Raw genomic sequence first — 56,201 nt, 5'->3', positions numbered from 1 at the left:
CGAGCCTCATGGGCACGACCGGCGCGGCCATGCTCCTGATCCGGCCGCTTCTGCGCGCCAACGACAACCGCAAGCACGTCGTGCATGTGGTCGTGTTCTTCATCTTTCTGGTCGCGAATGCGGGCGGCTCGCTCACGCCGCTGGGCGATCCGCCGCTGTTCCTGGGCTTCCTCAACGGTGTCGGCTTCTTCTGGACCACGCTGCATCTCGCGCTGCCCATGCTGGTTCTCTGCGCCGCGTTGCTCGCGCTGTTTTATCTGCTCGACAGCCACTACTGGCGCAAGCACGATGCCGGACGGCCGGCACTCGATCCGACGCCCGACACACCGTCGCTCGGCGTGGACGGCAAGATCAACTTCGCGTTGCTCGCAGCCATCGTCGCGCTGGTGCTGATGAGCGGCGTGTGGAAGCCCGGCATCACGTTCGATGTGTTTGGCACGCAGGTGCAGTTGCAGAACCTGGTGCGCGACGTGCTGCTCGCCTGCGTGCTGCTGGCGTCGCTCGCCTTCACGCCGAAGCGCGCGCGCGAAGGCAATGCGTTCGACTGGGCGCCCATCGCCGAAGTGGCCAAACTGTTCGCCGCGATCTTCGTCACCATCGCGCCGGTCATCACCATCTTGCGCGCGGGCGCGGACGGCGCATTCGCTGGCATCGTTCACGTGGTGTCGGATGCGAACGGCAAGCCGGTGGATTTGGCGTACTTCTGGGCCACAGGCCTGCTGTCGTCGTTTCTCGACAACGCGCCCACCTATCTCGTCTTCTTCAATCTCGCGGGCGGCGACGCCCGCACGCTCATGACCACCGACGCCACCACGCTCGCCGCCATTTCCGCGGGCGCGGTCTTCATGGGCGCGAACACATATATCGGCAATGCGCCGAATTTCATGGTCAAGGCGATCGCCGAGTCGCGCGGTGTGCGCATGCCGGGTTTCTTCGGCTATATGGCGTGGTCGGGCGTCGTCTTGCTGCCGCTTTTCGCCATGTTGGGCTGGCTATTTTTCCGGGAGTAGGCAATGAAGAAGAAAGTGCTTGTCGCGCGATCCACGTTCCCTGATGTCATCGAGCGGCTGAAACAGCATTTCGAGGTGGACGCCAATCTGGGCGATGTCCTGCCGCAAGACGAATTTGTCCGGCGTCTCGCCGATTGCGACGGCGCGTTCACGGCCGGCGAGCGCGTCGGCGACGCCGAACTCGCGGCCGCGCCGAAGCTGAAGGTCGTCGCGAACATGGCGGTGGGCTACAACAACTTCGACATGCAGGCCTTCGACGCGCACGGTGTGCTCGGCACCAATACACCGGACGTGCTGAACGAAAGCACCGCAGACTTCGGCTGGGCGCTGATGATGGCGGCCGCGCGCCGCGTGACCGAGTCGGAGCATTTCCTGCGCGCGGGCAAGTGGCAAAAATGGTCGTTTGATTCCTTCCTCGGCGCGGACGTGTATGGCTCGACGCTCGGCGTGATCGGCATGGGACGTATCGGACAGGCGCTCGCGCGGCGGGCGAGCGGCTTCAACATGCGCGTGATGTATCACAACCGCTCGCGCGTGGCGCCCGAGATCGAGGCCGCGCTGAATGCGGAGTACGCGTCGAAGGAAGACTTGCTGAAGCGCGCGGACCATGTAGTGCTTGTCGTGCCGTATTCGAAGGAGAGCCATCACACCATCGGCGCCGCCGAACTCGCGCTGATGAAGCCGACCGCGACGCTCACGAACATCGCGCGCGGCGGTATCGTCGACGATGCCGCGCTGATCGCCGCGTTGCGTGACAAGCGCATCGCCGCAGCGGGGCTCGATGTCTTCGAAGGCGAGCCGAACTTCAATCCTGATTTCCTCGTGCTCGACAACGTCGTGCTGACGCCGCACATCGCCAGCGCGACCGAAGCCACGCGTCGCGCCATGGCGAATCTTGCCGCCGACAATCTGATCGCCGGGCTCGGCGAAGGTCTGCGCGCTGGCAATCCGCCGAATCCGATCAACCCGGGCGTACTGAAGAAATGATGGAACTGCTGGGAGGCGCGGTCGCCGTGCTGGCGCTTGCGCTGGTCATCGCGCTCATTGCGCTGGTCGTGATGCTGCGGCGCGCGTCGCGGGGCGGCATGCACGACGAGTTCGAGGCGCTCACCGATCGCGTCAACGACATGGGCGAAGCGCACGCGCGCGCGCAGGAACGGCTCGAACGCGGCCTGCGCGGCGATATCGCCGAAAGCGCGCGGGTGTCGCGCATGGAAGCGCAGAGCGGCTTCGCGCAGTTCCATCAGACGCTGTCGACGCAACTGGCGAGTACCTCGAGCGTGCAGAACGCCCAGTTTGACGCGCTCGCGCAACAACTGGCGCAGCAGAGCCAACAGGCGCGCGAGGACCAGGGCAATGCGCTGAAGCGCTTTGGCGATTCGATCTCGCTACATCTCGCGCAGCTGTCGGAGGCGAACGAGCGGCGGCTCGGCGAGGTGCGCGCGACGCTCGAGGCGCGTCTCAAGGACATCGAGGCGAACAACGCAACGAAGCTCGACGAAATGCGCCGCACCGTCGACGAAAAGCTGCACGCCACGCTGGAGCAGCGGCTCGGCGAGTCGTTCAAGCTGGTGTCGGACAGGCTGGAGCAGGTGCATCGCGGGCTGGGCGAAATGCAGACGCTCGCGGCGGGCGTCGGCGATCTGAAGAAGGTGCTGACCAACGTGAAGACGCGCGGCACCTGGGGCGAAGTGCAACTCGAAGCGCTGCTGGAGCAACTGCTCACGCCGGAGCAGTACGCCAAGAACGTCGCGACGGTGCCGAACAGCAACGAACGCGTCGAATTCGCAATCAAGCTGCCGGGCCGTCATGACGCGCCGGGAGCTTCCGCAACGTCAGATGAAGCCGCCACGCCCGTGTGGCTGCCCATCGACGCAAAGTTTCCGCGCGAGGACTACGAGCGTTTGATCGATGCGCAGGAACGTGCCGATCCGGCCGCGGTGGAAGAAGCTGCGCGCGCGCTCGAAGGCCGGCTGCGCGCCGAAGCGAAGGCGATCGCGCAGAAATACGTCGCGCCGCCCTATACCACCGACTTCGCGCTGCTGTTCCTGCCGACCGAGGGTCTGTACGCCGAAGCGCTGCGCCGCCCCGGTCTGAGCGATGCGCTACAGCGCGACTATCGCGTGAGCATAGCGGGGCCGACCACGCTGACCGCGCTGCTCAACAGTTTGCAGATGGGCTTTCGCACGCTGGCCATCGAGAAGCGTTCCAGCGAGGTCTGGCAGGTGCTGGGCGCGGTGAAGACCGAGTTCGGCAAATTCGGCGACGTGCTGGCGCGCACCAAATCGCAGCTCGAAACGGTCACGCGTTCGATCGAGGCGGCGCAGACGCGCACGCGGCAGATGAACAAGCGTCTGCGCGACGTGGAAGCGTTGCCGGGAGAGCGGGCGGCGGGACTGTTGGGCGAGGCGTCTGGCGAACTTTCCTCGCCCGAGGGCGATGACGAGGGTTGACTTACGAAGACACGGCCAGCCGTTCGAGCGGCTCGCCCGTGACGCGCACGATGCGCCAGTCGGGCAGCACGGTCGCGCCCATCTTTTCGTAGAAGTCGATTGCGTTCTGATTCCAGTCGAGCACCGACCATTCGAAGCGGCCGCATTGACGCGCCACCGCGAGCGCGGCCAGCTTCTTCAGCATCTGCGTGCCGAGGCCGCTGCCGCGCATCGAGGGGCGCACGTAGAGGTCTTCGAGGTACAGGCCGCGCTTGCCCAGGAAGGTCGAGAAGTTCTGGAAGAACAACGCGTAAGAGACGATCTCGCCGTCCTGCTCGGCAACCAGCGCTTCGGCGGCCGGACGCGTGCCGAACAACGCATCGTGCACATCCTGCTCGGTGGCGATGAACAGATGCGTCAGCTTCTCGAATTCGGCCAGCTCGAGCATCAGCGCGAACACGGCGCCGACATCGGCGGGCGTCGCCGCACGGATGAGGGCGGCGCTCATGCTTCCTCCGGCGCGTCGGACAGCGTGATCTCGATGCCGCCGAAACGCGACGCCACCCAGTTGTACGCATGACAGGCAATCCACAACAGGATGAAGCCGAGGATCGCGTTGAGCAGCAGGGCGCTCGTGACCGTGCTCACTTCCACCGAGCCATAGCGCACGAACGCGACCACGACGCCCAGCAGCACGATCGGCACGCTGAAGGTCAGATAAACGAGGATCAGCGCCTTGGCGGTCTGTCCCGGTGCGATGAACGAAATCTGTTTTTTCATGGAAGGGTGCCCCGTCTGTCGATATAGGAATGAGGGTTCCGGCGATGCCCGCGCGCGGCGCAGTCGTCAGATCAGGCCGTCGAACGGCACGATCTCGACATCGTCGCCGGCGTCTATGTCACCGCGGGCATGCTCGAGCACGATGAAGCAGTTCGCTTCGCTCATCGAGCTGAGCACGCCCGAGCCTTGCGGACCGGTCGTGACGACGCGCCAGCCGCCGTCGGCCTCGCGTGTCGCCATGCCGCGCTGGAATTCGGTGCGGCCCGCGCGTTTCTTCATCGGCTCGGCGGCGCGGGCGCGAAGGGCTGTGAGCGTGTGCCGCTGCGCGCCCGACATGGCGAGCAAGGCCTCGCGCACGATGAAGTAGAAGGTCGCCATCACGGCGACCGGATTGCCCGGCAAGCCGAAGAACAGCGCCGAGCGGCCCGCGCCGGCGCGTTCGCCCGACCACAGGCGGCCGAAGGCCAACGGCCGGCCGGGGCGCATCGCGATTTTCCAGAAGGCCACTTCACCGAGCGAATTCAGCAGGTCGCGCGTGAAGTCCGCATCGCCCACCGAGACGCCGCCCGAACTGATGACGACGTCCGCGCTGTGGGTGGCGTGACGCAACGCGGTTTCGAGCGAGGCGCGGTCGTCGCGCACGATGCCGAGATCGAGCGTCTCGACGCCCAGACGCCGGAGCATCGCGAACAGCGTATAGCGATTGCTGTCGTAGACGCTGCCTTCGCTCAGCGTTTCGCCAATGGAGCGCAGTTCGTCGCCGGTCGAGAAGAAGGCCACGACGAGCCGCTTGCGCACCGCCACGTCGCCGATCCCGAGCGATGCGAGCAGCCCGAGGTCCGACGCCCGCACGACGCGCCCGGCCGCCAGCGCGGGCTTGCCGCGAGCGAGATCCTCGCCCGCCAGCCGGCGATTCTGTCCCGCGCGGATGCCTGTGGTGGCGAAGCGAATGGTGTCGCCTTCGCGCGTGACCTGCTCCTGGGGCACCACCGTGTCGCAGCCCGGCGGCATCGGTGCGCCGGTCATGATGCGCACGCATTCGCGCACGCCGGACGTGGCCACGAAAGGACGGCCGGCGAACGCCGTGCCCGCCACCGGAAGTTCGACCGTTGCGCCGCCGCTCGTCACCGCCGTGGCCGCAAAGGCGTAGCCGTCCATCGCGGAATTGTCGAAGGCGGGGACGTCGATGGGCGAAATCACGTCCTCCGCCAGCACGCGGCCGAGCGCGTCGTGCAGGCTCACGCGTTCCGCAGGCGCATCGGCGCCGCGCGGCATCGCCCATTGACGCACGATCTCCTGCGCGGCCGCGACGGGCAGCGCATTCGGATCGTACTGAGCAACGGAGGCGAAGAATTCCTTGGGCGTGGTCATGAATCGGAGTGGATCGCGGCCTGCGTCGGGCGGTGAGGCCATGCCACGGCGGCGGAGGGAACGAGCAGCCCGGAAGGATCAGGCCGCATGGGCGGACGCGAGCGAACAGCGGGTTGAGGAGTCAGTTGCGTTCCAGCTCGGCCAGCTGCTGCAAATCGTTGACATTGTAAAACGCACGTACATCGTGAAATTGGACTTCGGCCGCCGTGTGGCGCGCGTACCACGCGCGCACCTTGCGCTCGCCGGCGTCCAGCCAGACGTCGAGATCGTCGGCGAGCGAGGTGCGCAGCAGCGCGAACACCGGATGCGCCTGCACGTCGCCGGATGCCTCGACCGTCGCCGCATACGCGATGTCGACACCCTTCGTTTCGAGCGCCTGCATCAGCGCGACGCACAGGTGTTCGTCGACGAACGGCGCGTCGCAGGGCGCGGTCAGCACGAAGCCGGTGCGCGCCTCGCGCAGCGCGGCCGCGATGCCGGCAAGCGGTCCGGGGTAAGCCGCGCGTGTATCGGCGATGACGCGCGCGGCGAAGGGCGCGCCGAGACGCGCGTAGTCGTCGAGCGAGCGGTTGGCGCTGATCAGCATCGCGCCGGCCTGCGGGGCGAGACGCCGCATCACGTGCAGCGCGAGCGGTTCGCCGCGAAACGGCTGCATGCCCTTGTCGATGCCGCCCATGCGCGAGCCGCGTCCGCCCGCCAGCACGAGCGCCGTGACGTCGGGGAAAGCATGAGGTTGGGGCGTGGCCTGCACGGTCGATTCGCCTGCGTCAGCCACCGATGTACGACATTTCGACCCGCGGTCCGTCGCTCCGCGCCGGGGCCGACGCGCTGCCGCGCAATTGCGAATAGCGGTCGCCGCGCGCTTCCCAGATGCGCGCGATGGAGGTGGCGACTTCCTCGTCGCTGGCGCCGCCGCGAATCAGGCCGCGCAGATCGTGTCCGGCCACGGCGAAAAGACAGAGGTACAGCTTGCCTTCCGTCGAAAGGCGTGCGCGCGTACAGGTTCCGCAGAACGCGCGCGTGACGCTGGAGATCACGCCGATTTCGCCGCTGCCGTCGCGATAGCCCCAGCGTTGCGCGGTTTCGGCGTCGGTATGAGCTTCGAGCGGCGCGAGCGGGAAGTGCGCGTCGATGCGCTCCACCACCTGCGCCGACGGCAGCACTTCGCTCATGTTCCAGCCATTCGACGCGCCCACGTCCATGTATTCGATGAACCGCAGGATGGCGCCGCTGCCCTTGAAGTGACGCGCCATCGGCACGATTTCCTGGTCGTTGGTGCCGCGCTTGACGACCATATTCACCTTGAGCGGCGCGAGCCCGATTGCCTGCGCCGTGGCGATGCCTTCGAGCACGTCGCTCACCGCGAAGTCGGCGTCGTTCATGCGGCGAAACAGCGCGTCGTCGAGGGCGTCGAGGCTGACCGTGACGCGCGACAGCCCCGCGTCTTTCAGCGAGCGGGCCTTGCGGGCGAGCAGCGAGCCGTTGGTGGTCAGGGTGAGGTCGAGCGGACGGCCTTCGGGCGTACGCAGCAGCGCCAGCCGCTCGATCAGATATTCGATGTTCTTGCGCAAGAGCGGCTCGCCGCCCGTCAGGCGAATCTTCTCGACGCCGTGCGCGACGAACACGCGCGCCAGCCGCTCGATTTCCTCGAAGGAGAGCAGGGCGGCGTGCGGCAGAAATGGATAGTCCTTGTCGAACACCTCGCGCGGCATGCAGTACACGCAGCGGAAGTTGCAACGGTCGGTCACCGAGATGCGCAGGTCGCGCAGCGGGCGCGCGAGCGTGTCCGTAAGCAGCCCCGATGGCGCGGCAGCGACGCCGGCGAAGGCCGGGATCGCGCTGATGTCGGTCACGGGGATGATGCGTCGGGACATGATGAATGGGGTTCGGCTCGACCGTGGCGGTCTTGTCTTGAGGTTGCGAATCGTTTTATGACAGTCCCATTTTAACGGAAGGTGCTCATCGGAGTCGCAAGGGGGATACCCGCGCGGAGTCTGGTTTTCCCGCTTTTCTGGCAGCGCTGCGCGGCGGCGGCGCGAAAAAAAACGCCATCGATGTGGATCGATGGCGTTTCATCCGTTCAGCCCCGCCCGGCACGAAGCCGTGCCGGGCGTCAGAGCGCTCTTTTAATGAGCGCCCTTGCCGGTTTCCACCTGCTGCATCGGCGTGGTGTCGGCCGGCGGCAGCGCCTTGCGCTCGCGCGGCACGCGCACCGGCGCGGGCAACTGGGCAGCGACGGCATCGGCTTCACGCAGCTTGGTCGCGTCGGTGTTGACCCACACGAGGCCGGCGCGCTCGAGGATCGGCTGGAGCGCTTCCGCGGCGATCGGCGTAGCAGCTTTAGCGGTAGCGGGTGCGGCCGGCGCGGCTGCCTCCACCGGTTCCGCTGCGACCGGCGCCTGCGCTTCGGCGTGTTCGATCGGCGGCACGGGTTCGACGGCCGTTGCCTCAGGCGTCGGCGCGACCGCGGCGACCTTCACCGGCTCAGCCACTTCGGCTTCGACGGAGACAGGCGCCGGAACCGCTTCAGGCGCGGCTTCGGCAGCGGCTGGAGCCGGCGTTTCCACGTGAGCCGGCGGTTCGACCGGAGCGGGCGCAGCTTCGACCGGTCTGGCTTCGTCGGCCACGGGTGCGAACGGATCGACAGACTTCGTTTCGGCAGCCTTCGGCGTCGGACCGAACGGGTTGTCGACCGACGACGCCGGAGCCGGCTTGGCGAACACGTCGAAGTCGGCTGCTGCGGGCGTCGATGCCTTCGTTTCCACCGGCTCGGCGTCCTGAGCCTTGGCCACCGGCGCTGTTTCAGCGACGACAGGCGCGGGCGCTTGCGGCTTCAATTCGACCGGCGCTTGAACCGGCGCTTCCACCGGCTGTGCGGCCACGGCTTCGACCGGTGCCGGTGCCGCTGCTTCTGCCGCTTCCACCGCCGGACGCGCTTCGCGACGCGCGGATACTTCCTGCGCGGCTTCGGCGTCGAACACGCCGGCTTGCGCCGAGGTGCTGTCGGCGGCGCCTTCGGCTTCCGCGACGTCAGCCGCGTGATTCACGGTGATGCCGTCTTCCTCGCGTTCGCGACGGCCGCCACGACGGCCACGACGACGGCGGCGACGCTCCTCGCCGTCACGCGCACTGTTGGCCTGATCGGCGAATTCCGCGTCGAATTCTGCGGTGTCCACATCGACCTGCGCCGACTCGACGATTTCCGACACCACCGTTTCGCCTTGCGTCAGTGCTTCGACGGCGGCTTCCGGCTGCGGCTTGCGGCGTTCGCCACGGTCCGGCCGTTCCCCGCGTTCCGCACGTTCGGGACGATCAGCGTGTTCAGAACGATCGGCGCGCTCGGCACCGCGTTCACCACGATCCGGACGTTCGCGACGTTCCTGGCGTTCGCCGGCTTCCGGACGCGCGGCGCGCTCGGCATTGCGCTCACGGCCTTCACGCGGCTCACGGGCCTCGCGCGGCTCGCGAGCTTCGCGCGGTTCGCGTGCTTCGCGGGGTTCACGCGGCTCGCGCACTTCACGCAGTTCGCGTCCCTCACGACCGCCACGGGCCTCGCGATCCTCACGGCGGGCGCCTTGCCGGCCCGCGCCGTTGCCGCTCGTGCTGCCATTAGTGCTGCTCGCGCTGCCTGCTTGCGCGCCGTCGCGGCCCGCGCCGGCGCCGCTGCGCCGGTTGCGGTTGCGATCGCCGCTGCCCGAGCGTTCGCTGCGCTCACGTTGCGGACGCGCGGCGGGTTGTGCTTCGACCGGAGCCGGGGCCGGCTTGACCTCCGTCTGGATGCCGAACAGGTTCTTGATCCACGCGATGAATCCGCCGCTCGCCGGCACCGGCGCCGCAACGGGCGCGGCCTCGACCGGAGCAGCCTTGACCGGCGCGCTCGGCGCGGGCTTCTCGGGCGTGATGCCCTTGACCGCGGCTTCCTGCTTCGGCTTCACGTCTTCGGCGCGCTTGCTGTAGCCGGTCTCGGACTCGAGTTCCGTCGCGGCTTCCACGGCCATCTTCCACGATGCGCGCGGCTCGTCGAGGCGCGCGTCGTCGTGACGCAGACGCTCCAGCTTGTAGTGCGGCGTTTCCAGATGCTTGTTCGGAATCAGGACGACGTTGACCTTGAAGCGCGATTCGATCTTGTTGATTTCCGAGCGCTTTTCATTCAACAGGAAGGCGGTCACCTCGACCGGCACCTGGCAATGAATTGCCGCGGTGTGCTCCTTCATTGCTTCTTCCTGAATGATCCGCAGCACTTGCAGCGCGGACGATTCGGTGTCGCGGATATGGCCCGTGCCGTTGCAGCGCGGGCAGGTCACATGGCTGCCTTCCGACAGCGCCGGACGCAGCCGCTGACGCGACAGTTCCATCAGGCCGAAGCGCGAAATCTTGCCCATTTGTACGCGGGCACGGTCGTGCTTGAGCGCGTCCTTCAGACGCTGCTCGACTTCGCGCTGGCTCTTGGCCGATTCCATGTCGATGAAATCGATCACGATCAGGCCGCCCAGGTCGCGCAGACGAAGCTGGCGCGCGACTTCGTCGGCGGCTTCGAGATTGGTGCGTGTCGCGGTTTCCTCGATGTCGGCGCCCTTGGTCGCGCGCGCCGAGTTCACGTCGATGGCGACGAGCGCCTCGGTGTGATCGATCACGATCGCGCCGCCCGAGGGCAGCGGCACCGTGCGCGAGTACGCGGTCTCGATCTGATGCTCGATCTGGAAGCGCGAGAACAGCGGCACGTCGTCGTGATAGCGCTTCACCTTCGAGACGTTGTCGGGCATCACGATATCCATGAAGGCACGCGCCTGATCATGGATTTCGGTCGTGTCGATGAGGATTTCGCCGATGTCCGGCTGGAAATAATCGCGGATCGCGCGGATGACGAGGCTGGATTCGAGATAAATCAGCATCGGCTGGCCGCCGACGCCGCTCTGCGACGCGGCTTCGATCGCGCGCCACAACTGCATCAGGTAGTTCAGGTCCCACTGCAGCTCTTCAGCCGAACGGCCGATGCCCGCCGTGCGCGCGATGATGCTCATGCCTTCCGGCAGTTCGAGCTGCGCCATGGTTTCGCGCAGTTCCTGACGCTCGTCGCCCTCGATGCGGCGCGACACGCCGCCGCCGCGCGGGTTGTTCGGCATCAGGACGAGGTAGCGGCCGGCCAGCGAGATGAACGTGGTCAGCGCCGCGCCCTTGTTGCCGCGCTCTTCCTTCTCGACCTGGACGATGAGTTCCTGGCCTTCGCGCAGTGCGTCCTGGATGCGCGCGGAGCGCATGTCGACGCCGTCGCGGAAATACTGGCGGGCGACTTCCTTGAACGGCAGGAAGCCGTGGCGGTCTTCGCCGTAGTTGACGAAGCAGGCTTCGAGCGACGGCTCGATGCGGGTGACGACTCCCTTGTAGATGTTGCCTTTGCGCTGTTCGCGCCCGGCGGTTTCGATGTCGATGTCGATGAGTTTCTGCCCATCGACGATGGCGACGCGCAATTCTTCTTGCTGCGTCGCGTTAAACAGCATGCGTTTCATGGAACGGCTCCAGAGCGGCTTTCGTCCTCCCTCGTCAGGCGAATCGGCGTCAGTGACGGATGAAGGTCACGCGCGCGAGGCGGGAAGGCGGGCGAGCCGCGCTTTTTGTGTGTTGTCACAAAGCACGCTGGAGCGGGATTCCTGGCGGGAGAATTGCCGAAAGCAGGCGACAGCCGCCAGCGCGGCGGCCGTGCCCTAGGGCACATGCGAAACAACGGCGAGGCGAAGTCGAGCCGCGCGGCGCGTGGCGAGGATGGACGGCGGCGTGGCGGACGGACGTCCGGGACGATCGAAACGCCCCGACGCACTGCCCGCCCAACGCGCTTTGCAGCGCCTGAATCCTCCCAACGGAGGCCGCGGAAGAGCGGTCTCGCGCACACCGGCGCGATGCTGCATGACCGTCCCTTCCTGCGGCCAGGCCGCGCCGGCGCCGCCGCGGGCCTTGTATCGCGCCCGTCGGCCGGTTGCCGTGTGTCTCGCCTCATGGCGGCGTGATCGCGCTTCGCAGATTACAGCGCAGCAGCAATTCCGCCGGCAGTTGTTCGCAACACCGGCGAGCGTCGATTGCCTGTTTCTCCTGCTCATGCGCAATTTCGCGCAGGACCGATTCAGGCGGCGACCGGTTGTTGCACCGGGCGCCTTCGCTTCTCGCCGATAAAATTCTTTTTGACCAGAAATCCGTTACCGACCGGCGATCGACTCGACCGAACGCGCCTGTGGGCTTCGTCCCTGCCGGTGATATCGCCGTGCGTGCAACTCGCTGCTCTCTGTCTTCAGGGTGAGCAACCGACCTTGGGCGCAAGTAAAATGATGGTTTATCGCTTGCACCTGTACAGTCTGTTCAATCGCGGTTCCTGCTTGATCTAAAGCATCAACCTTTTCAGACTGCTCGCAAATTATATTCAGAATGAATGAGTTAGGCAAAACTTCCCATAAACAGGTCGCAAGCGAACAGGTGTCGATGATCGAAGTCGACGAGACTGCCGCCGGTCAGCGGATCGACAACTTCCTGCTGCGCGTCTGTAAAGGCGTGCCAAAGAGCCATATTTACCGGATTCTCCGCAGCGGCGAAGTGCGCGTGAACAAGGGCCGCATCGACGCCGCATACCGTCTCGAAATGGGCGATCTCGTGCGTGTGCCGCCTATCCGTACGGCTCAGCCGGACGAAACGCCGGTGTCATCGAACGCGCCGGCCGCCGAATTCCCCATTCTTTTCGAAGATGACCATCTGATCGTCATCGATAAACCCTCGGGCGTCGCCGTGCACGGCGGCAGCGGCGTGGCGTTCGGCGTGATCGAGCAGTTGCGCAACGCCCGGCCGCACGCCAAATTCCTCGAACTGGTGCATCGGCTGGACCGGGAAACCTCCGGCGTGCTGATGCTCGCGAAGAAACGCGCCGCGCTGGTCAATCTGCACGAGCAGATTCGGGAAAATCGCCTCGACAAGCGCTATTACGCGGTCGGCCACGGCGACTGGCCCGCCGACTGGGGCCGCCGGCGCGTCGTGAAGGCGCCGCTGCACAAATATGTCGCTGCCGACGGCGAGCGCCGCGTGCGCATCCAGGAAAACGGACTGCCGTCGCACACGGTGTTCAATCTGATCGAACGCTGGGACGGCTACGCGTGGGTCGAGGCGGAACTGAAGACCGGGCGCACGCATCAGATCCGCGTGCACATGGCGAGCATCGGCCTGCCGATCGCCGGCGACGCCAAGTACGGCGACTTCGCGCTGAACAAGGATTTGGCGCGTCCGAGCGCGAAGGCGTCGCTGAAACGCATGTTTCTGCACGCTTACCGGCTGAAGATCACTCATCCGGCGAGCGGCGAACCCATCCAGTTCGAAGCGCCGTTGCCCGCCGAGTGCCGGCGCTTCATCGAACAACTCAAAAATCGTGAGACACCGTAAATGCCGCGGAAGCAATTCGATCTGATCGTTTTCGACTGGGACGGCACGCTGATGGATTCGACCGTCCACATCACGCGCAGCATCCAGTCCGCCTGCCGCGACCTCGGCCTGCCGGTTCCCGCCGACGAATCCGCCAGTTATGTGATCGGCCTCGGACTCAAGGATGCGCTGCAAATCTGCGCGCCGACGCTCGATCCCGCCGACTATCCGCGCCTGGCCGAGCGTTATCGTTTCCATTTCCTGACGAAAGGGCAGGAAACCGAGCTGTTCGCCGGCGTGCGCGACATGTTGCAGGCGCTGCGCGACGAAGGCTATTTTCTCGCGGTCGCGACGGGCAAGAGCCGCGTCGGGCTGAATCGCGCGCTGGATCAGTCGCGCCTGACGAGCGCCTTCGACGGCACGCGCTGCGCCGACGAAACCTTCTCCAAGCCGCATCCCGCCATGCTGCACGAACTCACGCGCGAACTCGGCCAGGATCTCGCCCGCACCGTGATGATCGGCGACACGACGCACGACCTGCAAATGGCCATCAACGCAGGCGCGGCGGGCGTCGGCGTGGGTTACGGCGCGCACCCGGCGGATTCGCTCGCGGTGCTCAAGCCGCATTTCTGCGCGGACAGCGTCGCGTCGCTGGCCGGCTGGCTCCGGGAGCACGCATGAGCGAAGCGGCGCGGGACGCGGTGCGCGTGTGCGCGGCGGACGCACTCGTCGACGGCGGCGCGGGCGTCCGCGTGCCGGCGACGGACGCCGCCGGCGAGGCGGTCGTCTTCTTCGTGCGCTACGACGGCAAGCCATACGGCTATCTGAACCGCTGCGCACACGTGCCGATGGAGCTCGACTGGAACGAGGGTCAGTTCTTCGAGAGCTCGGGCCTATACTTGATGTGCGCGACCCACGGGGCGATCTACCAGCCCGACACCGGCAAATGCGTCGGCGGTCCGTGCCGCGGCGCACGCCTGCGCGCCGTGACGGTCGAAGAGCGCGACACGCCTGAGGGCCGCGCGGTCTTCTGGCTTCCCGACGCGTCTTTGCAGCCCGCCTGAATCACCCCAATCCATTCACTTGTCCAGATCACGCATGTCCGACAACCTTCCTCGCGGCAACGACAACTGGGAGCGCGAAGCGCTCGAGCGCATCGCCCTGGCCGCGATTCGCGAGCAGCGCGCCGCCCGGCGCTGGCGCATCTTCTTCCGCTTTCTGTTTCTGATCGTCATCGGGCTGGTTGCCTGGGGCGTGTTCGATTTCACCGGCGACCGGGTCGCGAAGGCAGGCAAGCACACGGCGCTGATTGACCTGCAGGGCGAGATTTCCGCCACCGGCGACGCCAGCGCCGACAACATCGACGGCGCGCTGCAAAGCGCCTTTGAGGACGAGAACACGGCCGGCGTGATTCTGCGCATCAACAGCCCGGGCGGCAGTCCGGTGCAGGCGGGCATCATGTACGGCGAGATCAAGCGACTGCGCGCGAAATATCCGAAAACGCCGCTGTACGTGGTCGTCGACGACATCTGCGCGTCGGGCGGCTATTACGTCGCCGCCGCGGCCGACAAGATCTATGTGAACAAGGCGAGCGTCGTCGGCTCGATCGGCGTGCTGATGGACGGCTTCGGCTTCACCGGCCTGATGGACAAGCTCGGCGTCCAGCGGCGCCTGCACACGGCGGGCGCCAACAAGGGCGAGTTCGATCCGTTCTCGCCCGAAACGCCCGCGATGAATGCCCACGCGCAGGACATGCTCGACCAGATCCACACGCAGTTCATCGACGCGGTGAAGCAGGGCCGCGGCAAGCGTCTGAAAGACGATCCGGAGATGTTCTCGGGCCTGATCTGGACCGGCGAGAAGAGCGTCGCGCTCGGGCTCGCGGACGATTTCGGCGACGCCGGCTATGTCGCGCGTGAAGTCATCAAGCAGCCGGACATCGTCGACTACACCCAAAAGGAAAGCATCAGCGAGCGCGTGGTGCGGCGCTTCGGCGCCTCGGCGGGCGATGCAGCCGTGCGCGCGCTGACGCTCGGCGGCCGGTTTCAGTTGCGCTGAGCGTCAGGCCGCGAGCAGCAGGAAGATTGCCGGACGCTTTTGCAGGTCCGGCGCGGCCTTCTTCTTCCAGTCGGCCGCCGTGCGCGTGATGATGGTTTCGCCGGGCAAGGTGAGATCCACGGCGACGCAGATCAGCGTCGAGGGCGCGCAGGTGGCGATCAGCGTGTCGAGCATTGCGCGATTGCGATAGGGCGTTTCGATGAAAATCTGCGTCTGACTGGCCTTGCGCGACAGTTGCTCGAGTTCGCGCAGGCGCTTGCCGCGCTCGGCGGCATCGACGGGCAGATAACCGTTGAACGCAAAACTCTGGCCGTTCATGCCGGAGGCCATCAGCGCCAGCAGGATCGAGCTCGGTCCGACGAGCGGCACCACCTTCACGCCGCGATCGTGCGCACGCCGCACCAGCAGCGCGCCCGGGTCGGCGACCGCCGGGCAGCCCGCCTCGGAGACCAGTCCGGCATCGGCGCCCGCAAGGATCGGCGCGAGCAGTCTGTCGATCTCGCCGGGCGGCGTTTTGACGTTCAGCTCGCGCACATCAATCTCCTGGATCGGCCGTTCGGTGCCGACTTTCTTCAGGAATGCGCGCGTTGTCTTGGCGTTCTCGCCGATGTAGTACCCCAGCGCGGCCGCCTGGGCGCGCACCGGATCGGGCAGCACCTGCGCGAGCGCGGCGGCGTCGCCTTCGCCAAGGGTGTTCGGAATCAGGTAGAGAACGCCGCTCATCGCGCCCCCAGTACCGGCAAGCCGGCGTGGGCCAGCATGCCCGTCAGCGCGATCAGCGGCAGGCCGATCAGCGCGGTGGGATCATCCGACTCGATCGCGTCCAGCAACGCAATCCCCAGGCCCTCGGATTTCGCACTGCCGGCGCAATCGTAGGGCGTTTCGGCGCGCAGATAGGTTTCGATCTGCGCATCCGAATAGTTGCGAAAGCGCACCCGCGTGACGATATCGGCGGACTGGGTGTCGTTCGTGCGGCTGTCGAAGACGCACAGCGCGCTGTGAAACTCGACGCTCCGGCCGCGCATCGCACGCAGTTGCTCGACGGCTTTGTCGTGGGTGCCGGGCTTGCCGATCTGCTGGCCGTCGAAGGTCGCGACCTGATCCGAGCCGATCACAAGCAGCCCGTCAGGCTCCGCGACACGCGCCGCCGCCGCCCGCGCCTTGGCGGCGGAGAGGCGCAGCGCCGTCGCCTGCGGTGTTTCGTGTTCGAGCGGCGTTTCGTCGATCGCCGGCACGACGACCTCGAAGGGCACCCGCAGGCGCTCCAGCAACGTGCGCCGGTACGGTGAGCTCGACGCCAGAATCAGGCGCGGAAGGGAAGTTGAAGCGTCGGACATGAAGGGAAATCAGTAAAAAAGAAGGAAAAAACGATGGTGCGCGGCTTGATGCTTAAGTGTTTGACTCGAAAGAATAAAGCCGATATGATTTTGGGCTTTTCATCGGTCGGTGCGCAAGCGGCTTTCCCGCTCGACGCCGATGAGTCCGATGGGCCGCTTTCCGGGTAAGGCTCCGGCAGGTACAGAAGCAGGCAGCAGCAGGCAGCAGCAGGCACAAGCAGGCACAAGCGGCGGAAGCATGAAAGCCAGCCTGATGCAAATTCGGGCAAGCCACGCCTGACCGGATGCGGCGTCGCGGTGCATACTGGACGCTCATCGGAAGCTTCCGCGGAAGCGCCCGCCAAACAAGGCACAAGCAAGACACCAGCAGGAGCGCACATGACCCGGAATCCTGGCAAACCTGCGAGCCCCGCCGATCTGCGCGCGCTCGACGTTTTTGAATTCGCCACCAGCGGCACGCAGGCAGCCGGCGCACTGCGCATATCGCAGATGCCGCGCATGTTAGCCGAAGTGCCGGCCGATGTGTCGGATGCGTCGGGCGGTCTGGCAGCGGGAGAAGAAGATACCGTCTTCACCTGGCAGGCCGAGGGCTCGACTCAGCCGGAATTGCAGGACGATGGCGTGGAAGCGCCGCAGCCGTATCTGCGCCTCGCGGTACATGGTTCGGTATGGCTCAGGTGTCAACGCTGTCTTTCTCCGTATTCGCAGCATCTCGATGTCGATGCCACTTATCGGATCGTCGCGACGGAGGAAGAAGCGGATGAATTTCCGCTCGACGACGATGAAGTCGAAGTGATCGTGGGCTCGCGCCAGTTCGATCTCGTCGACTTGATCGAAGAGGAGTTGTTGTTGTCCTTGCCGCTCGTGCCCAAGCACACCGTGTGTCCCGAGGTGCACGAAAGCCTGCTCTCAGGCAGTGCTGAAGGCAGCGCCGACGACGAGTCGGAAGAAAGCAGTGCAGCGGAAGCAGCAGACAAGCCGAATCCGTTTGCGGTGCTGGAAAAGCTCAAGCCGGGCGGTTCCAGCGGCGGCAAGCAGTAACGCACTGAACCGGTTTTGTAGCAGCAACAAACAGGTAGCGCGATGTGCGCACCCGATGGCCGTACGGCCGAGGGCTGTCGGCGGATCGGGCTGTGTTAGAATTCGCAAAATTTTTCTGGAGTAATCATGGCAGTTCAGCAAAACAAGAAGTCGCCGTCGAAGCGCGGCATGCACCGTTCCCACGACTTCCTCACGACGGCTCCGCTGGCTGTCGAGCCGAGCACGGGTGAAGTGCACCTCCGCCACCACGTGAGCCCGAATGGCTATTATCGTGGCAAGAAAGTCATCAAGACGAAGAACGACTAAGCGTTCCCCGTCGCCCGTCCGGCTCGCGGAAACCATTCTGCGGGCGCCCGGGCGCAATTCGCTCTTGACACTTTCCCGGTACGACAAGAAGGCGGCATTTCACTGCCGCTTTTTTGTGTCCGAAATTCGTCGCGTTCCATGACTGTAAAGATCACCATCGACTGCATGGGGGGCGACCACGGTCCGGCCGTGACCGTTCCTGCTGCCGTCAGTTTCGTGCGCTCGCATCCCGACGCGCATCTCATGCTCGTCGGTCTCGAGCAGCCCATCCGCGCCCAGCTCAAGAAGTGCAAGGCACTCGACGAAGCTCGCCTGAGCGTCGTCGCCGCGAGCGAAGTCGTCGCCATGGACGACCCGGTCGAAGTCGCGCTGCGCAAGAAGAAAGATTCGTCGATGCGTGTCGCGCTCAACCTCGTGAAGGAAGGCGCGGCGCAGACCTGCATTTCCGCTGGCAACACCGGCGCGCTCATGGCGGTCTCGCGCTATGTGTTGAAGACGCTCGCCGGCATCGAACGTCCCGCCATCGCGTTTGCCATGCCGAGCCAGAAGGGCTACACCACGGTGCTCGATCTCGGCGCCAACGTCGATTGCGAGCCCGGGCATCTGCTGCAGTTCGCCGAGATGGGCCACGCGCTGGTGTCGGCCATCGAGGGCCGCGAGCGGCCGACCATCGGTCTGCTCAATATCGGCGAAGAAGTCATCAAGGGCAACGAGACCATCAAGCGCGCAGGCGAACTGCTGCGGGCGAGCACGCTCAATTTCTACGGCAACGTGGAAGGCAACGACATCTACAAGGGCACGACGGATGTCGTCGTGTGCGACGGCTTCGTCGGCAATGTCGCGCTGAAGACGTCGGAAGGGCTTGCGAAGATGCTCACCGACATCATCAAGGAAGAGTTCAGCCGCTCGTACGCATCGAAGCTGATGGCGCTCGTCGCGCTGCCGGTGCTCAAGCGTTTCAAGCGCCGCGTCGATCCCGCGCAATACAACGGCGCAGCCTTGCTGGGCCTGCGCGGGCTCGTCATCAAGAGCCACGGCTCGGCCGAGGCCTTCGGTTTTGAGTGGGCGATCAAACGCGGGTATGATGCCGTCAAAAATGGCGTGCTCGAACGCCTGGTGCGCGCGATGGAAGAAAACGCGCCCGCCGCGCGCGAGACCGGCGTGTCCGCGCCCGAGGCGCCGCTTGTCGCAGGCGCCGAAGGCACGCCGTCAAGCGCCGCTGCTGCCGCAGCAGACTCGCAGCCAGCTACACAGCCCGCTACACAGCCCAACTCGCAGCCGAACCCGCCGGGCGAGTCCGGAACTGCGCTACATTCGAAGGCATAATGGCTCAAACCAATCTCTACTCCCGCGTGCTGGGCACCGGCAGCTATCTGCCGGACGAGCGCGTCACGAATCAGGACTTGGCCGATCGTCTCGCGAAACAGGGCGTCGAGACGAGCGACGAATGGATCGTCGCCCGCACCGGCATTCACGCGCGCCACTTCGCGGCGCCGAACCAGACCTCAAGCGACCTCGCGCTGATCGCCTCGCAGCGGGCCATCGAGGCAGCGGGTATCGATCCCCAGTCGATCGATCTGATCATCGTCGCCACCTCCACGCCGGACTTCGTGTTCCCGAGCACGGCCTGCCTGCTGCAGAACAAGCTCGGCATCCGCAATCACGGCGCGGCCTTCGACGTGCAGGCCGTCTGCTCCGGCTTCGCCTACGGCGTCGCCACCGCGGACAGCTTCATTCGCAGCGGCCTTGCCCGCACGGCGCTTGTGATCGGCGCGGAAACCTTCTCGCGCATCCTCGACTTCAAGGACCGCACCACCTGCGTGCTGTTCGGCGACGGCGCCGGCGCCATCATCCTGCAGGCGTCGGAAGAGCCGGGCGTGCTGTCGAGCGCGCTGCACGCGGACGGCAGCCATTCGGACATCCTGTGCACGCCGGGCAACGTGAACGGCGGCGTGGTCGAAGGCAGCGCGTTCCTGCACATGGATGGACAGGCTGTCTTCAAGCTCGCCGTCAACGTGCTGGAGAAGGTCGCCGTCGAGGCGCTCGAGCGTGCGCAGCTCACGCCGGAAGACATCGACTGGCTGATTCCCCATCAGGCCAACATCCGCATCATGCAGAGCACGGCCCGCAAGCTGCATCTGCCGCCCGAGCGCATGGTGGTGACGGTCGGCGAGCATGGCAATACGTCGGCTGCCTCGATTCCGCTCGCCTTCGACGTCGCCGTGCGCGACGGCCGCATCAAGCGCGGCGACCATCTGCTGATCGAAGGCGTGGGCGGCGGCTTCACCTGGGGCGCATCGGTCATCCGCTACTGATTCCCCGGCCGCGCTTCTCCAGTCACTTCACCTATCCGCCGCTGATTGCCCTTCGTGACAGACCCCGCGCGCCCATGCAGCGCGCGGTCCGCGAAGGCATCGCGGCGCATTCCAGACAACGAGGACGAGATGAAATTTGCATTCGTTTTCCCCGGACAGGGTTCGCAGTCGATCGGCATGCTCAACGCCTTCGCTGACCACGCCATCGTGCGCGAGACGCTGCAGCAAGCCTCCGACGCGCTCGGCCAGGATCTCGGCAAGCTGATCGCCGAAGGCCCCGCCGAAGACCTGAACCTGACGACCAACACCCAGCCGGTCATGCTGACGGCGGCGTATGCAATCTACCGCGTGTGGGAGCAGGAAACCGGCCTCAAGCCGGCGCTCGTCGCGGGCCATAGCCTGGGCGAATACACGGCGCTCGTCGCGGCCGGCGCGCTGGCGTTCGCGGATGCCGTGCCGCTCGTGCGTTTCCGCGCGCAGGCAATGCAGAACGCCGTGCCGGTGGGCGAGGGCGGCATGGCCGCGATCCTCGGTCTCGATGACGACACCGTGCGCGCGGTGTGCGTCGAAGCGGCGTCGGCGGGCGTGGTGGAAGCGGTGAACTTCAACGCGCCTGCGCAGGTCGTGATCGCCGGCTCGAAGGCGGCGGTCGAGAAAGCCTGCGAAGTCGCGAAGGCGAAGGGCGCCAAGCGCGCGCTGCCGCTGCCGGTGTCGGCGCCGTTCCATTCGTCGCTGCTCAAGCCCGCGTCCGACCAGTTGCGCGACTATCTCGCCCAGGTCGAGATCAAGGCGCCGCACATTCCGCTGATCAATAACATCGATGTCTCGATCGTCTCCGATCCGGCCGCGATCAAGGACGCGCTCGTGCGCCAGGCCGCGGGCCCGGTGCGCTGGGTCGAATGCGTGCAGGCCATGGCGCGCGACGGCGTCACGCACGTCGTCGAATGCGGCCCGGGCAAGGTGCTCGCGGGCCTGACGAAGCGCATTGACGGCAACCTGACCGGCGCTTCCATCTTCGATCCAGCCTCGCTCGACGACACGCGCACACTGATTGCTGGCTGAACGACATAAGGAACGACACCATGAGCCTGGAAAACCAAGTAGCGGTCGTGACGGGCGCGTCGCGCGGCATCGGACGGGCGATTGCGCTCGAACTCGCGAAGCAGGGCGCGACGGTCATCGGCACGGCCACGAGCGAAAGCGGCGCGGCGAGCATCGGCGAGGCGCTGGCGCAGGCGGGCGGCAAGGGCCGCGGGGCGGTGCTGAACGTCAATGACGACGCAGCGGGCGATGCGTTCATCGACGGCATCGTGAAGGAATTTGGCGGCCTGAACGTGCTCGTGAACAACGCGGGCATCACGAAGGACCAGCTCGCGATGCGCATGAAAGACGACGAGTTCGATGCCGTCATCGACACCAACCTGCGCGCCGTCTTCCGTCTGTCGCGCGCGGTGCTGCGCCCGATGATGAAGGCGCGCGGCGGCCGCATCATCAACATCACGTCGGTGGTCGGCTCGTCGGGCAATCCCGGCCAGGCCAACTACGCGGCGGCCAAGGCCGGCGTCGCGGGCATGACGCGGGCGCTGGCGCGCGAGATCGGCAGCCGCGGGATTACCGTCAACTGCATCGCGCCGGGTTTCATCGACACCGACATGACCAAGGTGCTGCCCGAAGAGCAGCGCGCGGCGCTCACCGCATCCATACCACTTGGCCGACTGGGCAGCCCGGAAGATATCGCGCATGCTGTGGCATTCCTGGCCTCGCCGCACGCCGGCTATATCACGGGCACGACGCTGCACGTGAATGGCGGCATGTACATGTAAGGTTGAATAGGAATTTTGCCCGTTTTCGCTTAATATCCGCGCCGGACGGGCGCGCACTATGCTCTGCAAGGCATCGTGCGCGCCGCCGCCGCGCGGCGGCAAGAAATCATCGCAAAGCCCCGGCAGGCCGCTTGAAGCAGCGCGCCGGACAGCGGAGCGTGGAACTGAAGCGCCGTATTTTGCGGGTCCAAACCTGATAAAATGCGCGCACTCGTATTTTTGAACTTTTTTCCCCTCGGAGGGCTGCATGGACAACATCGAACAGCGCGTGAAGAAGATCGTCGCCGAACAACTGGGCGTGGCGGAAGCCGAAATCAAGAACGAAGCGTCGTTCGTGAACGATCTGGGCGCTGACTCGCTCGATACCGTTGAACTGGTGATGGCGCTCGAAGACGAATTCGGCATGGAAATTCCGGATGAAGAAGCCGAGAAGATCACCACGGTTCAGCAAGCGATCGATTACGCTCGCGCCAACGTCAAGGCCTGAGGTACTGAGGGCCAGCGGCGCATCGCTGATCAGCTAGATGCTCAGTCGCTGCAAAGACCAGTTTGAAAGCCACAGGGCACACAGGGCGGTTTCCTGTGGCCGCTGTGGCTTTTGTATTTCGTCATTCTATGGATAAGGGGTTACCGTGAGCCGTCGTCGAGTTGTTGTTACAGGCCTGGGGCTCGTTTCGCCTGTCGGCAATACCGTTGCCGACGGCTGGGCCAATCTGGTCGCGGGCAAGTCGGGTATCGCGAATATCACGAAGTTCGACGCCACGAACTTCTCCACGCGTTTCGCAGGGGAAGTGAAGGGCTTCAACATCGAGGATTACATGCCCGCCAAGGAAGCGCGCCATATGGATACGTTCATCCATTACGGCTTCGCGGCAGGCGTCCAGGCCATGCAGGACAGCGGCCTCGAGATCACCGAGGACAACGCGGAGCGCGTGGGCGTGGTGGTTGGCTCGGGCATCGGCGGCCTGCCGATGATCGAAGTCACGCAGACCGAATTGCTCAATCGCGGCCCGCGCCGCATTTCGCCGTTCTTCGTGCCGGCCTCGATCATCAACATGATCTCCGGCCATCTGTCCATCCGCTTCGGCTTCAAGGGCCCGAATCTCTCGATGGTCACCGCCTGCACGACCGGCCTGCACTGCATCGGCGAGGCGTCGCGCCTGATCGAATACGGTGACGCAGACGTCATGATCGCCGGCGGTGCCGAAGCCACCGTTTCGCCGCTCGGCATCGGCGGTTTCGCGGCGGCGCGCGCGCTGTCGCAGCGCAACGACGACCCCGCTACCGCCAGCCGTCCGTGGGACATGGACCGCGATGGCTTCGTGCTGGGCGAGGGCGCGGGCGTGATGGTGCTCGAAGAGTACGAACACGCGAAGGCGCGCGGCGCGAAGATCTACGCTGAAGTCCTGGGCTATGGCATGAGCGGCGACGCTTACCACATGACCGCGCCGCCGGAAGACGGCGACGGCGGCCGCCGCGCCATGGTCAACGCGATGAAGAACGCGCGCGTCAACCCCGACGAAGTGAACTACGTCAACGCGCACGGCACGTCCACGCCGCTCGGCGACATCGCCGAGACCATCGGCATCACGCGTGCGCTCGGCGATCAGGCGAAGAAGGCCGTCGTGAATTCCACCAAGTCGATGACCGGCCACCTGCTGGGCGGCGCGGGCGGCCTGGAGTCGGTGTTCACGGTGCTGGCCATTCACAACCAGGTGTCGCCGCCGACCATCAACATCTTCAACCAGGATCCGAAGTGCGACCTGGATTACTGCGCCAATACCGCGCGTGACATGAAGATCGACGTGGCGGTGAAGAACTCGTTCGGCTTTGGCGGCACGAACGGTTCGCTCGTCTTCAAGCGTCACTGAGTCTGCCGCGCGCCGTCACGGCAACTGAGATGACGAGCGCCCGCGTGATCCGGCCGCATCGGGAAACCGGCTTCGCGCCGGGCATTCCGCTGCGGCCGTCGCGTTTTCTGCTCGCGGCTCATGCAGGTTGTCTGGCCGTTGCCTGTGGCGCGGTGTTCCAGTGCGTATTCGCTCACACGGGCCACGCCGGTCATGCGGCTGTGGCGTGCGCGCTGACGGCGGCGCTGCTCGGACTGGCGTCGTACCGATGGATGCGTGCGCAGCCCAAGGCCCTGCACCTGCATGCCGACGGCCTCACGCTCCAGCGTCCGGGCGGCATCCTCTGCCACGTGCGGATTGTGCGCTGCGCGCAGTGGGGCGGCTGGCTGCTCGCGCTGCGCTGGACAAGCGCGCACAGAAAAGCCGGAACGCTGCTCGTCGCGGCCGATTCCATCGACGCCGAAACTCTCCGCCAGCTCGCCGTGCAGGCCCGTCGCAGCGCGGCTTCCCACCTGTAACGACTGTAACGTCTGATGAGCGTTCCAGTTGCCTTACAAGCGGGGCCGTTACAATAGCCCTCCGCGCAACAGCCCAAAGTCAAACGGATTTCCCAGGTGAGCGAAAAAGAAATCGACCAATTGCTGGTCGAACGGGTGCAGAAGGGTGACAAGGCCGCGTTCGAACTGCTGGTCGCCAAGTACCACCGCAAGATCATTCGACTGATCTCGCGCCTCGTGCGCGACCCCGCCGAGGTCGAGGACGTCGCCCAGGACGCCTTCATCAAGGCTTATCGTGCGCTGCCGCAATTCCGGGGCGAATCGGCGTTCTACACCTGGCTGTATCGCATCGCCGTCAATACGGCAAAGAACTACCTTGCCACGCAAGGGCGCCGGGCGCCCACTTCTACCGAAGCAGATGCCGAAGAAGCGGAAACTTTCTCCGACGCCGACCAACTAAGGGATATCAACACGCCCGAGTCGATGTTGATGAGCAAGCAGATCGCACAGACGGTCAATGCTGCGATGGCGCTGTTGCCCGAGGAGCTTCGCACCGCCATCACACTCCGGGAAATCGAAGGGTTGAGTTACGAGGAAATCGCCGAGATGATGAATTGCCCCATCGGCACCGTCAGATCGAGAATTTTTCGTGCTCGCGAAGCCATTGCGGCAAAATTGCGTCCGTTGTTGGACACTCCCGAAGGCAAGCGCTGGTAAGCGGCGCTCAACCACGGGGCAAGGACGCGATTTCTGGGTCAGTTGGTGTCACTACGGGTGTGGGTCAAAGAGATGGGGAGCATCATGGGGTCGGTCTCGGTGCAGAATCAGATGCAAGCAGGTTCGCGCGGCGAACGCATGTCGGCATTCGTCGACGGTGAGTCCGTCGAGGAAATGGGCAACCTCGGCCAGTTTCTCGCGGAACTGAAACACGACGACCGCGCGGCGTGGTCGGCGTATCACCTGATCGGAGACGCGCTGCGCTGCGACGATCTCGCGGTCAGCCCGGCGCGCAGCAGCGCGTTCATGGCCGCCTTCTCCGAGCGTTTCGAAGCCGAGGCGCATGTGCTGGCCCCGGCTGCGCTGCCTGCGGCAAAAGCGCGCGGGGGCATGCTGCGCCGTCGCGTGATGCCGGCTTTTGCGGTGGCCGCGGCGGCCGCCACGCTGACGTGGATTGTCGTGCCGCAGTTGCAGGGCGTGGACAGCCACGGTGGCGCGCAGATGGCCAGCGTCGCGCCGGCGGATTCGATGCAGCGCGTGGCCATGGCATCCGTGCCGGCGGCTACTACACGCTCGCCGATCGTCGAGGCGAACATCATTCGCGACGCCAATCTGGATCAGTACCTGGAAGCGCATCAGCAGTTTTCCCAACAGCCTGTAATGCCCGGTTCGATGCCCTTGATTCGCGCGGCGGCTACCTCGCAGGACCAATAATTTGATGCCGAGTGTGCGGTTGAACAAAACGAACCATTGGGGACGGCTGCCGGCATTCATGCTTTGCGCGGCCGTGTTGTTGACGGCGGCATCGGGCAGTTTCGCCCAGGGAGATGATCCCGCCGCCGCGCGCAAATCAGCCGCCACGCTGCTCGACCGCATCCACGAAGCGGCGCAGCAGCAGAATTACGAAGGCACGTTTGTCTACCAGCGTGGCGCGACGGTGCAGTCGTCGCGCATCACGCACGTCGCCACGCGCGGCGACGGCGAATATGAATCGCTCGAAAGTCTGGACGGCGCGCCGCGCAAGATGCTGCGCCACGACGACGACATGTTCACGTTCGTGCCCGAGCGTCATTTGCTGGTGGTCGAGCATCGGCAGAATCGCGATTCCTTCCCGGCCCTGCTCGCCTCGAGCGGCGCTCAGGTGCTCGCCGCTTACGAGCCGAAAATGCTCGGCAACGACCGCGTCGCGGGGCTCGACGCCACGGTGCTCGAACTCGATCCGAAAGATGCCTATCGATTCGCCTACAAGCTCTGGGCCGATGCCAAAACCGGCCTGCTGCTGCGCGCCCAGACGCTGGACGCCGACGGCCAGGTGCTCGAACAGCTGTCGTTTTCACAGGTGAAGATTGGCGGTCCGGGCGACAAGACGCCGATCGCCAACGGCATCCGCAGCACGTCTGGCTGGACCGTCGTCCGCCCGCCGGTGCAGCCGGTCGATATGGAAGCGCAAGGCTGGCAACTGACGCCGAACGTCGCCGGGTTCCGCAAGATTCGCGAACTGCGCCGGCCGATGGCGTCGAGCCAGCCGGGACAGCCGCCGATCCCCGTCGATCAGGCAGTGTTTTCGGACGGACTGGCGACCATTTCGGTCTTCGTCGAGCCCGTCGAGAAAAATACGCGCAAGGAAGGGGCGGGAAATAGTGGCGCCACGCATGTGCTGGTGAAGCGGCGCGGAGATTTCTGGATCACTTTGCTGGGCGAGGTGCCGCAAGCCACGTTGCAGCAATTTGCTTCTACCATAGAATACAAGCCTTCCAAGTAATCCGACCCCGGTCTCCCGCTCATGAGCCATTACTCGCTGCGCAAGTTCATCGCGGCCGCGGCGCTCGCCGTGTGCCTGCCGTTCATCTCGCAAACGGCGGCGGCGGTGCCCACGGTGAATCTGCCGGACTTCACGACGCTCGTCGACAAGGTCGGTCCTTCCGTGGTGAACATCCGCACCACGTCGCGCGTCAGTTCCGGCAGTGACCTGCGCGGCTTGCCGCCCGGCATGGACGAAGGCGATATGTCTGAATTCTTCCGCCGCTTCTTCGGCATTCCGATGCCCGGCCAGCCGCCTCGGGGCGGCGGCGGCGGTGGAGGCGGCAATAATGGCGGCGGCGGTGGAGGCGGCAATAACGGCGGCGGCAACAACGGCGGCAGTGGTCAAGGCGACCAGGGCAAGGGCGGCAGCCGCAACGCGCCCGACGACAACCAGGACAACTCCGAGCAGAGCAGCGGCGTCGGCTCGGGCTTCATCCTGTCCACCGACGGCTACGTGATGACCAACGCTCACGTCGTCGATGACGCCGACACCATCTACGTCACGCTCACCGACAAGCGGGAATTCAAGGCGCGGCTCATCGGCGTGGATGAACGCACGGACGTCGCCGTGGTGAAGATCAGCGCGACGAACCTGCCGGCCATCACCATCGGCGATTCGAACAAGGTGCGCGTCGGCGAGTGGGTGCTCGCGATCGGCTCGCCGTTCGGCCTCGACAACACCGTGACCGCGGGCATCGTCAGCGCGAAGGGCCGCGATACCGGCGATTACCTGCCGTTCATCCAGACCGATGTCGCGGTGAATCCGGGCAACTCGGGCGGTCCGCTGATCAACATGGCGGGCGAGGTGATCGGCATCAACTCGCAGATCTACAGCCGCACCGGCGGTTTCATGGGCATTTCGTTCGCGATTCCGATCGACGAAGCCATGCGCGTGGCCGATCAGCTCAAGACCACGGGTAAGGTGACGCGCGGCCGCATCGCGGTGGCGATCGGCGAGGTGACGAAGGATGTCGCCGATTCGCTCGGGCTGCCGAAGGCGCAGGGTGCGCTGGTGTCGAGCGTCGAGTCGGGCGGCCCGGCTGACAAGGCCGGCGTGCAGCCGGGCGACATCATCACGCGCTTCAACGGCCAGAGCGTCGAGACCGCGACGGACTTGCCGCGCATGGTCGGCGACACCAAGCCCGGCACGAAGGCCACGATCACGATCTGGCGCAAGGGCCAGACACGCGATCTGCCGATCACCGTAACCGAGATGCAGCCGGACAAGGTCGCGAAGACCGAGCAAAAGAAGACGCCGCAGCCTAAGGAACGCGCGAGCAATTCGCTCGGGCTCGCCGTGAGCGACATTCCCGCCGAGCAGAAGAAGACGCTCAAACTGAACAACGGCGTGCAGGTGGACGCAGTGGAAGGTCCGGCGGCGCGCGCGGGCTTCCAGAAGGGCGACATCATCCTGCGCGTGGGCGATACCGACATCACGAGCGCCAAGCAGTTCGAGGCAGTCGCGCAGAATCTCGACGCCAGCAAGATGATCGCGGTGCTCGTGCGGCGCGGCGACAACACGCAGTTCGTGCCGCTGCGTCCGCGCGTGCCGGCGCAGAAGTAAGCGCTGCCATGATGTCGATGCCCGCGTCGGTCTTCAAGCTCTATGGCCGTGCCTGGTGCCATTTGTGCGAAGAGATGCGCGCCGCGCTGGAGCCGATTGCGACGCGGCACGGCGCGGCAATCGAATGGATCGATATCGACGAAGATCCGGTGCTCGAGGCGCGCTACGACGAGCGGGTTCCCGTGCTGGTGCTCGACGGCGTCGAGCTGTGCCACTACCGGCTCGATGCCCGGGCCGTGGACGCCGCACTGTCCGCCCGTCGGGCATGACGCGGCGCTTGCGCTCGCGGCGCGCCGAAAAGCGGCGGGTCAAACCCGTTTTCGGCTAAAATGCCGAAGTTTTCCCCGAAATTTTCAAGGCGTGCTCCGCGTTGCTGAGGGCGCGCCTTTTTCGCTTTTTCTGCTTGCGGCACTGAATGGACCATATTCGTAATTTCTCGATCATTGCGCACATCGACCACGGCAAGTCGACGCTCGCCGACCGCATCATCCAGCTGTGCGGCGGCTTGTCCGACCGCGAGATGGAAGCGCAGGTGCTCGATTCGATGGACCTGGAACGCGAGCGCGGCATCACCATCAAAGCACAGACCGCGGCGCTGACCTACCAGGCGCGCGACGGCAAGACCTACAACCTGAATCTCATCGATACCCCCGGACACGTCGACTTCTCTTATGAAGTCAGCCGTTCGCTGTCCGCCTGCGAAGGCGCGCTGCTCGTGGTGGACGCGAGCCAGGGCGTCGAGGCGCAGACCGTCGCGAACTGCTACACGGCCATCGAACTGGGCGTGGAAGTGGTGCCGGTGCTGAACAAGATCGATCTGCCGGCAGCGAATCCCGAAAATGCGATCACCGAAATCGAGGACGTGATCGGCATCGACGCCACCGACGCCGTGCATTGCAGCGCGAAGACCGGCCTCGGCGTGGCGGACGTGCTCGAATCGCTGATCGCGAAAGTGCCGCCGCCCAAGGGCGATCCGGAAGCCCCGCTGCAGGCGCTGATCATCGACTCGTGGTTCGACAATTACGTCGGCGTCGTGATGCTGGTGCGCATCGTCAACGGCGTGCTCAGGCCGAAAGACAAGATCAAGATGATAGCGACCGGCGCGCAGTATCCGGTCGAGCATGTCGGCGTGTTCGCGCCGAAGTCCACGCACCTTCCGGAGCTGTCGGCGGGGCAGGTGGGCTTCGTGATCGCGGGCATCAAGGAACTGACGGCCGCGAAGGTCGGCGATACCGTCACCGTTTCGACCCGTCCGGCAAGCGAACCGCTGCCGGGCTTCAAGGAAGTGAAGCCGCAGGTGTTCGCCGGCCTCTATCCGGTCGAAGCCAACCAGTACGACGCGCTGCGCGAGTCGCTCGAAAAGCTGAAGCTGAACGACGCCTCGCTGCAGTTCGAGCCGGAAGTGTCGCAGGCGCTGGGCTTCGGTTTCCGCTGCGGGTTCCTCGGCCTGCTGCACATGGAAATCGTGCAGGAGCGCCTCGAGCGCGAGTTCGACATGGACCTCATCACGACCGCGCCCACCGTGATCTACGAAGTCCTGCAAAGCGACGGCACCACGATCATGGTCGAGAATCCGGCCAAGATGCCGGAGCCGCCGAAGATCGATGAAGTGCGCGAGCCGATCGTCACCGTGAACCTGTACATGCCGCAGGAATATGTCGGCTCGGTCATCACGCTGTGCACGGCCAAGCGCGGCTCGCAGATCAACATGCAGTATCACGGCCGCCAGGTGCAGCTCACGTACGAAATCCCGATGGCGGAAATCGTGCTCGACTTCTTCGACCGCCTGAAGTCCACGTCGCGCGGTTATGCGTCGATGGATTACGAGTTCAAGGAATATCGCGCGGCCGACGTGGTTAAGGTGGATATGCTCATCAACGGCGACAAGGTCGATGCGCTGTCCGTCATCGTGCACCGTTCGCAGAGCCAGTATCGCGGGCGCGAAGTGGCGTCGAAGATGCGCGAGCTGATTCCGCGCCAGATGTACGACGTGGCCATCCAGGCGACCATCGGTTCGAACATCATCGCGCGCGAGAATATCAAGGCGCTGCGCAAGAACGTGCTGGCGAAGTGCTATGGCGGCGACATCTCGCGCAAGAAGAAGCTGCTCGAGAAACAGAAGGCCGGCAAGAAGCGCATGAAGCAGGTCGGCTCGGTCGAGATTCCGCAGGAAGCCTTCCTGGCCATCCTGCGCGTGGACGATTGACGTCCGCGCCGTTCCGCCCGGCGGCGCGTCCGTCGGGCAAACAACGATAACAACCGGAAGCGATTGATGAATTTTGCATTGATTCTTTTGATTCTCGTCGTGCTGACGGGTATTGCGTGGGTGTTCGACAAACTGGTGTTCCTGCCGCAACGGCGTCGCGCCGCCGAGGCCGCGGTCGCCGAATTCGACCGCCAGCAGGAGCGTGTGGGCGAGCGTTTCGCCGACGAGAACGCCGACCAGACCCGCGCCCGCATGCGCGACGACAAGCTGCGCCAGCCGTGGTGGCTCGAATACACGGCGAGCTTCTTCCCGGTGATCCTGGCGGTCTTCGTGGTGCGTTCGTTCATCATCGAGCCGTTCAAGATTCCGTCCGGCTCCATGATCCCGACACTGCTCGTCGGCGACTTCATCCTCGTCAACAAGTACGAGTACGGTCTGCGCCTGCCGATCAGCAACACCAAGATGACGCAGGGCAGTCCGCTGCAACGGGGCGACGTGGTCGTGTTCCGCTATCCGAAGGACGAGTCGGTCGACTACATCAAGCGCGTGATCGGCCTGCCGGGCGACACGGTCGCCTACGAAGACAAGAAGCTCACCATCAACGGCAAGCCGGTGCCCGAAACGCCGATGCCCGATTATTTCGACAGCGAGAGCATCGGCTATTCGAAGCAGTTCATGGAAGACCTCGGCAACGGTCGCAAGAACGCGATCCTGAACAATCCGCAAGTGCCGCCGTACATCATGGGCGCCGAAGACTTTCCGTTTCGCGACAACTGCAACTACAACGCACAGGGCGTGACCTGCAAGGTCCCGCCGGGCCATTACTTCATGATGGGCGACAACCGCGACAACAGCGCGGACAGCCGCTATTGGGGTTTCGTGCCGGATCAGAACATCGTCGGACGTGCGTTCTTCATCTGGATGAACTTCGGTAATCTGAAACGCATCGGCTCGTTCGAATGACGCGTGCTGCGCCGGCTCGTCATGCAACGCAGCCGGCGTTCCGAAAACATCAAAAACAAAAGCTTCGAAACGGCGTGAAGAAGCGCGGCTAACACCGTCTCCGCGCGCGTTTTCCGGCGGCGGATGACGGAATCGTCGCCCGTCGCGCCCGCGTTATACTCTCTCCATGCCCTCTTCTCCGCTGGAAAGCCGGCTGCGGTACGAATTTCGCAATGCGGAATTGCTGCGCCAGGCGATGACCCACCGCAGTCACAGTGCCACGAACAATGAACGGCTCGAATTTCTCGGCGATTCCGTTCTAAATTGCGTGGTGGCTGCGCTTTTGTTTCAACGATTCGGCAAACTCGACGAAGGCGATCTTTCCCGAGTCCGCGCGAATCTGGTCAAGCAACAATCCCTCTACGAAATCGCGCAGGCGCTGAACGTCTCGGAAGGGCTGCGGCTCGGTGAAGGCGAACTGCGCAGCGGCGGCTTCCGTCGCCCGTCCATTCTGGCGGACACGCTCGAAGCCATTTTCGGCGCCATCTTCCTCGACGGCGGTTTCGACGCCGCCGCGACCGTCATCAAGCGCCTCTACACGCCGGTGCTGGATCACATCGATCCGCGCACCATCGGCAAGGACGCCAAGACGCTGCTTCAGGAATATCTGCAAGGCCACAAGATCGCGCTGCCGACCTATACCGTCGTCGCGACGCACGGCGCCGCGCACAACCAGCAGTTCGAAGTGGAATGCTCGGTGCCCAAGCTCGACGTCAAGGTGTCCGGCTCCGGCGCCAGCCGTCGCGCGGCCGAGCAGGCTGCGGCCAAGAAGGCGCTCGACGAAGTGGCGGCCGCCGCGCCCACGCTCGGCGTCAAGCCGAAGCGCAAGGGCGCGCGTTCGGCCAAGCTGGCCGAGCTGGAAGTGGTGCCCGGCGTCACCGGTATCCAGGCCGCGCTCGACCTGCGTTCGCCCGACCGGCGTGAGCGCCAGCATGGCAGCCACGGCGTGCCGCATGTTGCCGACGAACGTCCGGCAGTCGCGCCGCCGCTCGCGGTCATCCGGGCGACGCACGTGGAACCGTCGGCGGGCGCCTATGCTGCCGCCGACAAGCCCGAACGCGCGGTAATCCACAAGCCCGAGAAAATCGTGAAAAGCGAAGCGGCCACGGCGGAGCAGGCCGTGCACGCCGAACCGGCCGCGGACGCAGGCACCGCCGCCGAGGCGCCCGCGGGCCGCGTCGCGCGCGCCGCCGACGCCGGTCACTGACACGCGCCGCCGCGCGCCCGGGCCCGGCTTGCTCCGCCGCGCCCCAACGAAACCTTGCTGCACACGACTATGAACACTTCTGTATCCCCCGGTTTCCGCTGCGGCATGATCGCCATCGTCGGCCGGCCGAACGTCGGCAAATCGACGCTGATGAACGCGCTCGTCGGCCAGAAGGTGAGCATCACCTCGCGCAAGGCGCAGACCACGCGCCACCGCATCACCGGCATCAACACCATCGGCGACGCGCAGTACATCTTCGTCGATACCCCCGGTTTCCAGACGCGCCACAGCGGCGCGCTCAACCGCTCGCTGAACCGCGCGGTGACCTCGACGCTCACCTCCGTCGACGCCATCCTGTTCGTCATCGAGGCTGGCCGTTTCGGTCCCGACGACCAGCAAGTGCTCAATCTGATTCCGCCCGGCACACCCACGCTGCTGATCGCCAACAAGCTCGACCGCGTCGGCGACAAGAATTCGCTGTTCCCGTTCATGCAGCAGATGTCGGCGTTGCGTGACTTCCGCGAGATCGTGCCGCTGGCGGCGAAGCAGCCCGAAGACATCAAGCGTCTGCTCACCGTGCTCAAGCCGTATCTGCCCGAAGGCGAGCCGATCTACGGCGAAGACGATCTCACCGACCGCAGCGAGCGTTTCCTTGCGGCGGAAATCCTGCGCGAGAAAGTGTTCCGCTGGACCGGCGACGAACTGCCGTACACGAGCACCGTGCTGATCGAGAAGTTCGAGACCGAAGGCCGCCTGCGTCGCGTGTTCGCGACCATCATGGTGGACCGTGACGGCCACAAGGCGATGATCATCGGCCAGAAGGGCGCGAAGCTGAAGCAGATCAGCACCGAAGCGCGCCTCGACATGGAGAAGCTGTTCGACGGCCCCGTGTATCTGGAAACCTTCGTCAAGGTGAAGAGCGGTTGGGCCGACAACGAAGCCGGCTTGCGCGCCTACGGCTACGAATAAACAGCGACCGAAACGGATGAGCCACCACTCATGGACGACGGCACGAATGACGCGTGGATGACGCCGTCCGCCGACGATCGTCCTGACGACGATTTCGACGCGACCGAGCGTCCGGCCGCGCGCGTCGCGAAAAAGCGCGCGCGCGGAGCGGCAACCAGCGCCGGCGCGTCCGCGAGCGAAGGCGCGGAGAAGCTGGAGAAGCGTCCACGCGCCGCGCCGCGTTCGGACTTCCGCATTGCCGAGCAACCGGGCTTCGTGCTGCACAGCTATCCGTATCGCGAGACAAGCCTGATCATCGACGTGTTTTCGCGCGATTACGGCCGTGTCGCGCTCGTCGCGAAAGGCGCGAAACGCCCGCATTCCGCGCTGCGCGGCGTGTTGCAGACCTTCCAGCCGCTCGGACTGTCGTGGACCGGCAAGGGCGAAGTGCGCACGCTGACCACGGCCGAATGGGTCGGCGGCATGCTGCCGCTCGCGGGCGACGCGCTGCTGTGCGGCTTCTACGTCAACGAGTTGCTGGTGAAGTTCTGCGCCCGCGAGGACGCGCATCCCGCGCTTTTCAATCACTACGTGCTGACGCTCTCGCGCCTGGCTCACGACGAACCTGCCGTGCAGGTGCTGCGTTCGTTCGAGCGCGTGCTGTTGCGCGAAACCGGCTATGCAATGAACCTGACGCGCACCGTGACGCGCCAGCCCGTGACGCCCGACGGCCGCTACGTGTTCGATCCGGACCGCGGCGTGCGCGAAGCGTCCGATGATCTTCCGCCGCAATGGCCGGTGATCTCGGGACAGACGCTGCTCGACATGGAGCGCGACGACTTCGCCAGCCCGCAGGCCGCGGCCCAGAGCAAGACGCTGATGCGCTTCCTGCTGAATCATTACCTGGGCGGCACGCCGCTCGCCACCCGTCAGATACTGATCGACCTGCAAAAACTATGAGCTTCTTTCTCTCGTCGCCTGCGAACGTGATCGATCTGGGCGTGAATATCGATCACGTCGCCACGCTGCGCAATGCGCGCGGCACGTCCTATCCCGATCCGATCCGCGCGGCGCTGGCCGCCGAGGAAGCGGGCGCCGACGTCATCACGCTGCATCTGCGCGAAGACCGCCGCCATATCGTCGATGCCGACGTGCGCACGCTGCGTCCGCTGCTGAAAACGCGCATGAATCTGGAGTGCGCGGTGACGCGCGAGATGCTCGACATCGCGTGCGAGATCCAGCCGCACGATGTCTGTCTCGTGCCGGAGAAGCGTCAGGAAGTCACGACCGAAGGCGGCCTCGATGTCGCGGGCCGCTTCGAAGAAGTGAAGGCCGCGTGCCGGCAACTGGCCGACGCGGGCGCGCGCGTGTCGCTGTTCATCGATCCGGACGAGACGCAGATTCGCGCGGCGCAGGAAGCGGGCGCGCCGGTCATCGAACTGCATACCGGCCGCTATGCCGAGGCGCACGACGAAGCCGCGCAGCAGGACGAATTCGAGCGCGTGGCACGGAGCGTCGACTTCGGCAATGCGCTGGGTCTGAAGGTCAACGCCGGGCACGGGCTGCACTACACCAACGTGCAGGCGATCGCCGCGCTGCCGGGCATCGTCGAACTGAACATCGGTCACGCGATCGTCGCGCATGCGATCTTCGCCGGCTGGGACAACGCGGTCCGCGAGATGAAGGCGATCATGGTCGCCTCGCGTCTCGCCGCCGGTCACGCACGCTAACGCGAATCCACATGGCGATCTACGGAATCGGCACCGACATCGCGCAGGTCAGCCGCATCGCGGCGGTCATGGCGCGCACCAAGGGACGTTTCGCCGAGAAAGTGCTCGGCCCGGACGAACTGCGCATCTATCACGCCCGGCGCGCGCGCTCGGAAGTGCGCGGCCTCGCGTTCCTTGCCACGCGCTTTTCGGCCAAGGAAGCGTTTTCGAAGGCGATCGGCCTCGGCATGCGCTGGCCGATGACCTGGCGCGCATTGCAAACGCTCAACGAGCCGAGCGGCAAGCCCGTGTGCGTCGCGTCCGGCGAACTGGCCGAGTGGCTCGCGCAGCGCGGCATCACCGCGCAGATCACGGTCAGCGACGAGCGCGACTACGCGGTGTCGTTCGTGATCGCCGAGACGCCCGAGCGCGTCTGACACTCTTTCCATCCATTCAGGGCTTCCATTGAAATCGATGAAACGCACTCCCGGCCCCGTCATGCTCGATGTCGCCGGCACGACGTTGTCCGACGCCGACATCGACCGCCTCACGCATCCGATGACCGGCGGGATCATCTTGTTCGCGCGGCACTTCGAGAACCGCGCGCAGCTGGTCGCATTGACCGATGCGATCCGCGATGTGCGCGAGGACATCCTGATCGCCGTCGATCACGAAGGCGGGCGCGTGCAGCGCTTCCGCACCGATGGCTTCACGGTGCTGCCCGCGCCCGGCCGGCTCGGCGAGCTGTGGGACCGTGACGTGCTCGCCGCGACGAAGACGGCGACCGCGTTCGGCTACGTGCTGGCGTCCGAACTGCGCGCGTGCGGCATCGACATGAGCTTCACGCCGGTGCTGGATCTGAACTACGGGCAGTCGAAGGTGATCGGCGATCGTGCGCTGCATGGCGATCCGCGCGTCGTGACGATGCTCGCGAAGAGCCTGAATCACGGCCTGGCGCTCGCAGGCATGGCGAACTGCGGCAAGCATTTCCCGGGTCACGGTTTCGCGTCCGCCGATTCGCACGTGGCGCTGCCCACCGACGACCGCGCGCTCGACGACATCCTCGCCGCCGACGTGCGTCCCTATGACTGGCTCGGCATGTCGCTGGCGTCGGTGATCCCGGCGCATGTCATCTACACGCAGATCGACGACAAGCCCGCCGGCTTTTCGCGCATCTGGCTGCAGGACATCCTGCGCGGCAGGCTTGGCTTCAACGGCGCGATCTTCAGCGACGATCTCTCGATGGAAGCGGCCCGCGCCGGCGGCACGCTCACCGAAGCGGCGAGCGCCGCGCTTGCGGCAGGTTGCGACATGGTGCTGATCTGCAATCAGCCGGAAGAGGCGGGACGAGTGCTGAAGCAATTGCGGCATGCGCCGTCGAAGACGTCGGTGCAGCGGCTCAGGCAGATGCGGCCGCGCGGCAAGGCGCTGCGCTGGGACAAACTGCAGGGACAGGCGGAGTATCGGGCGGCCCGCGCGCTCATCAAGGACACGCTGGGCTGATTGCTTCCGGACGGTTCAGCGGACGATTCAGATGAAAAAAAACGCCACGATCGTGGCGTTTTTTTTCAGCTTAGTTAAAGCATCACGACGGCTCGAGCTTCATCCGTTGCAGCTTGTTGTAGAGCGTCTTCGGACTGATGCCCAGCAGCGTCGCCGCCCGATGCCGCGTGCCGCCCACCGCTTCGAGCGTCGCGCGGATCAGCATGTCCTCGACGTCGGCCAGCGCCGTGCCCACCGTCACCTGCACGCTGCTGCCGTTCAGGCCGCGTCCGCCGAGTCCGCCCGGTTCATCGACGCGCAAAGTCTCGATGGTTTCACCCGACGCGTGGTAAGCGCGCCGCACGCGCTCGCGCATCTCGCGAACGTTGCCCGGCCATTCGGTCGCGAAGCACTCGCGGATGAACGCGGGGCTGACGCGTTTCGGCGATCCGCTCGTGATGCCGGCGATGTGATTCTCGCGGTTGAGTTCGTCGACGAGCGCTTCCGCGATGAGCGCGATGTCGTCGTCGCGTTCGCTTAGCGGCGGCAGCATGATCGACGAGGCCGACAGCCGCTGGAACAGGTCTTCGCGCATCGCGCCGCTCGCAACGGCCTCGCGCATCGGCGTGCGCGACGCGGCGATCAGGCGGAAGTCCGTCATGATCCGGTTGCTGCCGCCCACCCGCATGAAGGTCTGCGAATCGAGCGCGCGCAACAGCGCTTCCTGCTGCGGCAACGGCAGGGAATCGATCTGGTCGAGGAACAGCGTGCCGCCGCCCGCCTGTTCCAGCAGGCCCGGTTCGCGATGCTCCGCGCCCGCGTAGGCATTGCGCTCATGACCGAACAGGATGCTTTCCATCGTGCGCTGGGGCGCCTCGCCGGCCGTGCCGGAATGGCGGTACGCGGAGCAGTCGAAGGTCACGAACGGGCCTTTGCGGCGACGGCTCAGCTGATGAATCGTGCGCGCCGCGATCTTCTTGCCCGTGCCCGGTTCGCCGCAGATCAACACGGCCGCTTCGGTCGGCGCCGTGTGTTCGATGAGATCGTAGACGTGCTGCATCGCCGCGCTGCGGCCGGTCATGTCGCCGAAGTGGCCCAGGTCGCGCAGGGTGGAGCGCAACGCCTGCACTTCCTCGGTGAGTTCATACGGACGCGGGATGCGCGCCAGCAGGCTGCGCAGGCGCGGAATGTTGACCGGCTTCAGCAGGTAATCCCAGATGCCGTGCCGCAAGCCCTCGATCGCGCTTTCCACGGTCGCGTTGCCGGTCATCACGATCACCGGCAACGCGCCGTCCGGCGGTTGCGAGGGCAGGCTCGGCAACAGATCGAGGCCGCTGCCGTCTGGCAGATTCAGGTCGATCAGCACGACATCGGGGATGAAGCGCGTAAGCGCGGAGCGTGCCTCGGCGAGGGTCGTCGCCGTATCGACGGAAAAGCCGTCCGCCGACAGAATCGCGGACAGACCTGAGAGGCTATTGGGATCGTCTTCGACAATCAGGGCGTGTGGCATGGCGGACCAATGTCTCGAAGTGGACTGTAATGCACCGTTGCTACGTGCCTGCCGCAACGGCGCGGCACGGGCGTTCGGTGTTTCGTGGGCGGGTGGCGCTGCTTTCGTCTGCCGCCCCGCTGCGGTTCTCGTCCTGCATTACTCGTGTGTCATCTGTTTTTCGGTGAACGCCTCAGCGCGGCCTGAGATGCAATTCGTTGCTGACGGATTGCACGCCCGGCACGGCGCGGGTCACGGCCAGCGCGCGCTCGATCTGCGCATCCGATTCCACGTAACCCGCAACCTGCACCACGCCGTGATACGTCGCGACGCTTACCGGCAACGATCTCAGCTGTGGATCCGCAGCCAATGCCTGCTTCACGCGGGCGGCCAAGGTTGCATCATCGGTCGCCGGCTGGCCGGCAGCGGGCGCTGCGGACGGCGGCGTCGATTTACATCCCGACAACGCGAAAGGCGGCAGGGCGAGTGCCGCCACAATCAACAACCGGCTCGTAAGGGGACGCGGTTTGTGCATGTCGGCTCTGAAATCGTTATCGAAAGTTTTCAGCAGGAACCGTGCCACGCGGGTGATTTTTCCGATCGTGGCCGGATGGCGTAGCCTTTGCGGAGGTTTCGCGGTCGAGCGCGATCTCATCAAATGAGGGCCCGAGCGGTAAAGTTTGCCTGAATTTGTCAAGAAATTCATGCAAAAGAAAAAGCGCCCGTGGAAGGGCGCTTGTTCGGGGAGCGGTCGCGGCGCGTTGCTTCGTGCCGCGGCTCCAGCGTAGCCGTGCGAGTGCGAAACTTAAGCGCGGCTGCGGTACTCGTTCGTACGCGTGTCGATTTCGATCTTGTCGCCGATATTGCAGAACAGCGGCACTTGCAGCTCAAAACCGGTGTTCAGCTTGGCGGTCTTCAGCACCTTGCCCGACGACGTGTCGCCCTTCACGGCCGGTTCCGTGTAGATGATTTCGCGCACGAGCGTGGTGGGCAGTTCGACCGAGATGGCCTTCTCGTTGTAGAACACGACTTCGCACGCCATGCCGTCTTCGAGGTAGTTGAGCGCGTCGCCCATCATTTCGGCTTCGACTTCGAACTGGTTGTAGTCGGCGTCCATGAAGACGTACATCGGGTCGGCGAAGTAGGAGTAAGTCACTTCCTTGCGGTCCAGCAGCACGACGTCGAACTTGTCGTCCGCCTTGTAGACGGTTTCCATGCCGGAGTTCGTCAGCAGGTTCTTGAACTTCATCTTCACGACCGCGGCGTTGCGGCCCGACTTGTTGTACTCGGCGCGCTGCACCACCATGGCATCGCTGCCGACCATGACGACGTTGCCGACGCGGAGTTCTTGTGCGGTCTTCATAAAACTGGGTCCTGTACGAATGGATAGGGCTACATGCCTGGATGATTCGATCCGGCAGCGGCGCTCTGCCGCCACGCGTGAATGCTGGCTAATGAGGAAGGCGGCTTGTCATGCAACGTCGTCTGCCATGCCGGCCGTTGCTGCTCATTGCTGCTCATTGCTGCTGACTGTCGCAGGACGCCGGTGCGTTGGCCGGAACTTGCCACCGCCTGTCCGGTGCCTGCTTGCGCAGCTTCCTCAGATAACCGCTTATTTTAACTGAGTTTTTGCCCGTTGGGCCAGTTGGATGACGCATGCGAAGGGGCAGCGCTCAGGCGGCGGCAGGGTCCTCACGCGCGAGGCAGGCGCGCAAGCACATGCTCGACGAGATTGCCCGCCAGGTCGCCGATGCCCGCCAGTTCGCCGGCCCAGCTCGCGGCGCGCGCCTCGAGCGCCCGGCGATGACGCCAGAAATCGGCCCAGTCCGGCGTGCCCGCGCCGTTCCACGCGTGCCAGAAGCGTGCCGTCGAGGCCCGCGCCGACGCGTCGAGCCCATGCGTGTAGTGAGCGAGCGCGGCATCGAGCTTGGGGAGATGGGCGTCGTCGGCTTGCGGATAGATGTGCCAGGCGAACGGCTTGCAGGCCCACTGCGCACGCACGAACGAATCCTCGCCGCGCACGAAATTGATGTCGGCGGCCCACAGCAAGGCGTCGAAACGCGGCTGCTCGACGAATCCCAGCGCGTGGGCCCGCAATGCGCCCGCACGAGCCGACATGTCCGCCGCGAAGCGGGGCACGCCGAAGAAGCGCGCCAACGCGCCCGAGATGCGGCCTTCGGGCGCGAGCAGCACGACCGGCGCGGCGCCGTCGCGCCACTGTGCGAGCATGCTGTCGATGGCAGGGTTCTCGTAAGTGAACAGAGAGATGACGGTGCTGTCGGCGCTTGGCGGCTCGCCATGCACGTGTTCGCGCCACCAGGCGGGCGCATCGAACGCCGCGCGTCGCGCGTCGAGATCGCGTTCCTTCAGTACGCCGCCCGTGCCTGCGCCCAGTCCGGGAAAGAAGAAGGTCTTCTCGAGCGGATACCGCGGATGCGGCGACGGCCGCGTGTGAAAGTCCGCGACCCAGTCTTCGCCGCTCAGATACTCCAGGTTCACCCAGACCGGCTTGCGCTCGCGCCGCGCCATCGAGGCGATGTAGGCGGGCGGCAACTCGCACGCGAACGCTTCGATCACGACGTCCGCGATGTCGAGCCTGTCGCCGGCATGCGCGGGATCGCGCCAGTGCTCGATCACGACGCCCATGGCTTCTTGTCGCGCGAGCGTGGCGTCGACGGCCGGGCAGAGGGCGTGGAAGACTTTCAGATCGTCGACGACGAGCCGCACGCGCCAGCCGTATTCGGCTCGCAGCTGCCGCGCGAGCCGCCAGCAGACGCCGATGTCGCCGAAGTTGTCGATGACCGCGCAAAAGATGTCGCAGGCGAGTTCCGGGGTGGCGGACGGCATGGGCGGCTGCTCGGACATGGGACGTTGGCGCGCGGCGTAATGTTCTAAACTGGCGATTCTAAGATAACGACCGCGGCCCTGGCGCCTGCGCGCGCCTCCCCATCCAGGCTTCGCGCCGCGCCTCGCGCGGGACACTCGCGACTTTCGCTGCATGACTGACTCCGCCGCACACGAATCCGCTCCCGACGCGGAGTTCGACCCGAAGAAGACCCTTGCGCAACTGCCCCATCTGCCGGGCGTGTACCGCTACTACGACAGCGGCGGCAACGTGCTGTACGTCGGCAAGGCGCGCAATCTGAAGAAGCGCGTGTCGAGCTATTTCACGAAGACGCTGCATTCGCCGCGCATCGCGATGATGGTGACGCGCATCCGCAAGATCGAAACCACCGTCACGCGTTCCGAAGCCGAAGCGCTGCTGCTCGAGAACAACCTGATCAAGGCGCTCGCGCCGCGCTACAACATCCTGTTTCGCGACGACAAGTCGTATCCGTTCCTCAAGCTCACGGGCCACACGTTCCCGCGCATGGCGTACTACCGGGGCGCGGTCGACAAGAAGAACCAGTATTTCGGGCCGTTTCCGAGCGCGTGGGCCGTGCGCGAGAGCATCCAGATCCTGCAGCGCGTGTTTCAGTTGCGGACGTGCGAGGACTCGGTGTTCAGCAACCGCACCAGGCCGTGTCTGCTGCATCAGATCGGGCGCTGCACCGCGCCGTGCACCGGACTCATCAGCGAGGAGGATTACACGCGCGACGTCGCCAACGCGTCGCGCTTCCTGCTCGGGCGGCAGGGCGAAGTGATGAAGGAACTCGAGCAGAAGATGCACGCCTTCGCCGCCGATCTCAAGTTCGAGCAGGCCGCGGCGGTGCGCAATCAGATGAGCTCGCTGTCGACGGTGCTGCATCAGCAGGCGATCGAGGTAGGCGGCGAGAGCGATGTCGATATCCTCGCGGTGGTCGCGCTGGGCGGCAAGGTGTGCGTGAATCTCGCGATGGTGCGCGGCGGCCGGCATCTCGGCGACAAGGCGTACTTTCCGACGCATGTTGAAAGCGCGCTGTCGCTGGGCGACGAGGATGAGTTGTCCGAGTTGCCCGAACTGGCGGATGACGCGCCGGTTGCGGCCGACGCCGAACCCGTCGCCGCGGCGGACGAAGCGAGTGTGGTTAAGCTTGAAGCGGATGCCGTCGCCGGAGCGAGCGAAGCCGAAGCCGAAGCCGAAGCCGAAGCCGAAGCCGAAGCCGAAGCCGACCCGCAACCCCGCGAAAACGCGCTCGAAGCCGAAGTGCTGGAAGCGTTCATGGCGCAGCATTACATCGGCAATCGGGTGCCGCCTGTGCTTGTCGTGAGTCACGCGCCCTCGAGCCGCGATCTCGTCGACCTGCTGATCGAGCAGGCCGGGCACAAAGTCACGCTGCTGCGCCAGCCGCAAGGACAGAAGCGTGTTTGGCTCTCGATGGCCGAGCAGAACGCGCGGCTCGCGCTCGCACGGCTGCTGTCGGAGCAGGGTTCGCAGCAGGCCCGCACCCGCGCGCTCGCCGACACGCTCGGCATGGAGACGGACGACCTCGCGCAGCTGCGGGTGGAGTGCTTCGACATCAGCCATACGATGGGCGAGGCCACGCAGGCGTCGTGCGTCGTGTTCCATCATCACAAGATGCAGTCGGGCGAGTATCGCCGCTACAACATCACCGGCATCACGCCCGGCGACGACTACGCCGCCATGCGCCAGGTGCTCACGCGCCGCTACGAGAAGATGGTCGCGCAGGCGGCCGCCAACGCCACCGACGAAGCCGCCACCCTGCAGCCCGGTGATGCCGCCGATCCGAACGCAACGCCCGATGGCGCCGAGCCCGTCGCCGCAGGCGGCACGCTGCCGACCATCGTGCTGATCGACGGTGGCAAGGGCCAGGTGGAAATCGCGAAGCAGGTGTTCTCGGAACTCGGTCTCGATCACGGCATGCTGGTCGGTGTCGCGAAGGGGGAAGGGCGCAAGGTTGGACTGGAGACGCTCATCTTCGCCGACGGCCGGCCCGCGCTCGAACTCGGCAAGGAAAGCGCAGCGCTGATGCTGGTCGCGCAGATCCGCGACGAAGCTCACCGCTTCGCGATCACCGGCATGCGGGCGAAACGTGCGAAAGCCCGTCAGACCTCGCGGCTGGAAGAACTCGAAGGCGTCGGCGCGAAACGGCGTCAGCGGCTGTTGTCGCGCTTCGGCGGATTGCGCGGCGTGCAGGCGGCGAGTGTCGAGGACCTGGCCAGTGTCGAAGGCATTTCGCTTGCGCTGGCACAGCAGATCTACCGTCAGTTGCATTAAGCCGCCTCCGGCGCGCCGCGCGACACGATGCCCGTCGCGGGGCACGCCGGCCCGGGTCGCTGCCTTGTGAGCGCGGGATCGACGCGGCACAATGGCGGCTCCCTTACATGTCTCTCACTCGCCTGCGCCCATGCCGTTCAATCTACCGATCTTTCTGACATGGCTGCGGATCGTGCTGATTCCGCTTGTCGTGGGCGTGTTCTATCTGCCGGACATGATGATGAGCCCGGAGCACCGCAACCTGCTCGGCATGCTGATCTTCGTGCTCGCCGCGCTCACCGACTGGTTCGACGGCTTTCTCGCCCGCAAGCTCAACCAGACGTCGGCGTTCGGCGCGTTCCTCGATCCCGTCGCCGACAAGCTGATGGTGACCGCCGCCTTGCTCGTGCTGGTGCAACTGTCGCGGCTGAACGCGGTGATCGCGCTCGTGATCGTCGGACGCGAGATCACCATCTCGGCGCTGCGCGAATGGATGGCGCAGATCGGCGCATCGAAGAGCGTCGCGGTGAACCAGCTCGGCAAGTTCAAGACGGTGTGCCAGATGGTCGCCATCCCGATGCTGCTGTTCTACGGCCCGCTCAAGATCAGCGGCACGCAATGGATGATCGACACGCGCGTATGGGGGCTGTGGCTCATCGATGTTGCCGCCGTGCTCACGGTGTGGTCGATGCTCTACTACATGAAGCTCGCGTGGCCACAGATTCGCGAGCGGGGCGGCATGCTGTAACGCGGCGCACCGCGCGAGGCCCGCAGATTCGTTGGCGCGGAATATTGCGTCGAAACGGAAAATTCCTCTCACAAAACTGTTGACAGGCTTCTTTAGCTTCTACATAATCTCGCTTCTCTGATGCACGGCACGACGCAAACAAGCGAAGTGCGAGAAAAACGTGCGGCGGAGTCAGCGGTAAAAATGCGGGAGTAGCTCAGTTGGTAGAGCGCAACCTTGCCAAGGTTGAGGTCGCGAGTTCGAGCCTCGTCTCCCGCTCCAGATCAGAAAGTTTCCGGTGTGGTCAGCGTTGAAGCAGCAGGCGCGTGACATCGGAAGCAGCAGCACAAGTAACACAGGCAGCATCGCAGGACATTGCGGGAGTAGCTCAGTTGGTAGAGCGCAACCTTGCCAAGGTTGAGGTCGCGAGTTCGAGACTCGTCTCCCGCTCCACTCAAAGGGGAAGCCAAGCTTCCCTTTTTGTTTGGTGAAGAAGCCGGCGGATGACCGGCAGCCGGAACCGCATACGGCGCGGTAGCAAAGCGGTTATGCAGCGGCCTGCAAAGCCGTTTAGACCGGTTCGACTCCGGTCCGCGCCTCCACTCGAAAGCCCTGATCCGTCAGGGCTTTTTCTTTGGCCCGCCGGTTTTCGCCAATCGCCAATCCGCTTTCGCGCCTGACCGCGTCACGCTTTATTCGCGGCCGCACGTCGCGCGGCATAATCGCGATACTCCCCGCATCCGGAATCCCATGACCGACCGACTCTCTTCACTCGAATGGCGCTGGAAGGCCTTCGACGACCTCTCGACCGCCGAGGTCTACGACATGCTCGCGGCGCGCAGCGCGGTGTTCGTCGTCGAGCAGAACTGCGTGTATGGCGACATCGACGGTCTCGATATCGATGCATGGCACCTGCTGGCCTATGGCGCAGGAGAGAACGGCCAGCGTCCCGTGCTCGCCGGCTATCTGCGGGTACTGCTGCCGGGCACGCCGAACGACACGGAGAAAGACGTGCGGATCGGCCGCGTGCTGACCACGGCGAAGTTCCGCGGTCTCAAGCTAGGCAATGCGATGCTCGAACGCGCACTCGAACGCATTCTCGCGCAATGGCCGGACGAACCGATCAGCCTGCACGCCCAGGCCCATCTCCAGCGCTTCTATGGCGCGTTCGGTTTCGTGGCGTCGTCGGGGACTCACGATGAGGACGGTATCCCGCATGTCTGGATGCGCCGCCCCGGCTTCGGTTCATGAAGCGACCGCGTTTGCCTTGACCTTCGCGCCACCCGGCGCGGAATCGACGCCGCGTCCGTTCTCCTTTCGCAGGCGCGTGCGCGCCGACAGCCGCATCCAGTGACGCAGCGCGATCAGCGCGCCGATCACGCTCATCATCGAACCCGGAATCCACAGCAGCAGGCCGCCGATCTGCTGGTCGCGCATCGGCGTGATCCACGTGAATGCGCGGCCGCAGATCGAATAGATCGGGTAGAGCTCGTGCGGCGTGAAGAAGATATACGCGCCCAGGATGATCTGCGGCGGAATCGCGGCGATCACGATCAGGATCCGCCTGCCGGGCGCGAGACGCGCGGGCGGCGCCGGACGCGGATCGAGCACGAGCCACCAGAACAGCAAGCCGTCGATGACCATGCTCCAGTTCATCACGCGGTAGAGCCGGGCATCCAGCATCGCCTTGAAGTGGATCGGCGAGAGCAGCCAGAAGTAGATCAGCCCGACGAACAGCACGACCGCCACCACTGGATTGAACACGACGGCAAAGAAGCCGCGCGCCACGCTGCTCTGGGCCGCCGGACGCACCCAGCGCCTGCGCCAAGTGAACGGAATGCCCGCGCGCAACGCCGCGCCGGGATACGACAGCGCAATGAAGAACGGCCCGAGATGATGCAGCACCAGATGCTGTAGTCGATGCATGAAGAACTCATGCTCGAAGAAGTAATCGAGCCGCGTATGTAGCGCCACGTAGAGCGCGCCCAGCCCGAACCAGAACGCGATGCGCCGCGCCAGCGTCACGCGCGCATGCCGCGCGCCGCGCGCGAACAGGATGCCGGCGACGAGCACCGCGATCACGACCGTCGGCGACGGCTCCCAGGGGTCGAGCCAGTAGAGCAGGGTATGCATGGTCAGGAAGCCTTCGCGTCGATCACGCGTTTCAGATCGGTCGCGATGGCGTCCGCGGAATCCTGCTCGGTGGCGAGCAGGCGCGCGTGGCCTGCGGCGTCGAAGATGTAGACGGCGGAGCTGTGCGTGACCTCATACGCGCCGTCCGGTGCGCGCTTTTCCATTTGATAAGCCACGCGATAACGCTGTGCGACCCGCTCGATGGCGCGGTCCGTGCCGGTCAGGCCGACGGCGTGCTTGTCGTCGAAGGCGCGCACATACGAGCGCAGCAGCGCGGGCGTGTCGCGCGCGGGATCGACGGAGATGAACACGATGCGCGCCTTGTCCGCCTCCGGCCCGACGCGCTCCAGCACCTGCATCAGCCGCGCCATGGTTTCCGGGCAGACATCCGGACAATGCGTGTAGCCGAAGTAGACCAGCGTGGTCCGGCCCGCGAAGGACTGGCCGGTGACGGGCTGGCCGCCGTCATCGACGAGCGAAAAGTCCAGGTCGGGCAGGTGACCGGATACATCGGTGAGATGCCAGGGCTCGGCGGGCTTTGAGCAGGCGGCAAGCGCGCAGACGCTCAGAAGGGCGATGACCCGCCGCAGGGGAAAGGCTGGGAACGAAGCGTGCATCGGGATTCGTCTTGCAGGATGATTCGAGGACAACGTCGCAAAATACACGCCTTTTGCCTGATGACCGGCAAAAGATCACGTTGCCCCGGCTTTTTCGAGACGATTTGCCGCACATTTCAAGGGCGCTGAAAGACCCTGCGCCGGCATTCGTAAGATAAAGGCTTGCTTGCCCGAAAGCGCTCAGGCGGTAAGATGCCCACACTTCGCGCATGTCTGGCGGCGTCTGTCCAGGGTGTCGCCAGCCACACACCAGGCCCAAGATCGATGCAAATTCTCCCTGATTCCCTCTCGCTTGCCGAGACCGCCTTCTTCTTCGATTTCGACGGCACATTGGTCGAACTCGCCTCCACGCCGGACGGCATCTTCGTGCCGCGTTCGGTGCCCGACATCCTCGCGGCGCTCAGGCGCGCGACCAATGGTGCGGTGGCGGTGGTGTCGGGGCGCGGGATCGACAATATCGACTCGTTCCTGCACATGCCCGACCTGCCCGTCGCGGGTATGCACGGCGCGGAACGGCGCGACGCCAACGGCGACCTCCAGCGCATCGGCTTCAACGACGAACGCCTGCTGCGCATGGAACACGAGCTGGAAAAGGTCGTGAGCGCAAACCCCGGCATGCTGCTCGAAATCAAGGGCGCGGCGCTGGCGCTGCACTATCGCAATGCGGCCGAGCGCGAACCCGCCGCGCGCGCCGCGACCGAGCGTCTGGTGCAGCAATACGCCGATGCCTACGTGCTGCAACCGGGCAAGATGGTCTACGAGATCAAGCCGAAGGATGTCGACAAAGGCCGCGCCGTGCGCGCGTTCCTGGCTGAGCCGCCGTTCACCGGACGCCGTCCGGTGTTCATCGGCGACGATCTCACCGATGAAAAAGGCTTCGCGGTGGTCAATGAGTTCGACGGCCTCTCGGTCAAGGTCGGTCCCGGCGATACGGTCGCACGGGCGCGCATCGAGTCGGTCGAACTGCTGCTCGACTGGCTGCAGGTCATCTCGGGCACGGCGGGGAAGCACGCGTGAGCCGCCTCATCATCGTGTCGAACCGGGTGGCGCCGATTTCCGAAGGCGGCCCGGCGGCAGGCGGTCTGGCGGTCGGCGTGTACGACGCGCTCAAGGAAACCGGCGGCATGTGGTTCGGCTGGAGCGGCGACGTGCTGTCCTCCCCCACGGACGCCCAGCCCGGCATCAAGCTTGAAGAACACGGACCGGTGACGTTCGCGACCATTGGCCTGTCGCGGCGCGACTATGACCAGTATTACCGCGGCTTTTCCAACGCGACGTTATGGCCGGCGTTCCACTACCGCCCCGACCTGATCGAGTTCGACCGCAACGAGTTCGACGGCTATTGCCGCGTGAACCGCTGGCTTGCCGCGCAGCTCGCGCCGTTGCTCAAGCCCGACGACGTCATCTGGGTCCACGACTATCACCTGATTCCGTTCGCGCACGCATTGCGCGCGCAGGGCGTGACGAACCGCATCGGCTTCTTCCTGCACATTCCGTTTCCCGCGCCGCAGATCCTGCTCGCCGTGCCGCGCCATCGCGAGCTGATGGAAGCGCTGTGCGCGTTCGATCTGCTCGGCTTCCAGACCGAACCCGATCTGCATGCGTTCTGCGAATACATCGTGACGGAGGCGGGCGGCGCGGTCACGCGCAACGCAGCGAAGCTCGCTGAGATTCGGGCGTTCGGGCAGAGCTTGCGCGCGGCGGCGTATCCGATCGGCGTCTATCCCGATGAAATCGCCGCGCTGGCGAAAGACGGCGAAAGCGGGCGCGACGTCGAGATCGTCAAGGCGACACTGCATCATCGCAAGCTCGTGATGAGCGTCGACCGGCTGGACTATTCGAAGGGGCTCGTCGAGCGTTTTCGTGCGTTCGAACGTCTGGTCGAACACGATTCGCATCAGCGCAACAACGTGTCGTTCCTGCAGATCGCGCCGCCGACGCGCTCGGACGTCGATGCCTATCGCGACATCCGGCTGCAACTCGAGGCGGAGTCGGGCCGCATCAACGGACGCTACGCCGAACTCGACTGGACGCCGATCCGCTACATCCATCGGCAATACGAGCGGCCGGTGCTCGCCGCGCTGTTCCGCGAGGCGCACGTCGGCCTCGTCACGCCTTTGCGCGACGGCATGAATCTGGTGGCGAAGGAGTATGTGTCGGCGCAGGATCCGGACGATCCCGGCGTGCTGGTGCTGTCGCAGTTCGCGGGCGCGGCGCGCGAACTGACGGCCGCGCTGATCGTGAATCCGCTCGACATCGACGGCATGGCTGATGCGCTCGCCACGGCGCTCAAGATGCCGTTGGCCGAGCGTCGAGCGCGCTACGGCGAGATGATGCAGCAACTGCGCGACAACAACGTCTCGGTCTGGCGCGACAACTTTCTGCGCGATCTGAATACGCGCTGAAGCCCGCCAGGCCCGCTCAGGCGGGCTGCTTGTGCGGCGTCGAGACGATCGACGGCAGCTTGCCGTGCTGCTTCGCGAGCAGTTCGCGATACAGCCCCGGACGTTCGCGCAGTTCTTGCGGCGAGCCGTCGTCGATGACCTTGCCCGAGCTCATCACGATGATGCGGTCGAAGTTCTGCAAGGTGGACAGACGGTGCGCGATGGCGATCACCGTGCGGCCGACCATCAGGCGGTCGAGCGCTTGCTGGATCGCTTCTTCCGACGCGCTGTCGAGCGCGGAGGTCGCTTCGTCGAGCAGCAGGATCGGCGCGTTCTTCAGGATGGCGCGCGCGATCGCGATGCGCTGGCGCTGGCCGCCGGACAGCTTGACGCCGCGGTCGCCGACGATCGTATCGAAACCTTCCGGCATTGCCTCGATGAAGTCCGTGCAGCGCGCCTCGCGGGCGGCGGCGAGCACTTCCTCGCGGCTCGCCTCGGGACGGCCGTAGGCGATGTTCTCGAACACGGTGCGGTGGAACAGCGAGATATCCTGCGGCACGAGCGCGATCGAATGACGCAGGCTGTCCTGCATGATCGAGCCGATTTCCTGGTCATCGATCCTGATACTGCCCTTCTGGGTTTCATAGAAACGCTGCAGCAGCGCGAGCACGGTGGACTTGCCCGCGCCCGACTTGCCGATCAGCCCGACGCGCTGGCCCGGCTCGATATGCAGATGGAAGCTGTCGAGAATCGGACGGCGGCGCGGATACGCAAACGTGACGTTTTCGAAGTCGACGCGTCCGCCTTGCGGCACGAGTTCGGTCGCGTCCGAGCGATCCGGCATGCCGTGCGGCTCGAGCAGCGTCTGCACGGCTTCGGCGAGACGCGCGACGTGCTGCGTCACATCCACCAAGGCCACGGCGAGGTCGCGCGTGCCGTGCAGGATGGTGAAGCCCAGCGAGCTGACCAGCACGATATCGCCCGAAGTCGCCTGGCCTTTCGACCACAGCCACAAGGCCCAGCCGAGCAGGCCGGCAGAGAGGATCGCCGTGACGACCGCATGGAACAGGCGCAGTTTTTCGAGATACAGCAGGCTTTGCTGGCGCGCGACCATTTCCGCCTTCACGGTCGAGCCGAAGCGCTTCTGTTCGCGGAAAGTCATGCCGAACGCACGCACGAGCGACATGTTGCCGATCACGTCGACGAGTTCACCATCCACCGACGCCGCCTTCGACGCAAAGTTGTGATGCCGCGCCGAGCCGCGCTTGGCGAGGCGGTAGAGGATCAGCGCCAGGACCAGTGACGCGGTCATCAGGCCGGCGGCCATCCAGGGATTCACCGAAACGATCATCACGATGGCGCCCAGCACCGCGATGCACGGCGGCAGGACATTCCAGGCCATGACGTTTTCGGCGGTGTAGATGGCGTTCGAGGTCGCGGTGATCCGGCTGGCGAGCATGCCGGGCTGCTTCTCGGAGAAATACGTGGGCGAGTGGCCGGAGAGATACGAAAAGAGGTCCTTGCGCAGGTCGCCGGTCACGATCACGAACACATGCGCGCCAACCCAGCCGCCGACCCGCCACAGCAGGTTATCGGCGGCGATCAGGCCGACCAGGATCATGAACGCGCCCCACAGCGGTCCGGGGTGTCCACGCCCTTGGCCGAGCACGTCGATCAGATGTTTGATCGCGTACTGCGAGGCGAGGGCACAGCCCACCGCGGCGAACACGCTGAAGAGCACGATGGAATGGGCGACGGGATGCCGGCGGATGTAGCGCAGCAGGAACGCGAGCGGATGATGCGCGTAGCTCGAAAGCTTCGCGTTGTACGCGTTACGCTGGGAGACGGTAAGTTGGTCCAATGGTCTTTTTTGGTCGTAGAGCGGTTGAGCGTGTTGCGCCTTCGGGCATGGCCGCAGCAACTTCCGCGGCAATCGAAATCTGGCCCGCCACGGCGCGACCGACGTCAAACAAGCGACGCTGCGCCGTCTCCATCACTGGATTGTAGCCAGTATCGCGGAGGGGCAAGGCGTCTTCGGGCCGACGATGTCCGGCCCATGTGAGCTCCGAACATCGCTGCGGCGGAAATTCTGGCGGCGGCCGGCCATTGCGCCGATCGGCTGGAGCCGCATGCATGGATCGAGGCTCGCCGCCATGCCGGGTCCAGCGTCTGTCCAGCGCACGGCGTCGGCGCGCATTGTAAGCACTTTGCGCAACTTTTTGCGCCCAATCGCTCGCCATACGGCAACGGGCGGCAGGGTTCAAGCAAGGGTAAAAGCACGTGGCGCGCCAGCGCCGGATACCGCACTGGATTCTCTGGCCGACAAGGCATCCGGATTCTGCTTTCTGAGCGGCAACGCCCGGCAATGCCGCGCCGCTTCGCCTGGAGGCACTGCAAACCCGTCCTCCAATGTAGAACAACCTTAATAAACAGGGGTTTGCAAAATGTATCCCTCTTGTAACAAGGTAAATAAGTTGAAATGACTGCCGCTGTGCGCGTGTAAAAAGCTCCATAATGCGCTCCGGGTTTCACCCTAGGCCGTAGACAGCTTTTTGCAAGTTGCCGTCAACCGTCCAGTTGCAAGCGCGTTAATTGCAGACGCACGGATTTTTGAGATATGGAACCGCACTTGCTTGGTCCAATCGTCCGCGCAGAAACCAGTGAACAGCGACCCCGCTTCTTCACTCGAGCATCAGCCTTTGCGCCGCGGCCAACGCCGCGGAAAGCTTCGCCCGAGCCGAGCGATTCGCTACCGACGTCAAAACGACTGTAGTTCTTAGCCTGACCTTTCATTAGGAGTTTCACGACATGCGAATCGCTCAAATCGCGCCCCTCCACGAAGCTGTTCCGCCGAAGCTGTATGGCGGCACGGAGCGCGTGGTGTCTTACCTGACTGAGGCACTCGTGGAGGCTGGACACGATGTCACCCTCTTCGCGAGCGGTGATTCGCAGACGTCCGCCAAGCTCGAAGCATTCTGGCCGCAAGCGCTGCGCCTCGACCCGACCATCCGCGACGTGATGGCCCCGCACATGCTGCTGCTCGAGGAAGTGTGCCGCCGCGCCGAAGAATTCGACGTGCTGCATTTCCATATCGACTACTACCCGTTCTCGCTGTTCGCGCGCCAGCCGGTGCCGTTCCTGACGACCATGCACGGCCGTCTCGACCTGCCCGAACTGCAGCCGATCTTCAACACGTTCAAGGACGTGCCGGTCATCTCGATTTCGGACAATCAGCGCCAGCCGCTGCAACAGGCCAACTGGCTGTCGACCGTGTATCACGGTCTGCCCGAAAACGTGCTCACGCCGATCCCCAACGTGGAGCCGGGCTACCTCGCGTTCCTCGGCCGCGTCTCGCCGGAGAAGGGCCTCGACCGCGCGATCCGCATCGCTGGGCAGGCAGGCATGAAGCTCAAGGTCGCCGCCAAGATCGACAAGGCTGACCGCGCCTATTACGAAGAAACGATCAAGCCGCTGATGGCGCTCCCGCATGTCGAGTACATCGGCGAAATCGGCGAAGCCGAAAAGCGTGAGTTCCTCGGCAACGCGCATGCGCTGGTCTTCCCGATCGACTGGCCGGAGCCCTTCGGTCTGGTGATGATCGAAGCCATGGCCTGCGGCACGCCGGTGATCGCATTCAATCGCGGTTCGGTGCCGGAAGTGATCGAGAACGGCGTGTCGGGCTTCGTCGTGGAAGACGAACTGAGCGCGATCGCCGCGGTGAAGCGTCTCGACACGCTGCCGCGCGAGAAAGTCCGCGCCGCGTTCGAAGCGCGCTTCTCGTCGAAGGTGATGGCGGTGAACTACGTCAGCGTGTACGAAGAGATGCTGCGTCAGAAGCGTCGCACGGTGCTGCGCGAAGTCAACGCGAGCTAAGCGAGCGCCGCCCGGTGCGGCGCTGGATGCAAAAAAACGCCCCGCGCGCCTCAAGGCACGCGGGGCGTTGTCGTAATCAGACACAGTCGGGAGTGTGTGGCAACGTTCTTGGAGCGCCAGACCGCGCTACGCTCGTGGAAACCTCTGACGAGATCCGTAATCTCCCTATAATGGCCCGGACTTCGCAATGCGCGGAGTCGCCAAGCATCGTAAGTGGACAGGAGTTTCTTTTGGCGAGAACCAGGCAAACCAGCGCGAGCCCCGCACCCGGCGCCGGCACGGTCTTCGCACTGCGCGCCATCGGATTGGTACTGGCGGCGCGCTGGGCATTATCGATGTCGCAGATGGGCTATCTCTCCTCGCTGCGCGCCATGACCTTGTCGCCGTGGGCGTGCGTGAACGTCGTGCTGATCTTCCTGCTGGTCGTGCTGCCCGGCGCGAAGGCGCGTCTCGAGCGGCCGCTCCATCCGTTGCCGCAATGGCTGCGGCAGGCGCTGCGTCTGCTCGCGCTCCTGACCTTCGGTTTCGCGATGTTTTCGGTCGGCGCATTCATCTGGGCGTCCGGCGGGCACCGCTTCATGCATGCGCTCACGGAGACGAACGGCTGGCTGCTGGTCGGCCCCGCGCTCTATGCTGTCGTCATGTGGATCTGCCGTCCGCGTGCGCTCTGGCGCACCAATATCGCGGCGCGCCGCTTTGCCATCGGCCGTTACGCCATTTCGCTCGATCCCGTCACCCGCACCGCCATCGTCTGGGCAGAAAGCCGCAAGCTCGGCCAGTACGATGCCCGCGAACTCTCCGTCAAGTGGACCGAGCCGCCCGAACGCGCCACGCCCTCGACAAGCCTGCTCACGCCCGCTACCCAGCCCGCCACGCCCGTTGTCCAGGCGCGCGGCGAGGTGCGGCGCGCCTTGTTCGCGCGGCGCGCCAGAGTTGAATTGCTGTGGGATTCGCCGGCCGCGGCAGGGCACAATCGCACGACGGTGTTTCGCGCGCCGATCGCCGGCGAGAGCGACCGCCAGGCCGCGCGCTCGCTCGATACGACGTTGCGCCAGATCTGACGCGCACCGTCTCGCCGCAAGGACACGTCTTTCGTCTTGTTCGCTGCAATGGGAGGAAAGCATGCTGATACGCTGGATGCTGGCCGCGCTTCATCTGCTGGGCTTCGGTTTCGCGCTCGGCTCCGTGCTCGCGCGTGCGCGTGCGTTGCGGCGGCTCGACGCCACGCAGTCCGTCCAGGCCAACGAACTCCGTCTGCGCGATGTATTCCGGTCCGACATGGTCTGGGGCATCACGGCGATCGTGCTGATCGTGACCGGCGTGATGCGTGCGTTCGGTGGTTTCGAGAAGGGCGCGGCCTACTATCTGCACGAGCCGCTCTTCCACTTGAAGATGACGGCGCTCGTCGTGATTTTGCTGATCGAAGTGTCGCCGATGCTCGCGCTGATTCGCTGGCGAGTGGCGCTGGCGCAGGGCGGGCCGATCGATCTCACGCGCGCGCGCCGTTTCGCGTGGATGAGCGATCTGGAAGCGGGATTGGTCATCGTGATGGTGATCGCGGCGAGCGGCATGGCGCGCGGGATCTGGGCGTCGTCGGGCGGATGAAACCGACGCGAAAATGAAAAAAGGCTCAGATCGTTAAACCTGAGCCTTTTTGATCTTCGGTGCTTGTCTTTACCAACACCAGAATCCTGGTGGGTAGTACTGGGATCGAACCAGTGACCCCTGCCGTGTGAAGGCAGTGCTCTACCGCTGAGCTAACCACCCGAAGAGAGACGAGATTATGTCAGGCGTTTTGAATCCCGTCTAGTCCCTCGTTAAGCAAATCCGAAAAAATCACGCAGCGACGGCATCGCCTTCCGCAGGTGTCGGCGCCGGCTCCGCGCGCCAGACGCTCGTCCCCTTGATGGCGCGATCGAGCTCGTTGAGCACGGCCTCATGCGCCGACTGTTCTTCCGCGCTCGCCGCGATCACCGGCAGGTCGAGATCATCGAAGGCCTCGCGCGGCGTCGCGGACGCGCCTGCCGCCGCCTGTTCGCCCAGCATGTCGATGACGAGGCTTTCCTGCCCGCGCGTCATCGCCAGATACACCTCCGCGAGCAGCTCGGAGTCGAGCAGCGCGCCGTGCAGCGTGCGATGCGCGTTGCTGATGCCGAAACGGTCGCACAGCGCATCGAGCGAATTGCGCTTGCCGGGGAACATCTGCTTGGCCTGCGCAAGCGAATCGATCACGCCGCCCACGGTGTCTTTCATCTTCGGCAAGCCGAGCAACCCGAACTCCACGTCGAGGAAGCCGACGTCGAAGGGGGCGTTATGAATGATCAACTCGGCGCCCGCGATGAAGTCGCGCAATTGCGCCGCGATCTCGGCGAACTTCGGCTTGTCGCTGAGGAACTCGGTCGTCAGGCCGTGCACCGCGAGCGCGCCGGGATCGCTGTCGCGTTCCGGATTCACGTAGAGGTGCAGGTTATTGCCGGTGAGCCGTCGATTGATGAGCTCGACGCAGCCGATTTCGATGATCCGGTCGCCGGTCCTCGCATTCAGGCCGGTCGTTTCGGTATCCAGTATCAGTTGGCGCATGGGATGTCTTGAATTCGGTGATTCGTGCTGCGGATTAGCTGTCGGCGAGCGAGGTCACGCCGCGATTGGCGAGCGCGTCGGCGCGTTCGTTTTCGGGATGGCCCGCGTGTCCCTTGACCCAGCGCCATTCGATGCGATGCTGCGCCACGAGCCCGTCCAGCCGCTTCCAGAGGTCGGCGTTCTTGACGGGCGTCTTCGCGGCGGTCATCCAGTTTTTCTTCTTCCAGCCGTGGATCCATTCGCTGATGCCTTTCTGGACATATTGCGAATCGGTATGGATCACGGCCTGGCATGGACGCTTCAGGGCTTCGAGCGCGGCAATCACCGCCATCAGCTCCATGCGGTTGTTGGTGGTCGCGGCTTCGCCGCCGAACAGTTCCTTCTCCAGCGTGCCGAAGCGCAGCAGGGCGC

At 65.0% G+C, this 56,201-nt stretch carries 54 protein-coding genes and 4 tRNA genes (2 of these 58 only partly in view); 40 read left to right on the top strand and 18 right to left on the bottom strand.

Annotated elements, in window-relative coordinates; all coding sequences use genetic code 11:
• The 3 genes in view from QCE63_RS11200 to QCE63_RS11190 are tightly spaced (at most 3 nt apart) and all read left to right on the top strand, a layout consistent with a single transcriptional unit that may run on beyond the window.
• Positions 1-1,010 carry the 3' portion of a sodium:proton antiporter gene (locus QCE63_RS11200; protein ID WP_404990099.1) on the top strand. Its footprint begins 409 nt before the window's first position, so 1,010 of the gene's 1,419 nt are visible here — the last part of the coding sequence; the start codon falls outside the window, past its left edge; its stop codon occupies positions 1,008-1,010.
• A 3-nt stretch (positions 1,011-1,013) separates the two neighbouring features.
• Positions 1,014-1,997, top strand: a complete 984-nt coding sequence (locus QCE63_RS11195) for a D-glycerate dehydrogenase (protein ID WP_309832892.1) — start codon at positions 1,014-1,016, stop codon at positions 1,995-1,997.
• Positions 1,994-3,463, top strand: a complete 1,470-nt coding sequence (locus QCE63_RS11190) for a DNA recombination protein RmuC (RefSeq protein WP_309832890.1) — start codon at positions 1,994-1,996, stop codon at positions 3,461-3,463. The genes QCE63_RS11195 and QCE63_RS11190 overlap by 4 nt, the downstream gene beginning before the upstream one ends.
• A gap of 1 nt (position 3,464) precedes the next feature.
• Here QCE63_RS11190 and QCE63_RS11185 read toward each other — a convergent pair whose 3' ends face one another.
• The 6 genes from QCE63_RS11185 to QCE63_RS11160 form a co-directional block, all read right to left on the bottom strand.
• The gene (locus tag QCE63_RS11185) at positions 3,465-3,950 is read right to left on the bottom strand and encodes a GNAT family N-acetyltransferase (protein WP_309832889.1); all 486 of its coding nucleotides are present in this window, start codon (positions 3,948-3,950) and stop codon (positions 3,465-3,467) included.
• Entirely contained in the window at positions 3,947-4,222 is a 276-nt protein-coding gene (locus QCE63_RS11180; protein ID WP_309809175.1) for a hypothetical protein, read from the bottom strand. Before QCE63_RS11180 ends, QCE63_RS11185 begins: the two co-directional genes overlap by 4 nt.
• A gap of 66 nt (positions 4,223-4,288) precedes the next feature.
• Positions 4,289-5,593, bottom strand: a complete 1,305-nt coding sequence (glp, locus tag QCE63_RS11175) for a gephyrin-like molybdotransferase Glp (RefSeq protein ID WP_309832888.1) — start codon at positions 5,591-5,593, stop codon at positions 4,289-4,291.
• Positions 5,594-5,714: 121 nt separating this feature from the next.
• Positions 5,715-6,269, bottom strand: a complete 555-nt coding sequence (mobA, locus tag QCE63_RS11170) for a molybdenum cofactor guanylyltransferase MobA (protein WP_309833776.1) — start codon at positions 6,267-6,269, stop codon at positions 5,715-5,717.
• A gap of 91 nt (positions 6,270-6,360) precedes the next feature.
• A complete protein-coding gene (gene moaA, locus QCE63_RS11165; protein ID WP_309832886.1) occupies positions 6,361-7,467 on the bottom strand; it encodes a GTP 3',8-cyclase MoaA in 1,107 nt (368 codons plus the stop codon).
• 252 nt (positions 7,468-7,719) lie between these two features.
• Positions 7,720-11,100: an Rne/Rng family ribonuclease gene (locus tag QCE63_RS11160; protein WP_309832885.1), complete on the bottom strand. Its 3,381-nt coding sequence runs from the start codon at positions 11,098-11,100 to the stop codon at positions 7,720-7,722.
• A gap of 907 nt (positions 11,101-12,007) precedes the next feature.
• Between QCE63_RS11160 and QCE63_RS11155 the strand changes: the two genes are divergently transcribed.
• From QCE63_RS11155 to QCE63_RS11140, 4 genes are read left to right on the top strand one after another with little or no spacing between them, the layout of a single operon-like run.
• Positions 12,008-13,006 carry an RluA family pseudouridine synthase gene (locus tag QCE63_RS11155; protein ID WP_309832884.1) on the top strand — a complete coding sequence of 333 codons (999 nt, stop codon included), beginning with the start codon at positions 12,008-12,010 and terminating at the stop codon, positions 13,004-13,006.
• Positions 13,007-13,666 carry an HAD-IA family hydrolase gene (locus tag QCE63_RS11150; protein ID WP_309832883.1) on the top strand — a complete coding sequence of 220 codons (660 nt, stop codon included), beginning with the start codon at positions 13,007-13,009 and terminating at the stop codon, positions 13,664-13,666.
• Positions 13,663-14,049: a Rieske 2Fe-2S domain-containing protein gene (locus tag QCE63_RS11145; RefSeq protein WP_309832882.1), complete on the top strand. Its 387-nt coding sequence runs from the start codon at positions 13,663-13,665 to the stop codon at positions 14,047-14,049. Before QCE63_RS11150 ends, QCE63_RS11145 begins: the two co-directional genes overlap by 4 nt.
• Before the next feature lie 34 nt (positions 14,050-14,083).
• Entirely contained in the window at positions 14,084-15,043 is a 960-nt protein-coding gene (locus QCE63_RS11140) for a S49 family peptidase (protein ID WP_309832880.1), read from the top strand.
• A 3-nt stretch (positions 15,044-15,046) separates the two neighbouring features.
• Here the strand turns inward: QCE63_RS11140 and QCE63_RS11135 are convergent, their stop codons facing one another.
• Both QCE63_RS11135 and QCE63_RS11130 read right to left on the bottom strand, forming a co-directional pair.
• Positions 15,047-15,766 (bottom strand): SAM-dependent methyltransferase, encoded by a 720-nt coding sequence (locus tag QCE63_RS11135; RefSeq protein ID WP_309832878.1) that lies wholly within the window; start codon positions 15,764-15,766, stop codon positions 15,047-15,049.
• Positions 15,763-16,380, bottom strand: a complete 618-nt coding sequence (locus tag QCE63_RS11130) for a Maf-like protein (protein ID WP_309832877.1) — start codon at positions 16,378-16,380, stop codon at positions 15,763-15,765. The genes QCE63_RS11135 and QCE63_RS11130 overlap by 4 nt, the downstream gene beginning before the upstream one ends.
• 378 nt (positions 16,381-16,758) lie before the next feature.
• On the opposite strand from QCE63_RS11130, the gene QCE63_RS11125 reads away from it, so the two are divergent.
• The 22 genes from QCE63_RS11125 (at position 16,759) to nagZ (ending at position 36,871) form a co-directional block, all read left to right on the top strand.
• Positions 16,759-17,421 carry a YceD family protein gene (locus tag QCE63_RS11125; protein ID WP_309832876.1) on the top strand — a complete coding sequence of 221 codons (663 nt, stop codon included), beginning with the start codon at positions 16,759-16,761 and terminating at the stop codon, positions 17,419-17,421.
• 126 nt (positions 17,422-17,547) lie between these two features.
• Positions 17,548-17,727, top strand: a complete 180-nt coding sequence (rpmF, locus tag QCE63_RS11120; RefSeq protein WP_035501683.1) for a 50S ribosomal protein L32 — start codon at positions 17,548-17,550, stop codon at positions 17,725-17,727.
• A 138-nt stretch (positions 17,728-17,865) separates the two neighbouring features.
• Positions 17,866-19,053, top strand: a complete 1,188-nt coding sequence (gene plsX / locus QCE63_RS11115) for a phosphate acyltransferase PlsX (protein WP_309832875.1) — start codon at positions 17,866-17,868, stop codon at positions 19,051-19,053.
• Entirely contained in the window at positions 19,053-20,042 is a 990-nt protein-coding gene (locus tag QCE63_RS11110; RefSeq protein WP_309832874.1) for a beta-ketoacyl-ACP synthase III, read from the top strand. Before plsX ends, QCE63_RS11110 begins: the two co-directional genes overlap by 1 nt.
• 129 nt (positions 20,043-20,171) lie before the next feature.
• Positions 20,172-21,104 carry an ACP S-malonyltransferase gene (fabD, locus tag QCE63_RS11105; RefSeq protein ID WP_309832873.1) on the top strand — a complete coding sequence of 311 codons (933 nt, stop codon included), beginning with the start codon at positions 20,172-20,174 and terminating at the stop codon, positions 21,102-21,104.
• Positions 21,105-21,124: 20 nt separating this feature from the next.
• A complete protein-coding gene (gene fabG, locus QCE63_RS11100; protein ID WP_309832872.1) occupies positions 21,125-21,865 on the top strand; it encodes a 3-oxoacyl-ACP reductase FabG in 741 nt (246 codons plus the stop codon).
• A 247-nt stretch (positions 21,866-22,112) separates the two neighbouring features.
• On the top strand, positions 22,113-22,352 hold the full coding sequence (acpP, locus tag QCE63_RS11095; RefSeq protein ID WP_004197638.1) for an acyl carrier protein: 240 nt from the start codon (positions 22,113-22,115) through the stop codon (positions 22,350-22,352).
• A 145-nt stretch (positions 22,353-22,497) separates the two neighbouring features.
• Positions 22,498-23,736: a beta-ketoacyl-ACP synthase II gene (gene fabF / locus QCE63_RS11090; RefSeq protein WP_309832870.1), complete on the top strand. Its 1,239-nt coding sequence runs from the start codon at positions 22,498-22,500 to the stop codon at positions 23,734-23,736.
• A 29-nt stretch (positions 23,737-23,765) separates the two neighbouring features.
• Positions 23,766-24,233 (top strand): protein YgfX, encoded by a 468-nt coding sequence (locus QCE63_RS11085; RefSeq protein ID WP_309832868.1) that lies wholly within the window; start codon positions 23,766-23,768, stop codon positions 24,231-24,233.
• Positions 24,234-24,329: 96 nt separating this feature from the next.
• Positions 24,330-24,929 (top strand): RNA polymerase sigma factor RpoE, encoded by a 600-nt coding sequence (rpoE, locus tag QCE63_RS11080; RefSeq protein ID WP_016345879.1) that lies wholly within the window; start codon positions 24,330-24,332, stop codon positions 24,927-24,929.
• Between the two features lie 84 nt (positions 24,930-25,013).
• Positions 25,014-25,643 carry a sigma-E factor negative regulatory protein gene (locus QCE63_RS11075; protein WP_309832867.1) on the top strand — a complete coding sequence of 210 codons (630 nt, stop codon included), beginning with the start codon at positions 25,014-25,016 and terminating at the stop codon, positions 25,641-25,643.
• Positions 25,644-25,647: 4 nt separating this feature from the next.
• A complete protein-coding gene (locus tag QCE63_RS11070; protein WP_309832866.1) occupies positions 25,648-26,691 on the top strand; it encodes a MucB/RseB C-terminal domain-containing protein in 1,044 nt (347 codons plus the stop codon).
• Positions 26,692-26,712: 21 nt separating this feature from the next.
• Positions 26,713-28,296: a DegQ family serine endoprotease gene (locus tag QCE63_RS11065; protein WP_309832865.1), complete on the top strand. Its 1,584-nt coding sequence runs from the start codon at positions 26,713-26,715 to the stop codon at positions 28,294-28,296.
• 8 nt (positions 28,297-28,304) lie between these two features.
• Positions 28,305-28,565, top strand: a complete 261-nt coding sequence (locus QCE63_RS11060) for a glutaredoxin family protein (protein WP_309832864.1) — start codon at positions 28,305-28,307, stop codon at positions 28,563-28,565.
• Between the two features lie 146 nt (positions 28,566-28,711).
• Positions 28,712-30,502 carry a translation elongation factor 4 gene (gene lepA, locus QCE63_RS11055; RefSeq protein WP_309832863.1) on the top strand — a complete coding sequence of 597 codons (1,791 nt, stop codon included), beginning with the start codon at positions 28,712-28,714 and terminating at the stop codon, positions 30,500-30,502.
• Between the two features lie 66 nt (positions 30,503-30,568).
• Positions 30,569-31,465: a signal peptidase I gene (lepB, locus tag QCE63_RS11050; RefSeq protein WP_309832861.1), complete on the top strand. Its 897-nt coding sequence runs from the start codon at positions 30,569-30,571 to the stop codon at positions 31,463-31,465.
• A 166-nt stretch (positions 31,466-31,631) separates the two neighbouring features.
• Entirely contained in the window at positions 31,632-32,711 is a 1,080-nt protein-coding gene (gene rnc / locus QCE63_RS11045; RefSeq protein WP_309832859.1) for a ribonuclease III, read from the top strand.
• Between the two features lie 105 nt (positions 32,712-32,816).
• A complete protein-coding gene (era, locus tag QCE63_RS11040) occupies positions 32,817-33,680 on the top strand; it encodes a GTPase Era (RefSeq protein WP_309833775.1) in 864 nt (287 codons plus the stop codon).
• Between the two features lie 30 nt (positions 33,681-33,710).
• Positions 33,711-34,619: a DNA repair protein RecO gene (gene recO, locus QCE63_RS11035; protein WP_309832857.1), complete on the top strand. Its 909-nt coding sequence runs from the start codon at positions 33,711-33,713 to the stop codon at positions 34,617-34,619.
• The gene (gene pdxJ / locus QCE63_RS11030; RefSeq protein WP_309832856.1) at positions 34,616-35,389 is read left to right on the top strand and encodes a pyridoxine 5'-phosphate synthase; all 774 of its coding nucleotides are present in this window, start codon (positions 34,616-34,618) and stop codon (positions 35,387-35,389) included. Before recO ends, pdxJ begins: the two co-directional genes overlap by 4 nt.
• A gap of 11 nt (positions 35,390-35,400) precedes the next feature.
• Complete coding sequence (acpS, locus tag QCE63_RS11025; protein WP_309832854.1) at positions 35,401-35,805, top strand: holo-ACP synthase; 405 nt, start codon at positions 35,401-35,403, stop codon at positions 35,803-35,805.
• A 37-nt stretch (positions 35,806-35,842) separates the two neighbouring features.
• The gene (gene nagZ, locus QCE63_RS11020) at positions 35,843-36,871 is read left to right on the top strand and encodes a beta-N-acetylhexosaminidase (RefSeq protein WP_309832853.1); all 1,029 of its coding nucleotides are present in this window, start codon (positions 35,843-35,845) and stop codon (positions 36,869-36,871) included.
• Between the two features lie 82 nt (positions 36,872-36,953).
• On the opposite strand, the gene QCE63_RS11015 is transcribed toward nagZ, so the two are convergent.
• The 4 genes from QCE63_RS11015 to earP all read right to left on the bottom strand — a co-directional run bounded on the left by QCE63_RS11015 (position 36,954) and on the right by earP (position 41,204).
• The gene (locus QCE63_RS11015) at positions 36,954-38,360 is read right to left on the bottom strand and encodes a sigma-54 dependent transcriptional regulator (RefSeq protein WP_309832851.1); all 1,407 of its coding nucleotides are present in this window, start codon (positions 38,358-38,360) and stop codon (positions 36,954-36,956) included.
• Positions 38,361-38,532: 172 nt separating this feature from the next.
• Positions 38,533-38,874, bottom strand: coding sequence for a BON domain-containing protein (locus QCE63_RS11010; protein WP_309833774.1), 342 nt, complete (start codon positions 38,872-38,874; stop codon positions 38,533-38,535).
• Between the two features lie 270 nt (positions 38,875-39,144).
• On the bottom strand, positions 39,145-39,702 hold the full coding sequence (efp, locus tag QCE63_RS11005; RefSeq protein WP_309832849.1) for an elongation factor P: 558 nt from the start codon (positions 39,700-39,702) through the stop codon (positions 39,145-39,147).
• Between the two features lie 329 nt (positions 39,703-40,031).
• Positions 40,032-41,204 carry an elongation factor P maturation arginine rhamnosyltransferase EarP gene (earP, locus tag QCE63_RS11000; RefSeq protein ID WP_404990098.1) on the bottom strand — a complete coding sequence of 391 codons (1,173 nt, stop codon included), beginning with the start codon at positions 41,202-41,204 and terminating at the stop codon, positions 40,032-40,034.
• A 133-nt stretch (positions 41,205-41,337) separates the two neighbouring features.
• Between earP and uvrC the strand changes: the two genes are divergently transcribed.
• From uvrC to QCE63_RS10970, 6 genes are all read left to right on the top strand, one after another.
• The gene (gene uvrC, locus QCE63_RS10995) at positions 41,338-43,497 is read left to right on the top strand and encodes an excinuclease ABC subunit UvrC (RefSeq protein ID WP_309832847.1); all 2,160 of its coding nucleotides are present in this window, start codon (positions 41,338-41,340) and stop codon (positions 43,495-43,497) included.
• A gap of 130 nt (positions 43,498-43,627) precedes the next feature.
• Entirely contained in the window at positions 43,628-44,224 is a 597-nt protein-coding gene (gene pgsA / locus QCE63_RS10990; RefSeq protein ID WP_309832846.1) for a CDP-diacylglycerol--glycerol-3-phosphate 3-phosphatidyltransferase, read from the top strand.
• A gap of 185 nt (positions 44,225-44,409) precedes the next feature.
• A tRNA-Gly gene (locus QCE63_RS10985) sits at positions 44,410-44,485 on the top strand.
• Positions 44,486-44,580: 95 nt separating this feature from the next.
• Positions 44,581-44,656, top strand: a tRNA-Gly gene (locus QCE63_RS10980).
• Between the two features lie 75 nt (positions 44,657-44,731).
• A tRNA-Cys gene (locus QCE63_RS10975) sits at positions 44,732-44,805 on the top strand.
• Positions 44,806-44,953: 148 nt separating this feature from the next.
• A complete protein-coding gene (locus tag QCE63_RS10970; RefSeq protein WP_309832845.1) occupies positions 44,954-45,454 on the top strand; it encodes a GNAT family N-acetyltransferase in 501 nt (166 codons plus the stop codon).
• Here the strand turns inward: QCE63_RS10970 and QCE63_RS10965 are convergent.
• Positions 45,449-46,336 carry a cytochrome c oxidase assembly protein gene (locus QCE63_RS10965; RefSeq protein WP_309832844.1) on the bottom strand — a complete coding sequence of 296 codons (888 nt, stop codon included), beginning with the start codon at positions 46,334-46,336 and terminating at the stop codon, positions 45,449-45,451. The genes QCE63_RS10970 and QCE63_RS10965 overlap by 6 nt on opposite strands.
• A gap of 2 nt (positions 46,337-46,338) precedes the next feature.
• Positions 46,339-46,953 carry an SCO family protein gene (locus QCE63_RS10960; protein ID WP_309832842.1) on the bottom strand — a complete coding sequence of 205 codons (615 nt, stop codon included), beginning with the start codon at positions 46,951-46,953 and terminating at the stop codon, positions 46,339-46,341.
• Positions 46,954-47,217: 264 nt separating this feature from the next.
• On the opposite strand from QCE63_RS10960, the gene otsB reads away from it, so the two are divergent.
• Together otsB and otsA are read left to right on the top strand one after the other, a co-directional pair.
• Complete coding sequence (otsB, locus tag QCE63_RS10955) at positions 47,218-47,970, top strand: trehalose-phosphatase (protein WP_309809095.1); 753 nt, start codon at positions 47,218-47,220, stop codon at positions 47,968-47,970.
• Positions 47,967-49,358, top strand: a complete 1,392-nt coding sequence (otsA, locus tag QCE63_RS10950) for an alpha,alpha-trehalose-phosphate synthase (UDP-forming) (protein WP_309832841.1) — start codon at positions 47,967-47,969, stop codon at positions 49,356-49,358. The genes otsB and otsA overlap by 4 nt, the downstream gene beginning before the upstream one ends.
• A 16-nt stretch (positions 49,359-49,374) precedes the next feature.
• Here the strand turns inward: otsA and QCE63_RS10945 are convergent, their stop codons facing one another.
• Entirely contained in the window at positions 49,375-51,198 is a 1,824-nt protein-coding gene (locus QCE63_RS10945) for an ABC transporter ATP-binding protein (protein WP_309832840.1), read from the bottom strand.
• A gap of 947 nt (positions 51,199-52,145) precedes the next feature.
• Here QCE63_RS10945 and QCE63_RS10940 point away from each other — a divergent pair.
• The 3 genes from QCE63_RS10940 to QCE63_RS10930 all read left to right on the top strand — a co-directional run bounded on the left by QCE63_RS10940 (position 52,146) and on the right by QCE63_RS10930 (position 54,815).
• Entirely contained in the window at positions 52,146-53,210 is a 1,065-nt protein-coding gene (locus tag QCE63_RS10940) for a glycosyltransferase family 4 protein (protein WP_309832839.1), read from the top strand.
• Positions 53,211-53,440: 230 nt separating this feature from the next.
• On the top strand, positions 53,441-54,271 hold the full coding sequence (locus QCE63_RS10935; RefSeq protein WP_309832838.1) for a hypothetical protein: 831 nt from the start codon (positions 53,441-53,443) through the stop codon (positions 54,269-54,271).
• Positions 54,272-54,332: 61 nt separating this feature from the next.
• The gene (locus QCE63_RS10930; protein WP_309832837.1) at positions 54,333-54,815 is read left to right on the top strand and encodes a DUF2214 family protein; all 483 of its coding nucleotides are present in this window, start codon (positions 54,333-54,335) and stop codon (positions 54,813-54,815) included.
• An 87-nt stretch (positions 54,816-54,902) separates the two neighbouring features.
• On the opposite strand, the gene QCE63_RS10925 is transcribed toward QCE63_RS10930, so the two are convergent.
• From QCE63_RS10925 to rnhA, 3 genes are all read right to left on the bottom strand, one after another.
• A tRNA-Val gene (locus tag QCE63_RS10925) sits at positions 54,903-54,977 on the bottom strand.
• A 69-nt stretch (positions 54,978-55,046) separates the two neighbouring features.
• Positions 55,047-55,790, bottom strand: a complete 744-nt coding sequence (gene dnaQ / locus QCE63_RS10920; RefSeq protein ID WP_309832835.1) for a DNA polymerase III subunit epsilon — start codon at positions 55,788-55,790, stop codon at positions 55,047-55,049.
• A 34-nt stretch (positions 55,791-55,824) separates the two neighbouring features.
• Positions 55,825-56,201, bottom strand: partial view of a ribonuclease HI gene (rnhA, locus tag QCE63_RS10915; RefSeq protein WP_309832834.1) — the 3' portion only. It continues 85 nt past the right edge of the window; only the last 377 of its 462 coding nucleotides appear in the window; the start codon falls outside the window, past its right edge; the stop codon is at positions 55,825-55,827.

This window comes from Caballeronia sp. LZ065, assembly GCF_031450975.1.
In the GTDB taxonomy this organism is placed as follows: Bacteria; Pseudomonadota; Gammaproteobacteria; order Burkholderiales; family Burkholderiaceae; genus Caballeronia.
This window is presented reverse-complemented; position numbering and strand designations above follow the sequence as displayed.

Excerpts from the sequence above, each read along its gene's own strand:
- pdxJ (WP_309832856.1), top strand. The coding sequence starts at position 34,616 with ATGAGCTTCTTTCTCTCGTCGCCTGCGAACGTGATCGATCTGGGCGTG.
- dnaQ (WP_309832835.1), bottom strand. The coding sequence starts at position 55,790 with ATGCGCCAACTGATACTGGATACCGAAACGACCGGCCTGAATGCGAGG.
- QCE63_RS11180 (WP_309809175.1), bottom strand. The coding sequence starts at position 4,222 with ATGAAAAAACAGATTTCGTTCATCGCACCGGGACAGACCGCCAAGGCG.
- rpmF (WP_035501683.1), top strand. The coding sequence starts at position 17,548 with ATGGCAGTTCAGCAAAACAAGAAGTCGCCGTCGAAGCGCGGCATGCAC.
- earP (WP_404990098.1), bottom strand. The coding sequence starts at position 41,204 with ATGTCCGAGCAGCCGCCCATGCCGTCCGCCACCCCGGAACTCGCCTGC.
- lepB (WP_309832861.1), top strand. The coding sequence starts at position 30,569 with ATGAATTTTGCATTGATTCTTTTGATTCTCGTCGTGCTGACGGGTATT.
- era (WP_309833775.1), top strand. The coding sequence starts at position 32,817 with ATGATCGCCATCGTCGGCCGGCCGAACGTCGGCAAATCGACGCTGATG.
- moaA (WP_309832886.1), bottom strand. The coding sequence starts at position 7,467 with ATGTCCCGACGCATCATCCCCGTGACCGACATCAGCGCGATCCCGGCC.
- plsX (WP_309832875.1), top strand. The coding sequence starts at position 17,866 with ATGACTGTAAAGATCACCATCGACTGCATGGGGGGCGACCACGGTCCG.
- QCE63_RS10960 (WP_309832842.1), bottom strand. The coding sequence starts at position 46,953 with ATGCACGCTTCGTTCCCAGCCTTTCCCCTGCGGCGGGTCATCGCCCTT.
- QCE63_RS11195 (WP_309832892.1), top strand. The coding sequence starts at position 1,014 with ATGAAGAAGAAAGTGCTTGTCGCGCGATCCACGTTCCCTGATGTCATC.
- QCE63_RS11125 (WP_309832876.1), top strand. The coding sequence starts at position 16,759 with ATGACCCGGAATCCTGGCAAACCTGCGAGCCCCGCCGATCTGCGCGCG.
- QCE63_RS11010 (WP_309833774.1), bottom strand. The coding sequence starts at position 38,874 with ATGCACAAACCGCGTCCCCTTACGAGCCGGTTGTTGATTGTGGCGGCA.
- glp (WP_309832888.1), bottom strand. The coding sequence starts at position 5,593 with ATGACCACGCCCAAGGAATTCTTCGCCTCCGTTGCTCAGTACGATCCG.
- mobA (WP_309833776.1), bottom strand. The coding sequence starts at position 6,269 with ATGGGCGGCATCGACAAGGGCATGCAGCCGTTTCGCGGCGAACCGCTC.
- QCE63_RS11135 (WP_309832878.1), bottom strand. The coding sequence starts at position 15,766 with ATGAGCGGCGTTCTCTACCTGATTCCGAACACCCTTGGCGAAGGCGAC.
- QCE63_RS11110 (WP_309832874.1), top strand. The coding sequence starts at position 19,053 with ATGGCTCAAACCAATCTCTACTCCCGCGTGCTGGGCACCGGCAGCTAT.
- QCE63_RS11145 (WP_309832882.1), top strand. The coding sequence starts at position 13,663 with ATGAGCGAAGCGGCGCGGGACGCGGTGCGCGTGTGCGCGGCGGACGCA.
- QCE63_RS10930 (WP_309832837.1), top strand. The coding sequence starts at position 54,333 with ATGCTGATACGCTGGATGCTGGCCGCGCTTCATCTGCTGGGCTTCGGT.
- QCE63_RS11015 (WP_309832851.1), bottom strand. The coding sequence starts at position 38,360 with ATGCCACACGCCCTGATTGTCGAAGACGATCCCAATAGCCTCTCAGGT.
- QCE63_RS11085 (WP_309832868.1), top strand. The coding sequence starts at position 23,766 with ATGACGAGCGCCCGCGTGATCCGGCCGCATCGGGAAACCGGCTTCGCG.
- efp (WP_309832849.1), bottom strand. The coding sequence starts at position 39,702 with ATGAAGACCGCACAAGAACTCCGCGTCGGCAACGTCGTCATGGTCGGC.
- QCE63_RS10940 (WP_309832839.1), top strand. The coding sequence starts at position 52,146 with ATGCGAATCGCTCAAATCGCGCCCCTCCACGAAGCTGTTCCGCCGAAG.
- nagZ (WP_309832853.1), top strand. The coding sequence starts at position 35,843 with ATGAAACGCACTCCCGGCCCCGTCATGCTCGATGTCGCCGGCACGACG.
- QCE63_RS11155 (WP_309832884.1), top strand. The coding sequence starts at position 12,008 with ATGAATGAGTTAGGCAAAACTTCCCATAAACAGGTCGCAAGCGAACAG.
- lepA (WP_309832863.1), top strand. The coding sequence starts at position 28,712 with ATGGACCATATTCGTAATTTCTCGATCATTGCGCACATCGACCACGGC.
- acpS (WP_309832854.1), top strand. The coding sequence starts at position 35,401 with ATGGCGATCTACGGAATCGGCACCGACATCGCGCAGGTCAGCCGCATC.
- QCE63_RS11150 (WP_309832883.1), top strand. The coding sequence starts at position 13,007 with ATGCCGCGGAAGCAATTCGATCTGATCGTTTTCGACTGGGACGGCACG.
- fabD (WP_309832873.1), top strand. The coding sequence starts at position 20,172 with ATGAAATTTGCATTCGTTTTCCCCGGACAGGGTTCGCAGTCGATCGGC.
- QCE63_RS11070 (WP_309832866.1), top strand. The coding sequence starts at position 25,648 with ATGCCGAGTGTGCGGTTGAACAAAACGAACCATTGGGGACGGCTGCCG.
- fabG (WP_309832872.1), top strand. The coding sequence starts at position 21,125 with ATGAGCCTGGAAAACCAAGTAGCGGTCGTGACGGGCGCGTCGCGCGGC.
- otsB (WP_309809095.1), top strand. The coding sequence starts at position 47,218 with ATGCAAATTCTCCCTGATTCCCTCTCGCTTGCCGAGACCGCCTTCTTC.
- QCE63_RS10965 (WP_309832844.1), bottom strand. The coding sequence starts at position 46,336 with ATGCATACCCTGCTCTACTGGCTCGACCCCTGGGAGCCGTCGCCGACG.
- QCE63_RS11065 (WP_309832865.1), top strand. The coding sequence starts at position 26,713 with ATGAGCCATTACTCGCTGCGCAAGTTCATCGCGGCCGCGGCGCTCGCC.
- recO (WP_309832857.1), top strand. The coding sequence starts at position 33,711 with ATGGACGACGGCACGAATGACGCGTGGATGACGCCGTCCGCCGACGAT.
- rnc (WP_309832859.1), top strand. The coding sequence starts at position 31,632 with ATGCCCTCTTCTCCGCTGGAAAGCCGGCTGCGGTACGAATTTCGCAAT.
- QCE63_RS11140 (WP_309832880.1), top strand. The coding sequence starts at position 14,084 with ATGTCCGACAACCTTCCTCGCGGCAACGACAACTGGGAGCGCGAAGCG.
- QCE63_RS11190 (WP_309832890.1), top strand. The coding sequence starts at position 1,994 with ATGATGGAACTGCTGGGAGGCGCGGTCGCCGTGCTGGCGCTTGCGCTG.
- uvrC (WP_309832847.1), top strand. The coding sequence starts at position 41,338 with ATGACTGACTCCGCCGCACACGAATCCGCTCCCGACGCGGAGTTCGAC.
- QCE63_RS11185 (WP_309832889.1), bottom strand. The coding sequence starts at position 3,950 with ATGAGCGCCGCCCTCATCCGTGCGGCGACGCCCGCCGATGTCGGCGCC.
- QCE63_RS11060 (WP_309832864.1), top strand. The coding sequence starts at position 28,305 with ATGATGTCGATGCCCGCGTCGGTCTTCAAGCTCTATGGCCGTGCCTGG.
- pgsA (WP_309832846.1), top strand. The coding sequence starts at position 43,628 with ATGCCGTTCAATCTACCGATCTTTCTGACATGGCTGCGGATCGTGCTG.
- QCE63_RS11160 (WP_309832885.1), bottom strand. The coding sequence starts at position 11,100 with ATGAAACGCATGCTGTTTAACGCGACGCAGCAAGAAGAATTGCGCGTC.
- QCE63_RS11075 (WP_309832867.1), top strand. The coding sequence starts at position 25,014 with ATGGGGTCGGTCTCGGTGCAGAATCAGATGCAAGCAGGTTCGCGCGGC.
- QCE63_RS10970 (WP_309832845.1), top strand. The coding sequence starts at position 44,954 with ATGACCGACCGACTCTCTTCACTCGAATGGCGCTGGAAGGCCTTCGAC.
- QCE63_RS11130 (WP_309832877.1), bottom strand. The coding sequence starts at position 16,380 with ATGTCCGACGCTTCAACTTCCCTTCCGCGCCTGATTCTGGCGTCGAGC.
- acpP (WP_004197638.1), top strand. The coding sequence starts at position 22,113 with ATGGACAACATCGAACAGCGCGTGAAGAAGATCGTCGCCGAACAACTG.